Source organism: Streptomyces sp. NPDC054783 (assembly GCF_053611725.1).
Genome location: NZ_JBSHAY010000012.1, coordinates 1 through 57,671, shown reverse-complemented (window position 1 = coordinate 57,671; position 57,671 = coordinate 1). Strand labels below are relative to the sequence as shown.

45 protein-coding genes and 1 riboswitch (1 of these 46 running past the window's edge) are annotated in these 57,671 nt (G+C 71.3%); of the genes, 16 read left to right on the top strand and 29 right to left on the bottom strand.

Going from position 1 to position 57,671, the window contains the following annotated elements; all coding sequences use genetic code 11:
* From ACWGJ5_RS21870 to ACWGJ5_RS21830, 9 genes are all read right to left on the bottom strand, one after another.
* Positions 1-1,308 carry the 5' portion of an NCS1 family nucleobase:cation symporter-1 gene (locus ACWGJ5_RS21870; protein WP_453311347.1) on the bottom strand. It extends 222 nt beyond the left edge of the window, so 1,308 of the gene's 1,530 nt are visible here — the first part of the coding sequence; it begins with the start codon at positions 1,306-1,308; its stop codon lies beyond the left edge, outside the window.
* Positions 1,309-1,424: 116 nt separating this feature from the next.
* On the bottom strand, positions 1,425-2,447 hold the full coding sequence (locus ACWGJ5_RS21865; RefSeq protein ID WP_453311346.1) for a TIGR03842 family LLM class F420-dependent oxidoreductase: 1,023 nt from the start codon (positions 2,445-2,447) through the stop codon (positions 1,425-1,427).
* A gap of 11 nt (positions 2,448-2,458) precedes the next feature.
* Positions 2,459-3,901: a dihydropyrimidinase gene (gene hydA / locus ACWGJ5_RS21860; RefSeq protein ID WP_453311345.1), complete on the bottom strand. Its 1,443-nt coding sequence runs from the start codon at positions 3,899-3,901 to the stop codon at positions 2,459-2,461.
* Positions 3,902-3,926: 25 nt separating this feature from the next.
* A complete protein-coding gene (locus tag ACWGJ5_RS21855) occupies positions 3,927-4,769 on the bottom strand; it encodes a nitrilase-related carbon-nitrogen hydrolase (protein ID WP_208897860.1) in 843 nt (280 codons plus the stop codon).
* Positions 4,770-4,924: 155 nt separating this feature from the next.
* Positions 4,925-6,490 (bottom strand): PucR family transcriptional regulator, encoded by a 1,566-nt coding sequence (locus ACWGJ5_RS21850; protein ID WP_453311344.1) that lies wholly within the window; start codon positions 6,488-6,490, stop codon positions 4,925-4,927.
* Between the two features lie 17 nt (positions 6,491-6,507).
* A complete protein-coding gene (locus ACWGJ5_RS21845) occupies positions 6,508-7,758 on the bottom strand; it encodes an aspartate aminotransferase family protein (protein WP_453311501.1) in 1,251 nt (416 codons plus the stop codon).
* 29 nt (positions 7,759-7,787) lie between these two features.
* Positions 7,788-8,630 carry a nitrilase-related carbon-nitrogen hydrolase gene (locus ACWGJ5_RS21840; protein ID WP_453311343.1) on the bottom strand — a complete coding sequence of 281 codons (843 nt, stop codon included), beginning with the start codon at positions 8,628-8,630 and terminating at the stop codon, positions 7,788-7,790.
* A 206-nt stretch (positions 8,631-8,836) separates the two neighbouring features.
* Positions 8,837-10,873 (bottom strand): hypothetical protein, encoded by a 2,037-nt coding sequence (locus ACWGJ5_RS21835; RefSeq protein ID WP_453311342.1) that lies wholly within the window; start codon positions 10,871-10,873, stop codon positions 8,837-8,839.
* A gap of 100 nt (positions 10,874-10,973) precedes the next feature.
* The gene (locus ACWGJ5_RS21830; RefSeq protein ID WP_453311341.1) at positions 10,974-11,225 is read right to left on the bottom strand and encodes a helix-turn-helix domain-containing protein; all 252 of its coding nucleotides are present in this window, start codon (positions 11,223-11,225) and stop codon (positions 10,974-10,976) included.
* 62 nt (positions 11,226-11,287) lie between these two features.
* On the opposite strand from ACWGJ5_RS21830, the gene map reads away from it, so the two are divergent.
* Both map and ACWGJ5_RS21820 read left to right on the top strand, forming a co-directional pair.
* On the top strand, positions 11,288-12,064 hold the full coding sequence (map, locus tag ACWGJ5_RS21825; RefSeq protein WP_453311340.1) for a type I methionyl aminopeptidase: 777 nt from the start codon (positions 11,288-11,290) through the stop codon (positions 12,062-12,064).
* A 127-nt stretch (positions 12,065-12,191) separates the two neighbouring features.
* Positions 12,192-14,732 carry an ATP-dependent Clp protease ATP-binding subunit gene (locus ACWGJ5_RS21820; RefSeq protein ID WP_453311339.1) on the top strand — a complete coding sequence of 847 codons (2,541 nt, stop codon included), beginning with the start codon at positions 12,192-12,194 and terminating at the stop codon, positions 14,730-14,732.
* Positions 14,733-14,762: 30 nt separating this feature from the next.
* On the opposite strand, the gene ggt is transcribed toward ACWGJ5_RS21820, so the two are convergent.
* On the bottom strand, positions 14,763-16,565 hold the full coding sequence (gene ggt, locus ACWGJ5_RS21815; RefSeq protein ID WP_453311338.1) for a gamma-glutamyltransferase: 1,803 nt from the start codon (positions 16,563-16,565) through the stop codon (positions 14,763-14,765).
* A gap of 142 nt (positions 16,566-16,707) precedes the next feature.
* On the opposite strand from ggt, the gene ACWGJ5_RS21810 reads away from it, so the two are divergent.
* Positions 16,708-17,457, top strand: coding sequence for a hypothetical protein (locus tag ACWGJ5_RS21810; RefSeq protein WP_453311337.1), 750 nt, complete (start codon positions 16,708-16,710; stop codon positions 17,455-17,457).
* Between the two features lie 108 nt (positions 17,458-17,565).
* Positions 17,566-19,134: a CocE/NonD family hydrolase gene (locus ACWGJ5_RS21805; RefSeq protein WP_453311336.1), complete on the top strand. Its 1,569-nt coding sequence runs from the start codon at positions 17,566-17,568 to the stop codon at positions 19,132-19,134.
* Between the two features lie 191 nt (positions 19,135-19,325).
* Here the strand turns inward: ACWGJ5_RS21805 and ACWGJ5_RS21800 are convergent, their stop codons facing one another.
* The 4 genes from ACWGJ5_RS21800 to pcaDC are packed head-to-tail and all read right to left on the bottom strand — an operon-like array spanning position 19,326 to position 22,581.
* The gene (locus tag ACWGJ5_RS21800) at positions 19,326-19,745 is read right to left on the bottom strand and encodes a DUF6278 family protein (RefSeq protein WP_453311335.1); all 420 of its coding nucleotides are present in this window, start codon (positions 19,743-19,745) and stop codon (positions 19,326-19,328) included.
* Between the two features lie 15 nt (positions 19,746-19,760).
* A complete protein-coding gene (locus ACWGJ5_RS21795) occupies positions 19,761-20,540 on the bottom strand; it encodes an exodeoxyribonuclease III (RefSeq protein ID WP_453311334.1) in 780 nt (259 codons plus the stop codon).
* Positions 20,541-20,591: 51 nt separating this feature from the next.
* Positions 20,592-21,227 (bottom strand): MBL fold metallo-hydrolase, encoded by a 636-nt coding sequence (locus tag ACWGJ5_RS21790; RefSeq protein WP_453311333.1) that lies wholly within the window; start codon positions 21,225-21,227, stop codon positions 20,592-20,594.
* A 46-nt stretch (positions 21,228-21,273) separates the two neighbouring features.
* Positions 21,274-22,581: a bifunctional 3-oxoadipate enol-lactonase/4-carboxymuconolactone decarboxylase PcaDC gene (pcaDC, locus tag ACWGJ5_RS21785; protein WP_453311332.1), complete on the bottom strand. Its 1,308-nt coding sequence runs from the start codon at positions 22,579-22,581 to the stop codon at positions 21,274-21,276.
* A gap of 77 nt (positions 22,582-22,658) precedes the next feature.
* Between pcaDC and ACWGJ5_RS21780 the strand changes: the two genes are divergently transcribed.
* From ACWGJ5_RS21780 to ACWGJ5_RS21770, 3 genes are all read left to right on the top strand, one after another.
* Positions 22,659-22,802 carry a hypothetical protein gene (locus tag ACWGJ5_RS21780; protein ID WP_453311331.1) on the top strand — a complete coding sequence of 48 codons (144 nt, stop codon included), beginning with the start codon at positions 22,659-22,661 and terminating at the stop codon, positions 22,800-22,802.
* A 190-nt stretch (positions 22,803-22,992) separates the two neighbouring features.
* Positions 22,993-23,619, top strand: a complete 627-nt coding sequence (locus tag ACWGJ5_RS21775) for a DedA family protein (protein ID WP_453311330.1) — start codon at positions 22,993-22,995, stop codon at positions 23,617-23,619.
* Between the two features lie 239 nt (positions 23,620-23,858).
* Positions 23,859-24,995, top strand: coding sequence for an MFS transporter (locus ACWGJ5_RS21770; protein ID WP_453311500.1), 1,137 nt, complete (start codon positions 23,859-23,861; stop codon positions 24,993-24,995).
* On the opposite strand, the gene ACWGJ5_RS21765 is transcribed toward ACWGJ5_RS21770, so the two are convergent.
* From ACWGJ5_RS21765 to ACWGJ5_RS21740, 6 genes are all read right to left on the bottom strand, one after another.
* Positions 24,982-25,725 (bottom strand): polysaccharide deacetylase family protein, encoded by a 744-nt coding sequence (locus ACWGJ5_RS21765; protein ID WP_453311329.1) that lies wholly within the window; start codon positions 25,723-25,725, stop codon positions 24,982-24,984. The two genes, ACWGJ5_RS21770 and ACWGJ5_RS21765, sit on opposite strands and share 14 nt — an antisense overlap.
* 83 nt (positions 25,726-25,808) lie before the next feature.
* Positions 25,809-27,137, bottom strand: a complete 1,329-nt coding sequence (locus ACWGJ5_RS21760; RefSeq protein WP_453311328.1) for an MGDG synthase family glycosyltransferase — start codon at positions 27,135-27,137, stop codon at positions 25,809-25,811.
* Positions 27,138-27,275: 138 nt separating this feature from the next.
* Positions 27,276-27,527: a hypothetical protein gene (locus tag ACWGJ5_RS21755; RefSeq protein ID WP_453311327.1), complete on the bottom strand. Its 252-nt coding sequence runs from the start codon at positions 27,525-27,527 to the stop codon at positions 27,276-27,278.
* Between the two features lie 289 nt (positions 27,528-27,816).
* Positions 27,817-30,480 carry an MFS transporter gene (locus tag ACWGJ5_RS21750; protein ID WP_453311326.1) on the bottom strand — a complete coding sequence of 888 codons (2,664 nt, stop codon included), beginning with the start codon at positions 30,478-30,480 and terminating at the stop codon, positions 27,817-27,819.
* Positions 30,452-30,604: a hypothetical protein gene (locus ACWGJ5_RS21745; RefSeq protein WP_453311325.1), complete on the bottom strand. Its 153-nt coding sequence runs from the start codon at positions 30,602-30,604 to the stop codon at positions 30,452-30,454. The genes ACWGJ5_RS21750 and ACWGJ5_RS21745 overlap by 29 nt, the downstream gene beginning before the upstream one ends.
* 87 nt (positions 30,605-30,691) lie before the next feature.
* The gene (locus tag ACWGJ5_RS21740) at positions 30,692-31,300 is read right to left on the bottom strand and encodes a hypothetical protein (RefSeq protein ID WP_453311324.1); all 609 of its coding nucleotides are present in this window, start codon (positions 31,298-31,300) and stop codon (positions 30,692-30,694) included.
* A gap of 670 nt (positions 31,301-31,970) precedes the next feature.
* Here ACWGJ5_RS21740 and ACWGJ5_RS21735 point away from each other — a divergent pair.
* Together ACWGJ5_RS21735 and ACWGJ5_RS21730 are read left to right on the top strand one after the other, a co-directional pair.
* A complete protein-coding gene (locus ACWGJ5_RS21735) occupies positions 31,971-32,495 on the top strand; it encodes a transglycosylase SLT domain-containing protein (protein WP_453311323.1) in 525 nt (174 codons plus the stop codon).
* Positions 32,496-32,965: 470 nt separating this feature from the next.
* Positions 32,966-33,499, top strand: coding sequence for a MarR family winged helix-turn-helix transcriptional regulator (locus ACWGJ5_RS21730; protein ID WP_453311322.1), 534 nt, complete (start codon positions 32,966-32,968; stop codon positions 33,497-33,499).
* Between the two features lie 39 nt (positions 33,500-33,538).
* Here the strand turns inward: ACWGJ5_RS21730 and ACWGJ5_RS21725 are convergent, their stop codons facing one another.
* Entirely contained in the window at positions 33,539-37,159 is a 3,621-nt protein-coding gene (locus ACWGJ5_RS21725; protein ID WP_453311321.1) for a hydantoinase B/oxoprolinase family protein, read from the bottom strand.
* Positions 37,160-37,612: 453 nt separating this feature from the next.
* Between ACWGJ5_RS21725 and ACWGJ5_RS21720 the strand changes: the two genes are divergently transcribed.
* Positions 37,613-38,503 (top strand): PP2C family protein-serine/threonine phosphatase, encoded by an 891-nt coding sequence (locus tag ACWGJ5_RS21720; RefSeq protein WP_453311320.1) that lies wholly within the window; start codon positions 37,613-37,615, stop codon positions 38,501-38,503.
* Positions 38,504-38,852: 349 nt separating this feature from the next.
* The gene (locus tag ACWGJ5_RS21715; protein ID WP_453311319.1) at positions 38,853-39,092 is read left to right on the top strand and encodes a hypothetical protein; all 240 of its coding nucleotides are present in this window, start codon (positions 38,853-38,855) and stop codon (positions 39,090-39,092) included.
* Here ACWGJ5_RS21715 and ACWGJ5_RS21710 read toward each other — a convergent pair.
* Positions 39,073-39,951, bottom strand: coding sequence for an MBL fold metallo-hydrolase (locus ACWGJ5_RS21710; protein WP_453311318.1), 879 nt, complete (start codon positions 39,949-39,951; stop codon positions 39,073-39,075). The two genes, ACWGJ5_RS21715 and ACWGJ5_RS21710, sit on opposite strands and share 20 nt — an antisense overlap.
* A gap of 11 nt (positions 39,952-39,962) precedes the next feature.
* Positions 39,963-40,031, bottom strand: a riboswitch (guanidine-III (ykkC-III) riboswitch).
* A gap of 373 nt (positions 40,032-40,404) precedes the next feature.
* Entirely contained in the window at positions 40,405-40,950 is a 546-nt protein-coding gene (locus ACWGJ5_RS21705; RefSeq protein WP_453311317.1) for a hypothetical protein, read from the bottom strand.
* 560 nt (positions 40,951-41,510) lie between these two features.
* Between ACWGJ5_RS21705 and ACWGJ5_RS21700 the strand changes: the two genes are divergently transcribed.
* From ACWGJ5_RS21700 to ACWGJ5_RS21680, 5 genes are read left to right on the top strand one after another with little or no spacing between them, the layout of a single operon-like run.
* A complete protein-coding gene (locus ACWGJ5_RS21700; protein WP_453311316.1) occupies positions 41,511-42,773 on the top strand; it encodes a phenylacetate--CoA ligase family protein in 1,263 nt (420 codons plus the stop codon).
* A gap of 35 nt (positions 42,774-42,808) precedes the next feature.
* A complete protein-coding gene (locus ACWGJ5_RS21695; RefSeq protein WP_453311315.1) occupies positions 42,809-44,041 on the top strand; it encodes an MFS transporter in 1,233 nt (410 codons plus the stop codon).
* Positions 44,038-45,174, top strand: a complete 1,137-nt coding sequence (locus ACWGJ5_RS21690; RefSeq protein ID WP_453311314.1) for a GNAT family N-acetyltransferase — start codon at positions 44,038-44,040, stop codon at positions 45,172-45,174. The genes ACWGJ5_RS21695 and ACWGJ5_RS21690 overlap by 4 nt, the downstream gene beginning before the upstream one ends.
* Positions 45,171-46,337, top strand: coding sequence for a LuxE/PaaK family acyltransferase (locus ACWGJ5_RS21685; RefSeq protein ID WP_453311313.1), 1,167 nt, complete (start codon positions 45,171-45,173; stop codon positions 46,335-46,337). The genes ACWGJ5_RS21690 and ACWGJ5_RS21685 overlap by 4 nt, the downstream gene beginning before the upstream one ends.
* On the top strand, positions 46,334-48,859 hold the full coding sequence (locus tag ACWGJ5_RS21680; protein ID WP_453311312.1) for an acyl-CoA reductase: 2,526 nt from the start codon (positions 46,334-46,336) through the stop codon (positions 48,857-48,859). Before ACWGJ5_RS21685 ends, ACWGJ5_RS21680 begins: the two co-directional genes overlap by 4 nt.
* A 108-nt stretch (positions 48,860-48,967) precedes the next feature.
* Here ACWGJ5_RS21680 and ACWGJ5_RS21675 read toward each other — a convergent pair whose 3' ends face one another.
* From ACWGJ5_RS21675 to ACWGJ5_RS21650, 6 genes are all read right to left on the bottom strand, one after another.
* The gene (locus ACWGJ5_RS21675) at positions 48,968-49,771 is read right to left on the bottom strand and encodes an IclR family transcriptional regulator domain-containing protein (RefSeq protein ID WP_453311311.1); all 804 of its coding nucleotides are present in this window, start codon (positions 49,769-49,771) and stop codon (positions 48,968-48,970) included.
* A gap of 93 nt (positions 49,772-49,864) precedes the next feature.
* Entirely contained in the window at positions 49,865-50,818 is a 954-nt protein-coding gene (locus tag ACWGJ5_RS21670; RefSeq protein WP_453311310.1) for a quinone oxidoreductase family protein, read from the bottom strand.
* Between the two features lie 819 nt (positions 50,819-51,637).
* The gene (locus tag ACWGJ5_RS21665; RefSeq protein ID WP_453311309.1) at positions 51,638-53,626 is read right to left on the bottom strand and encodes a glycoside hydrolase; all 1,989 of its coding nucleotides are present in this window, start codon (positions 53,624-53,626) and stop codon (positions 51,638-51,640) included.
* A gap of 24 nt (positions 53,627-53,650) precedes the next feature.
* Positions 53,651-55,087 (bottom strand): sensor histidine kinase, encoded by a 1,437-nt coding sequence (locus tag ACWGJ5_RS21660; RefSeq protein WP_453311308.1) that lies wholly within the window; start codon positions 55,085-55,087, stop codon positions 53,651-53,653.
* Positions 55,084-55,794, bottom strand: a complete 711-nt coding sequence (locus ACWGJ5_RS21655) for a response regulator transcription factor (RefSeq protein ID WP_453311307.1) — start codon at positions 55,792-55,794, stop codon at positions 55,084-55,086. The genes ACWGJ5_RS21660 and ACWGJ5_RS21655 overlap by 4 nt, the downstream gene beginning before the upstream one ends.
* Positions 55,795-55,974: 180 nt before the next feature.
* Positions 55,975-57,399 (bottom strand): alkaline phosphatase family protein, encoded by a 1,425-nt coding sequence (locus tag ACWGJ5_RS21650; protein ID WP_453311306.1) that lies wholly within the window; start codon positions 57,397-57,399, stop codon positions 55,975-55,977.
* Positions 57,400-57,671: the final 272 nt, after the last annotated feature.

Genomic DNA, 57,671 nt, shown 5'->3' with positions numbered 1-57,671 from the left:
GTAGCGGCCGCCGGTGCGGTACAGGTCGCCGAGGTGCAGGCGGGTGCGGCGCAGCAGCCAGTAGTCGGCGACGAGGATGCCCGCGACCGTGCCGAGCAGCCCGCCGACCAGGCCGAGCCAGGTGAAGATGTAGCCCTGCGGGTCGGAGTACAGCTTCCAGGGGGAGATCAGGACGGCGAGGACCGCGGTGATCAGGGCACCGGTGCGGAAACTCACCTTCCTGGGCGCCACGTTGGAGAAGTCGAACGCCGGGGAGACCAGGTTGGCGGCGATGTTCACGGAGAGGGTGGCCACCAGGACCGTCACGAGCGCGTAGAGCAGTCCGGCCACGTTGTCCGTCTTCGCCGCCAGCTGGACCGGGTCCCAGACCGGCTTGCCGTACACCGCCTGGGAGCCGGAGGTGACCAGGACGGACAGGAACGCGAAGAGGGTCATGGTCGTCGGCAGGCCGAGGGCCTGGCCCCAGGTCTGGGCCTTCTGGCTCCTGCCGTAGCGGGTGAAGTCCGGGATGTTCAGCGACAGCGTCGACCAGAAGCCGATCATGCCCATCAACGAGGGCCAGAAGATCTTCCAGAAGCCCCCGCCCCAGCCGAGCCTGGAGGGCTGGTCGAACAGCGGGCCGACGCCGCCCGCCTTGCTGCTCATCCACCACAGCATCACGAAGGCGCCGACGAGCACGAAGGGCGCGGCCCAGTTCTCGAAGCGGCGGATGGTGTCCATGCCGCGGTAGATGATCGCGACCTGGATCGCCCAGAAGATCGCGAACGACAGCCACATGGTCCAGGCGTAGCCACCGACGTGGGCCGCGTTCGACCAGCTGTCGCCGATCAGCTTCCCGGCGAGGAAGTAGATCGCCTCGCCGCCGATCCAGGTCTGGATGCCGAACCAGCCGCAGGCCACCAACGCCCGTACGACGGCGGGCAGGTTGGCCCCGCGCACCCCGAAGGAGGCTCGGGCGAACACCGGGAAGGGGATGCCGTACTTGGGGCCGGCGTGCCCCGTCAGCAGCATCGGTACCAGCACGATCAGGTTGGCGAGGGCGATGGTGAACACCGCCTGCTTCCAGTCCATGCCGACGGCGATCAGGCCCGAGGCCAGCGTCCAGGAGGCCGTGTTGTGGGCCATGCCGACCCACAGGGCGGAGAAGTTGTACGTGGTCCAGGTGCGTCTCTCGGCCGGGACCGGGAGCAGGTCCTCGTTGGCGTACGGACCACTGGGCGGCGGGGTGCCGGGAGCGAGTTCCACGCGCCCGTCGGGGAGGGTGACTTGGCCGGACAGGGGTATGGCCGTGGGAGCGGTGTCGGTCATGGGCTGGCCAATCGGGGTGAGGTGGGTCGGGAGTGGCCGTGCGGGCACCAGCCCCCTCCCCGGTGGCGGGGAGGGGAGACCAAGAGGGGCGTGGGGGGTGAACTCGACGGGGCGGCTCAGGCGTTGACTGCCGGGATCACCTGCGTGCCGTAGGCGTCGATGGTGGCCTCCTGCGCGTCGTGCATGTCGTACACCGCGAACTGGTCGACGCCCAGCGCGCGTAGCGCGGTCAGCTTCTCGATGTGTTTCTCGGCCGGCCCGATGACGCAGAACCGGTCGACGATCTCGTCCGGCACGAACTGGGTGTCCGGGTTGCCGCTGCGCCCGTGGTGGGCGTAGTCGTAGCCCTGCCGTGCCTTGATGTAGTCGGTGAGGGCGTCGGGGACCTGGGCGGAGTGCTCGCCGTACTTGGCGACGAGGTCGGCGACGTGGTTGCCGACCATGCCGCCGAACCAGCGGCACTGCTCGCGGGCGTGGGCGAGGGCCTCGGGCGAGTCGTCGGCGGTGACGTACGCGGGGGCCGCCACGCAGATGGTGACCTCGGACGGGTCGCGTCCGGCGGCTGCGGCGGCGTCCTTGACGGCCTTCACCATGTACTCGGTCAGATACAGGTCGGACAGCTGGAGGATGAACCCGTCGGCCTCCTCGCCGGTCATCTTCAGCGCCTTCGGGCCGTAGGCGGCCATCCAGACGGGGAGTCGGGCGCCCGGCTTGATCCACGGGAACTTCACGACCGTGCCGCCGCCGAGGTCGGCGGAGTCGCCCCGGCCGAGGGCCCGGATGACCTTCATCGCCTCGCTGATGCGCGCGAGTGTGTTGGGTTTGCGGCCCGCGACCCGCATCGCGGAGTCGCCGCGGCCGATGCCGCAGACGGTGCGGTTGCCGAACATGTCGTTGAGGGTGGCGAAGGTGGAGGCGGTGACCTCCCAGGTGCGGGTGCCCGGGTTGGTGACCATCGGGCCGACCTTCAGCTTCGAGGTATTGGCCAGGATCTGGCTGTAGATCACGAACGGCTCCTGCCAGAGCACGGCGGAGTCGAACGTCCAGCCGTACGTGAACCCGTTGCGCTCGGCCCGTTTCATCAGGCTGACGACGCGGGAGGCCGGTGGGTCGGTCTGCAGGACGAGTCCGAAGTCCATGGGCGCCACTCCTAGTTGAGGTACTGACAGGTGGAGCGCGGGGTGAAGGCGCCGTGCCCGGCGTGCCCGGTGTACTCCCGCTCGCTGATGACGGGTTCGCCGCGCGAGAGCACGGTCTCGACCCGGCCGGTGGTGCGCCTGCCCTCGTAGGCCGAGTAGTCGACGTTCATGTGGTGGGTCTCGGCCGACATGACCTGCTCGGCGTGCGGGTCGTAGATCACGATGTCGGCGTCGGCGCCGGGGGCGATGGTGCCCTTCTTCGGGTACAGCCCGAACATCCGGGCCGGGGTCGCGCAGGCGATCTCGATCCAGCGGCGGCGGGAGATGTGTCCGTCGACGACGGCCTGGTGGAGCAGGTCCATGCGGTTCTCCACGCCCGGCAGGCCGTTGGGGATCCTGGAGAAGTCGCCGCGGCCCAGTTCCTTCTGGCCGGCGAAGCAGAACGGGCAGTGGTCGGTGGAGACGACCTGGAGGTCGTTGGTGCGCAGTCCCCTCCAGAGTGCGGCCTGGTGCTCCTTCGGCCTCAGCGGCGTGCTGCACACGTACTTGGCGCCCTCGAAGTCCGGCTCGGCGAGGTTGTCGGTGGACAGGAACAGATACTGCGGGCAGGTCTCGCCGAAGACGTTCAGGCCCTCGTCCCGGGCCCGCGCCAGCTCGGCGACCGCCTCCGTCGCCGAGACGTGCACGACGTACAGCGGGGCGCCCGCGACCTGGGCGAGCCGGATGGCGCGGTGGGTGGCCTCGGCCTCCAGCAGGGCCTTGCGGACCTCACCGTGGTAGCGCGGGTCGGTCTCGCCCCGGGCGAGCGCCTGCTCGACCAGGACGTCGATGGCGATGCCGTTCTCGGCGTGCATCATGATCAGCCCGCCGTTCTCGGCGGAGCGCTGCATGGCGCGCAGGATCTGTCCGTCGTCGCTGTAGAAGACGCCGGGGTAGGCCATGAACTGCTTGAAGGACGTGACGCCTTCTTCGATCAACAGGTCCATCTCCTTGAGCGTCTCCTGGTTCACATCGGAGACGATCATGTGGAAGGCGTAGTCGATCGCGCAGTTGCCCTCGGCCTTGGCGTGCCAGGTGTCCAGGCCCTCGCGCAGGGTGTGGCCGACGCTCTGTACCGCGAAGTCGACGATCGTCGTCGTACCGCCCCAGGCGGCGGCGCGGGTGCCGGTCTCGAATGTGTCGGAGGCGAAGGTGCCGCCGAACGGCAGCTCCATGTGGGTGTGCGCGTCGACGCCGCCCGGGATGACGTACTTCCCGGTGGCGTCGATGACCCTCCCCCACCCTCCGGGCGGGGGTGCCCCCATCTCGCTTCGCTCGGCGGTGAACGCCTCGGCGGCGGGGGTGCCTGAGGCGACGAGGGCGGCGACGCGGCCGTCCTCGATCAGCACGTCGGCGTGGATCTCGTCGGACGCCGTGATGACGAGACCACCGCGGATGACGGTACGGCTGCTCATGCTGCTCCCTCGGTCAACAGTGCGGTCAGGGTGCGGTCAGCGGTGTGTACGCCCCCGGTGCCCGGTCGCGGTAGAACTGCCAGCGGTCGCGGACCTCGCGGAGTTTCGCCAGGTCCAGGTCCCGTACGACGAGTTCGGTCTCCTTGTCGCTCGCGACCTCGCCGACGAACTGGGCCTCGGGGTCCACGAAGTAGGTCGTGCCGTAGAAGTCGTTGTCGCCCAGGTCCTCCACGCCGACCCGGTTGATCGCGCCGACGAAGTACTCGTTGGCGACGGCCGCCGCCGGCTGCTCCAGCTGCCAGAGGTAGCGGGACAGGCCGCGCGAGGTGGCCGAGGGGTTGAAGACGATCTCGGCCCCGGCGAGACCCAGCGCCCGCCAGCCCTCCGGGAAGTGGCGGTCGTAGCAGATGTACACCCCGATCCGGCCGACGGCGGTGTCGAAGACGGGCCAGCCGCTGTTGCCCGGACGGAAGTAGAACTTCTCCCAGAATCCCCGCACTTGGGGAATGTGGGTCTTGCGGTACTTGCCGAGGTAGGAGCCGTCCGCGTCGATCACGGCCGCGGTGTTGTACAGCACGCCCGGCTGCTCCTCCTCGTACATCGGCAGCACCAGGACGATGCCCAGTTCGCGGGCGAGGGACTGGAAGCGCTGGACGGTCGGGCCCTCGGGGATCCGTTCGGCGTACTCGTAGAAGGCCTTGTCCTGGACCTGGCAGAAATAGGGGCCGTAGAACAGCTCCTGGAAGCAGAGGACTTGGGCGCCCTGCGCGGCCGCGTCGCGGGCCGCCTGCTCGTGGACCTGGATCATGGATTCCTTGTCGCCGGTCCACGCGGTCTGGAACAGGGCGGCACGGATCACTCGGCTCATCGGGACCTCCGGTAGCTCGGTGTGCCGTGAGCGTAGAAAGCCCGCGCGGGCCGTTCGACTGGCAGCGTGTCACGTCTGCGGGCCGTGCGCGTGTCACCGTGTCACGTGTGCCGGATCCCATGTTTCACCGCCGTTTTCGCAGGTCGTCGCATGTTTCACCCCTGTTGCGCGTCATGCGCGAGGAGCGCGATGTGCACGGAGGCCGCCTGTTCGAAGTCGTCCAGGTCGACGCCGAGACGGGCCTGTATGGCCTCCAGACGGCGGTAGAGGGCGGGCCGGGAGACATGGTGGAGCTGGGCGGTGCGGGACTTGTTGCGGCCGGTGGCGAGATAGGTCCGCAGGACGTTCAGCAGCTCCGGTTCGGACTCGCACAGCAGCCCGTCCAGCTCCCGCTCGGCGAAGGACTGCACCTGCGGGTCGTCGCGCAGCAGCCGGACCAGTCCGCGCAGATGGACGTCCTTGAGGCGGATCACGGCCGGCAGGTCGAGGGCGGCCGAGGAGTCGGCGACGGCGTCGGCGACATGCCGGGCCTCGCGCAGCCCGGCGGGCACGTCGTCCCAGCCGGTCCGGGGGGCGCTGGCGGCGACCACGGCCCGTGACGCGGTGCGCAGCCGGGCCGCGAAGTGGGCGGTGAGGGCCTCGGCGTCCTGGTCGCGGGCGAGGCTGAGCAGTACGGCGGCCCGGCCGTCGTCGAGCTCGGCGACCAGCCCGGACATCCCCAACAGGCGCAGCACGCGGTCGAGTTCGTCCGGAGCGCGGCCGAGGACGACGAGCGGGACGAAGGTGCGCCGGTTGACCGGCAGCCCGGCCGCGCGTGCCCTGGGCAGCAGCCGGCACGCCGGTACGACACCGGAGAGCAGGTCGGTGAGAAGGCCCTGCGCGGACTCCTCCTCCCAGGAGTGCGCGGCGCCGCCGCCGAGCATGCGGTGCAGGACCAGCGCCTCGGCGGCCCGGTCGGCGAGCAGCCGCCCGGTGGCCGTGTCGCCCCGGTAGCCGCACAGCAGCAGCCGGCCCCAGCGTTCCCCGCGGCCGCCGAGTTCGGCGCTGATCCAGCCGCCGTCGGCGCCGGCTCCGGCCTGCCGGGCGATTCGTTCCCAGTCGCGCAGCACGTCGTCCACCGCGGACCGCTCCCCCGCCGTGGCGAGGACGCGGTGGGCGAGGTTGGTGACCACGACGGGGCAGCCGCTGTGCCGGGCGACCTCGTCGAGCAGCCGCTGCAGGGGCGCACCGGCCGTGATCAGGGAGGTGAGTTCGGTCCGTACGGTCTCCGAGAGGCTGACGGCGGCGAACTTCCGCCGTACGAGCCGGGACTGGACCTCCTCGGTCAGCTCGGCGAACGGGAAGGGCCGGTGCAGGACGACCATCGGCAGTCCGCACCGCTCGGCGGCCCGCCGCATCACCTCGGGCGGCGCCGGGAAGGCCCGCCCGAGGCCGAGCACGACGGCGGCGGCCTCCGCACGGTGCAGGGACTGGATGTACTCGGCCTGTTTGGCCTCGTCGCCGGCCAGGAGCACGCCGGTGGTGAGGACCATCTCGCCGCCGCTGAGCATCACCCCGACGTCGGCCGCCTCGGCGACGTGCACCCAGCGCACCGGCCGGTCGAGCTGCCCGGCGCCCGCGACCACCTCGGGTTCTCCGGCGAGCACCCGTTCCAGGGTGAGCACCTGGCGGACGGAGAGGGCGGGCTCCCAGGCGTATCGGGTCTCCGAGGTGGTGGTCATGACCGTACCGCCGTTCTCTAGTACATGCTCCTGAGCGCCCGTTCCAGGATCGCCGCGCCCTCCTCGGCCTCCGCGACGGTGAGCGACAGCGGTGGGGCGATGCGCAGGGCGCTGGTGTTGTGGCCGCCGCCCTTGCCGATGAGCAGTCCGCCCTCGCGGGCCGCCTCCAGCACGGCGGCGGCCGCCTGCGGATCGGCCTCGTCGGTGCCGGGCTTCACCAGCTCGATGCCGATCATCAGGCCGCGCCCGCGCACCTCGCGCACGCCGGGCAGCTGGGCGGCGACGGCCCGCAGCCGCTCGATGAGCAGGCCACCGACCCGGCGGGCGTTGCCCTGGAGGTCGTGTTCGAGGAGGTAGGTGAGGTTGGCGAGACCGGCCGCCATGGTGAGCTGGGTGCCGCCGAAGGTCGAAATGCTGTTGGCGTCGAGGCAGTTCATGATCTCGGCGCGGGCGACCACCCCGCCGATGGAGGCGCCGTTGCCGATGCCCTTGGCGAAGGTGACGATGTCCGGCGGGCCGCTGCGGGCGTGCGCCTGCCAGCCCCAGAAGTGCTCGCCGGTGCGGCCCCAGCCGGTCTGCACCTCGTCGGCGATCCACAGGACGCCGTGCTCCTTCAGGACCTCGCGGAAGGCGGCGTAGAGCCCGTCGGGTGGGGAGGTGAAGCCGCCGACGCCCTGGATCGGCTCGGCGATCAGCGCGGCGGGCGGCCGGGTGTGGCCGAGGATGTCCTTCAGGTCGGCGACACACGCGTCGATGAACGCGCGGTCGTCCAGCTCGGCGAACGGGCCCCGGGTGCGCACGCCGCCGTGGACGTACAGGGTCTGCAGCGGGGACAGCGAGGTCGGCGACCAGCCGCGGTTGCCGGTGATACCGACGGTGCTGAAGGAGCGCCCGTGGTAGCTGTTGCGCATCGCCAGGATCGTGTTGCTGCGCCGGTGGGCGGTGGCGAGCAGCAGGGCGGTGTCGTTGGCCTCGGTGCCGGAGGTGGTGAAGAAGACCCGGGTGTCCGGGATGCCGCTCAACTTGGCGATGCGCTCGGCGAGTTCGACCATCGGCCGGTTGAGGTAGAGGGTCGAGGAGTGGATGATCCGCCCTGCCTGCTCACTGACCGCCTTGGTCACCTCGGGCAGCGCGTGCGCGGTCATGGTCGTCAGGATGCCGCCGAAGAAGTCCAGGTACTTGTTGCCGGCGGAGTCCCAGACATGGCGGCCCTCGCCGTGGGTGATCTCGATCGGCTCGTCGTAGTAGAGGGCGAGCCAGTCGGGCATGACCTGGCGGTGGCGGGAGTAGAGGTCGTTCACGGCTGCACCAGCCCTTCGTAGGCGTCGGGGCGGCGGTCGCGGTAGAAGGCCCACTGCTGCCGCACTTCCTCGATCAGGTCGAAGTCGAGGTCACGGACGAGGAGTTCCTCGGACTTGTCGCTCGCGGCCTCGCCGACGAACTGCCCGCGTGGATCGACGAAGTAACTGGTCCCGTAGAAGTCGTTGTCGCCGTACTCCTCCTGGCCGACCCGGTTGATGGCGGCGACGAAGTACTCGTTGGCGACGGCGGCGGCGGGCTGCTCCAGTTGCCACAGATGGGCGGACAGCCCGCGGTGCGTGGCCGACGGGTTGTAGACCAACTGGGCACCGTTGAGCCCCAGTTGGCGCCAGCCCTCCGGGAAGTGCCGGTCGTAGCAGATGTAGACGCCGATCCTTCCCACGGCGGTGTCGAAGACGGGCCAGCCCAGGTTGCCCGGTTTGAAGTAGTACTTCTCCCAGAAGCCCTTGACCTGCGGGATGTGGTGCTTGCGGTACTTGCCGAGGTAGGTCCCGTCGGCGTCGATCACGGCGGCGGTGTTGTAGTAGAAGCCGGACTGCTCGACCTCGAAGACCGGGACCACGACGACCATGCCGGTCTCGCGGGCGAGGTCCTGCATCCGCCGCACGGTCGGCCCGTCGGGCACCGGCTCGGCCCAGCGGTAGTGCTCCGGCTCCTGGACCTGGCAGAAGTAGGGCGAGTTGAAGACTTCCTGGAACCCGATGACCCTGGCACCCCGCCGGGCCGCCTCACGGGCGTGCTCCTCGTGTTTCGCCACCATGGACTCGGTGTCGCCGGTCCAGGTGGCCTGGACCAGGGCGGCTCGTACGACGTTGGCCATGAGCTGCTCCTTCGACGGGACCGTCAGAGCCTCTACGCCCGTAGAGGGGGCCGTAGAGGGACGAACGTAAGCCTCCGGGAGGCCCTTGCCAAGACCATCGTCGTCAACCCGCGCAGTTGATCACGTTTCACACTCCGGTGGGTGAGCAAGGGTGTCACTCGAAGGGGTGAAACGGAGCGTACCGGGACGAGGTGATGGATTGCCGGTCACGTCGTGTGCCCGGCCACCCGCAGTGCGTGCACGAGATCCCAGTGCCGCTCGTCGGAGACGGCCTGCGCGGCGCGCAGCAGCAGGGGCACGAGCCGGTGCGGATCGGGTGCGACGCTCCGGACGGCCTCCTCCGCCGTACGGCCCCGCACACAGGCGTCCAGTAAAGCCGCCGCCTCCCGCCGGCGCCCCTGCTCCTCCAGCCGCAGAACGGCCGCGCCGACCTGCTCCGCCGGGCGGGCCACGCCCTGCCGCAGCATCTGCCGTCCGTCGGCCTCCCGTCCGGCGGCGGCGAGCGCGTCGGCGGCGGCGACCAGCCGCTCCGCGGGCAGCGAGGCGGTCTCCCACAACAGCGTGGCCCAGTCGGCACCCAGCCCGGCGCGGTGCAGGGCGTCGGCCAGCGCCGGGAACCGCTCGGCGGGCCAGTGCACGACCTCGACGAGCAGCACATGCGCCTCCCCGCTACGCCCCTCGCCCCGCAACCGCCCGAGCCGCTCCACGACCTCGGCCACCGCCGCCCCCGCCTCGGCGTCCACCACCGCGACGGAGACCGCCGCCGGCTCGCCCACCTCACCGACCCCGGCGAACCGCGCCCCACGCGGCACACGCCGCGCGGGTGCCTCCGGCGCGACCGACGGGGATACCTGCCGCGCGTCAGCAACAGCCCCGCCCTCCTCCGCCATCCCCGCGAACCGCGCACTGCCACGGCGGCGTTTACGGGGCTTGGCGGGCGGCCCGGGCTCGGAGGCCGAGGAGGAGGGTGAGGTGGCGCCCTGGGGGTCGACCGGGACGGTACGGGGAGCTGATGGGGTGACCTGTGGGGGGTGGGCGGCGTGGGGGGACGGCGGGGTGGGGGGCACGGGCTGACCGGCGTCAGGAGAGAGGTGGGTGGCTTGCGCCGCCCGGGCGCCGCCGGGAGGGGGCGAGGCGGCTTGCGCGGACCGAGTGGCGTCGGGAGACGGTGGGGTGGCTTGGCCCGCCCAGGCGCCGCCCGGAGAGGCTGAGGCCGCTTGCGCGGACCGACCAGCCCGAGAAGACAGTGGGGCGGCTTGGGCCGCCCGGGCGCCGCCGGGAGACGCTGAGGCGGCTTGCGTGACCTGAGCAGCGCGGGGAGACGGTGGGGCGGCTTGCGCGGACTGAGCAGCGCGATGAGGGGGCGCGGCGGCAGGCGCGGGGGTGACCGTGTGCGGGGCCGGCGGGGACGCCACGGCATACGGGGCCCGAGTCGAGCCGCCCTCAGCATGTGGGAACGGATCGGACCCGACCGTGCGCGGGGGGCGAGTCGAGCCGCCGGTCTGTGGGGCCGAGGCGGGTGCGGCGGCGTACGCGGCCCGAGCGGAGCCATCAGCATGCGAGGCCGCAGCGGGTGCGGCAGCGTGCGGCCCGGGCTCAGCGCCACTCCGCACCGCGCCCTCACCCACCGGCCCCCACCACTCCTCTCCCGCAGGCCGGCCCGCACGGTCGGCATCCCGGAAGGCCTCCGGCACCCCGGCAGGTGCCCTTCGCGCCGCACCCTCGCCCCCTGCCCCCAGTCGATCCAACTCCGCAAGCCGCGCCCGGAGTTCGGCGCACCTGGCGGTGGCGCGATCGTGGTCGTCGTGGGCCCAGGCGAGGTCGAGTTGGAGGGACTGGGGGTTCTCGGTGGGGGGCGGGGCGGACAGGAGGCGGGTGAGTTCGGCCCGGCGTTCGGCGGCGTAGCGCTGTTCGCGGAGCATCACGTCGAGGCGGTCCAGCAGAGTGTCCCGCGCGCCTGGCCGGGCGTCGTACGCCGTGAGCGCGGCACGGTACAGGGCGCGGGCCCGTTCCCGTTCGGCGGCCGCGGCGGCGGGGCCGTACACCGTGGCGAGGTCCTCCAGCAGTGCCTCCACCACGTCCCACGGCAGCACTTCGCGCCCGTCCAGGCAGGCCCGCATGCCGTCGGGGTCGCGTTGCCAGAAGACCCCGCTCCACCCTCCGCCCTGGTCGAGGCGCGCCAGCAGGCCGTCCAGGTAGCTCGCGAACTCCCGCACTCCACCTGGGAGTCGATCCACCGCCATCGCTCAGCTCCCGCCCGACCGCCGGCCCTTCCGGTGGGTAGGCAACACGAGTCGTGTTACGGCGCTGCTACACAGAGTTTTCCGGCAGAGCGCGGGCGCCTCACACGGGTACGAGCGCGCACCGCGCGACCAGCTCGTCCATCGACAGCCCGAGGACCCCGGCCAGCGCGGCCACCGTGAAGAACGCGGGTGTCGGCGCCCGGCCCGTCTCGATCTTGCGGAGCGTCTCGGCGGAGACACCCGCCTGGGCGGCGACCTCGGTCATGCTCCGGCCGCCGCGCGCCTCACGCAGCAACTGTCCGAGCCGTTCGCCGCGTTCGCGCTCTTCTGGGGTGAGGGGGGTGCGCACCATGCGCCCATTCTAATACCGGCCCGCATCCCCACCCCCCATTAAAAGCCGGTATAGTAATTGGCATGATGGAACTGAAGACGAACACATCGATCGACGCCATGCACGCGGCCGGCCAGGTCGTCGGGCGGGCCCTGACGGCCGTACGACGGGCCGCGGGCGTCGGCGTCTCCCTGCTGGAGCTGGACGAGCTGGCACGGGAGGTGCTGCGCGAGGCGGGGGCTTCGTCGCCGTTCCTCGGCTATCGCCCGTCCTTCGCGCCGACTCCCTTTCCCGCCGTCATCTGCGCCTCGGTGAACGACGCGATCGTGCACGGCATCCCCACCCGCTACCGGCTCCGCGACGGCGACCTGGTCTCGATCGACTGCGGCGCCATCCTGGACGGCTGGGCCGGCGACTCGGCGATCAGCTTCACGGTGGGCCGCCCGCGCCCGGCGGACGTCCGCCTGGTCGAGACGGCCGAGCGGGCGCTGGCGGCGGGCATCGAGGCGGCCGTCGCCGGCAACCGCATCGGCGACATCGCCCACGCCGTCGGCCGGGTCTGCCGTACGGCCGGCTACGGCATCCCGGACGGCTTCGGCGGCCACGGCGTGGGCCGCCACATGCACGAGGACCCCGAGGTCCCCAACGAGGGCCGCCCGGGGCGCGGGCTGCCGTTGCGCCCCGGCATGGTCCTCGCCATCGAGCCCATGCTCATCGCGAGCGGCAAGGACGCCTACTACGCGGCGGGCGACGGCTGGACCCTGCGCACGGCGGACGGCTCCCGCGCGGCCCACGTGGAGCACACGGTGGCCGTCACGGATTCCGGCCCCAGGATCCTCACGGCGAGGGAAGCACGCTGAAAGTGCGCGGGGCTGCTTCCCCTGGGCGAACATGCCCACCCCCACAGATCGTGACATCGTGGGCATGGGCAACCCTCCCCCGGGTTACCCGGCCGCTCCGCATGTCGTCAGCGAAGGAGCCCATGCCATGACCAACGGCTACCCTCCTGACCCCTTCGGTGAATTCCTGGCCCGCTTCTTCGGCGGATCCGGCGGAGCCCGCGGCGCGCCTCGCCACATCGACATCGGCCGCCTGCTCAGCCAGCCGGCCCGCGAGCTGGTCAGAGGGGCCGCCCTGTACGCCGCCGAGCACGGCAGCCAGGACCTGGACACCCAGCACCTGCTGCGCGCCGCCGTCGCGGCCGAGCCCACGCGGAGCCTGCTGAGCCGGGCGGGCGCGGACCCGGACTCGCTCGCCTCGGAGATCGACGACCGGGCCGGCCCGGTGCAGCACCCGCCGGGCGAGCTGCCCCCGCCGACCTCGCTGTCGCTGACCCCGGCCGTCAAGCGCGCCCTGCTGGACGCGCACGACATGGCGCGGGCGAGCGGCGCCGGGTACATCGGACCGGAGCACGTACTGAGCGCGCTGGCGGCCAACCCGGACTCGGCGGCCGGGCACATCCTGAACGCGGCCCGGTTCTCGGCCGGCTCCCTGCCGCCCGAGGTCCCGGAGGGCACCCCGGTCCGGGTGGAGCGGCAGCGCGCCACCGGCACGCCCACGCTGGACAAGTACGGCCGTGACCTGACCGACCTGGCCCGGCAGGGCCGGATCGACCCGGTCATCGGCCGGGACACCGAGATCGAGCAGACCATCGAGGTGCTGTCCCGGCGCGGCAAGAACAACCCCGTGCTGATCGGTGACGCGGGCGTCGGCAAGACGGCCATCGTGGAGGGCCTCGCCGAGCGCATCGCCGACTCGGACGTCCCGGACGTCCTGGCGGGCCGCCGCGTCGTCGCCCTGGACCTGACCGGCGTCGTCGCCGGCACCCGCTACCGGGGCGACTTCGAGGAGCGCCTGAACAACATCGTGGAGGAGATCCGCGCCCACTCGGACAAGCTGATCGTCTTCATCGACGAGCTGCACACCGTCGTGGGCGCGGGTTCCGGCGGTGAGGGCGGCGCGATGGACGCCGGCAACATCCTCAAGCCCGCCCTGGCCCGGGGCGAGCTGCACATCGTCGGGGCGACCACCCTGGAGGAGTTCCGCCGGATCGAGAAGGACGCGGCGCTGGCCCGCCGGTTCCAGCCGATCCTGGTGCCCGAGCCGACGGCCGAGGACACCATCGAGATCCTGCGCGGGCTGCGCGACCGGTACGAGGCCCACCACCAGATCCGCTACACCGACGAGGCGCTGGTCGCCGCCGTGGAGCTGTCCGACCGGTATCTGACCGACCGGCGGCTGCCGGACAAGGCCATCGACCTGATCGACCAGGCGGGCGCCCGGGTACGGCTCGGCGCCCGGACCAAGGGCGCCGACGTGCGCGCGTTGGAGCGCGAGGTGGAGCAGCTGGTCCTGGACAAGGATCAGGCGGTCGCAGGCGAGGACTACGACAAGGCCAAGGAGCTGCGCGACCGGATCGGCGAGCTGAAGCAGCGCATCGCCGAGTCGAGCGACGAGGACAAGGCCGACGAGGGGCTGGACCTGGAGGTGACGGCGGAGGCCATCGCCGAGGTGGTGTCCCGGCAGACCGGCATCCCGGTCAGCCGCCTCACCCAGGAGGAGAAGGAGCGGCTGCTCGGCCTGGAGGATCACCTGCACCAGCGGGTCGTCGGCCAGGACGAGGCGGTCGCCGTGGTCTCCGAGGCCGTGCTGCGCTCCCGTGCGGGCCTCGCGAGCCCGAACCGGCCGATCGGCAGCTTCCTGTTCCTCGGCCCGACCGGCGTCGGCAAGACCGAACTGGCCCGGGCGCTCGCCGAGGTGCTGTTCGGCAGCGAGGACCGCATGGTGCGGCTCGACATGAGCGAGTACCAGGAGCGGCACACCGTCTCCCGGCTGGTCGGCGCCCCGCCCGGGTACGTCGGCCACGAGGAGGCCGGCCAGCTCACCGAGGTGGTGCGCCGGCACCCGTACTCGCTGCTCCTGCTGGACGAGGTGGAGAAGGCCCACCCGGACGTCTTCAACATCCTGCTGCAGGTCCTGGACGACGGCCGGCTGACCGACTCCCAGGGCCGGACGGTGGACTTCACCAACACGGTCATCGTGATGACCAGCAACCTCGGCTCGGAGGCCATCATCCGGCGCGGTGCCGGGATCGGGTTCGGGCCGGGCGGCACGGATGCGGCCGAGGAGGCGCGGCGCGAGCAGATCCTGCGGCCGCTGCGCGAGCACTTCCGGCCGGAGTTCCTCAACCGCATCGACGAGATCGTGGTCTTCAAGCAGCTGACCGGCGAGCAACTGCGGCAGATCACCGACCTGTTGCTGGAGGGCACGCGGCGGCTGCTGGACGGGCAGGGTGTATCGGTCACCTTCACGGACGCGGCCGTCGACTGGATCGCCGAGCGCGGCTACCAGCCGGAGTACGGCGCCCGGCCGCTGCGCCGCACCATTCAGCGCGAGGTGGACAACCAGCTGTCCCGGCTGCTGCTGAACGGCACGATCTCCGAGGGCGGCCGGGTGACGGTGGACGTGAGCGACGGACGGCTGGACTTCCGTGCCCAGGAAAACCAGCCGCCCGCACCGGAGTTGTAGGCCTGCGACACGCCTACGACACGCTGCGGCCTACGGCGCCGGGTCCACGACCATCGCCGAGCCGCCACCGCGCCGTACCCTCTCGGCGGCTGCCAGCCACTTCCCGCCCGGCAGCCGTTGCACACCGGTCGCCGCGCCGATCTCGGGGTTGAGCTTGAAGGAGTGCCCGATGGCCTCCAGCTGCTTCCTCAGGTCACCGTTGTAGAGGGCGGGTTCGAGTTCCGTCTGGGCCGCGTTGCGCTGGCTGGCGCGGGGCGCGGCGATGGCGTCGACCAGCGGCAGACGCCGGTCGAGGAACTCGGTGAGCGTCTGCAGCACGGTGGTGATGATGGTCGCGCCACCGGGCGAACCGAGCGCCACCACGGGCCGGTTGTTCTTGTCCAGCACGATCGTCGGGGAGATCGAGGAGCGGGGCCGCTTGCCCGGGCCGGGCAGGTTCGGGTCGTGCACGGCCGGGTTGGCGGGGGCGAAGGAGAAGTCGGTCAGCTCGTTGTTGAGCAGGAAACCCCGGCCGGGCACGGTCATCGCGCTGCCGCCGGTCTGCTCGATGGTGAGCGTGTAGGAGACGACGTTGCCCCACTTGTCGGCCACGGTCAGATGCGTGGTGTTCTCGCCCTCGTACGTCGTCGGGGCCGCCGTACCGCCCTTGCCGCAGGCCGCCGGGTGGCGCGGGTCGCCGGGGGCGAGCGGACTGGTGAGAACCGCGTCGTCCTTGATCAGGCAGGCGCGCGAGTCGGCGTACTGCTGCGACAGCAGCTGCTTGGTCGGTACGTCCTCGAAGGCGGGGTCGCCGACCCAGCGCCCGCGGTCGGCGAAGGCGATCCGGCTCGCCTCGATGAAATGGTGCAGGTACTGCGTCTCGCTCGCCTTCGAAAGGTCGGTGTTCTCCAGGATGTTCAGGGCCTCGCCGACCGTGGTGCCGCCGGAGGAGGAGGGGGCGATGGAGTACACGTTCAAGCCGCGGTACGAGGTCCTGGTGGGCGCCTGGAACTTGGCCCGGTAGACGGCGAGGTCCTTCTCCTCCAGCTTGCCGGGGCGGGCGTTCCAGCCGGAGGCGGGGTCCACGGCCGGGTGTTCGACCGTCCTGACGATGTCGTCGCCGATGTCCCCGCGGTAGATCGCGCCGATGCCCTCGCGGCCCAACTCCTCGTAGGTGCGGGCCAGTTCGGGGTTCCTGAGCCTGGAGCCGACGACAGGGAGCTGCCCGTTCGGCAGGAACAGCTTGGCGGTGTCCGGGAAGTAGCGGAACCGGGTCTCGTTGGACGCGGTCTGCGAGCGGAAGGTGTCGTCCACCGTGAAGCCGTCACGGGCGATCCGCTCGGCCGGCCTCAGGACCGTTCCGAGCCGCTTGCTGCCCCATTCGTCCAGTGCGCTCTGCCAGGTGGCGGGCGTGCCGGGGGTGCCGACGCTCAGGCCGCTGCTGACGGCGTCGGCGAAGGCGAGCGGCTTGCCGTTCTCCACGAACAGGTCGGAGTCGGCGCTGAGCGGCGCCGTCTCACGGCCGTCGATGGTGTGCACCGTGCGCGACTTGGCGTCGTAGTAGACGAAATAGCCGCCTCCGCCGATGCCGGCCGAGTAGGGCTCGGTGACGCCGAGCGCGGCGGCGGTGGCGACGGCCGCGTCGACCGCGTTGCCGCCGTGTCTGAGTACCTCGATGCCGGCGGCGGAGGCATCGGCGTCGACGCTGGCGACCGCGCCGCCGTAGCCGACGGCCACCGGAACCTTCGTGGGAGTCTCGCTCGTTGTCGCGCCGGGCGGCGCGGCCGCCCCCACCGACACCAGCGCGGCCGAGACCGCCAGAACCGCCAGTTTCCGCGTGCCAGGACGACCCATCCGAACCTCCCGTCGGGACAGTCCGCGCAGCGTAGCCAGATTGCCGTAGTACCGACAGTACGCCTGGGCGTCCTGCCACACGAACGTCACGTGTCGAACACCGGTACGTAGCCGTCGCCCGGGCCCGCTACCATGCGCGGCCATGAACGACGACGTGCGCAACATCGTCCTGGGCCTGGTGGCGACCGGGATATCGGCCTCGCTGGGCTGGCTCGCCCGTACGTATCTGTGGCGGCGCAAACTCCGGCGCAAGCAGGCGTTCTTCGGGCTGCCGGAGAACTCGGAGTCGCTGCTGGTGGTCAACCGCAACGCGGGCGGACCGGAGCTGGCGGTGATGCGGCACGACGTGTTCGCCCTGCTGGAGCTCGCCGCTCTCATCAAGGACTGCAACGCGCACGCCCAGGTCGTGGCGCACGACGCCACCCAGCAGGGGTTCGGCGAGCGGACGGAGTTCTGCCTGGGCGGGCCCGCTTCGAACCGCCGGATGGCGGCTCATCTCTCCTCCCTGCTGCCGGGCGTGCAAGTGAACGCCGACGCCGATGCCGGCCCGGATCTCGGCGCCTTCCGGATCGGCGGGAAGGACTACCGCATGGATGGCGGCCGGAGCGAGTACGTGCTGCTTGCGCGGCTCACCGCGGACGGGCACGGCGCGGGCCGCCCAGTGTTCCTCTTCTGCGGCCAGCGGGCCATCACCAACCAGGCCGCCACCCGCTATCTCGCCCGCAACCACGGGCGGCTGCACCGCAAGTACGGCACCGGCTCCTTCGTGCTGCTGCTGAAGGTGGTCAACTCGCAGGCGTACGGCCCGGATGTGGTCGAGTTGGTGGCGGACGTGACGCGGGCGGCGCGGACGCCGCTGCCCGAGACGGCCGCCGCGGACACGGCCGCCTAGCGGTTCAACAAACTTTACCGGTACGTAACTTACCGACGGGTTACTTACGGTAAGAGGTCAAGGTTACCGTCGGGTCACTTTGCTCTTTAACTAGTGAAGGAGTGACCCATGGGAAACGGTCGCACCGCACTGCGCGCCTCCGCCGCAGGAGCCGTCTCGGCGGCGCTCATCGCCGGCAGCGTCGTCGGTCTGGCACCCGCCGCTCAGGCCGGCACCCCGTCCGTCCGGTTCGTCGACATCACCGGCGACGGCGGCACCGTACTGAAGGCGAACGTCGTCACGCCCGCGGGAGCCGACGGCTCGCACAACTACCCGCTCGTCGTACTGCCCACGAGCTGGGGCCTGCCCCAGGTGGAGTACCTCGCCCAGGCGCAGAAGCTCGCCGACGCCGGCTATGTGGTGCTCACCTACAACGTGCGCGGTTTCTGGCAGTCCGGCGGCCAGATAGAAGTGGCCGGTCCGCCGGACATAGCGGACGCCTCCAAGGTCATCGACTGGGCCCTCGCCAACACTCCGGCCGACCCGCGGCACGTGGGCATGGCCGGGGTGTCGTACGGCGCCGGGATCAGCCTGCTGGCCGCCGCGCACGACAAGCGCATCAAGGCCGTGGCCGCGCTCAGCGGCTGGGCGGACCTGATCGACTCGATCTACTCGGGCCGCACCCAGCACGTCCAGGCGGCCGCCGTGCTGGACGGTGCGGGCACCCTCACCGGCCGGGAGAGTCCCGAACTGCGCGAGATCTTCGACAACTTGTACTCATCCAACCTGTCCAAGGAACAGGAGATGATCGACTGGGGGCGGAAACGTTCCGCCGCGACCTATGTCGACCAGCTGAACAAGAACGGCCCGGCCCTCATGCTCGCCAACGCCTGGGGCGACACGGTCTTCCCCGCGAACCAGTACGCCGACTTCTACCAGAAGCTGACCGTGCCCAAGCGGCTCGAACTGCGCCCCGGCGACCACGCGACCGCCGAGCTGACGGGCCTGTTCGGGCTGCCCAACGACGTCTGGACGGACACCGAGCGCTGGCTCGACCACTACCTCAAGGGCGCCGACAACGGCATCGACCATGAACAGCCGGTCCAGCTGAAGTCCCGTAGCGCGGGGGAATACGAGGGCTACCCGGACTGGAAGTCGGTCGAGGCGACGCGGAGGAAGCTCGCGCTCACGGGCTCCACCACGATCCACGCGAACGTCGACTCCGGCGCGGACGGCGGGATCGTGTTCCTGTCCAGCATCCTCGACCAGGTCGCCCAGCTGCCGCCCATGGCCTGGGTCCCGCTGCTGCCGCGCCGCTGGGCGGCCGTCTGGCAGTCGGAGCGGTACGGCAGCACCCAGCAGGTGCGCGGCACGGCCACCCTGCACACCACGCTGACCCCGACCGCGGAGAGCGGCACCCTCATCGCCTACCTCTACGACGTCGGGCCTCTCGGCATCGGCAAGCTGGTCACCAACGCGCCCTACACCTGGCACGGGCGGACGCCCGGCGAACCGTTCGGCGTCGACCTGGACCTGTTCTCCACGGCGTACGACGTCCCCGCCGGGCACCGCCTCGCGCTGGTGGTCGACACGGTCGACCCGCTGTACATCGAGCACAACCCGTCCGGCGCGCAGCTGACCTTCTCCTCGCCCTCGGACGACCCGTCGTACGTGTCCGTCCCCGTGCGCGAGCAGTGATCTCCGGCTGCCGCCGGACGAGCCAGGCCCGTGTGAACTGCCGCCCCCTGGGGTCTCGCAGCATGCAGAACGGCACATCTTAGTCGAGGTTGGCGGCGACGGGCTTCCCGGCGTGGAGGAACTCCTCCTTGCGCAAAGGGGCATCCGCGTGGTGCACGTGAACCGGCCGGTGTCGATGAGGAGATACCGGCTCAGGCCTCGGCGATCTCCGCGTACAGCTGGGACAGCTCGGGGACGCCGCTCGCGGCCCAGTCCTGCCCGGCGCCCGCCACCTCGACCTCACGGCCGGAGGCCAGCCGCACGACGGGCTCGCCGTCGGCGCGGATCAGCCAGGCGGCGCCGGGCACGGTGCGCACCACGACCGTGCCCAGATACAGTCCCGCGTCGTTGCCCAGCCGGGGCAGGGTCTCGGCGTCGTCTCGCCAGCGCGGGACGAGCTGGTCCAGTGCCTCCAGGGAGGCCGGGGTGTCGTCGAGGCGGACGCCTGCCCGGGCCGCCTGCGAGCGGAGCAGTTCGCACTCGGACAGCAGCGCGGCGATCCCCTCCGGATCGGCGGGGATCGCCGCATCACCGTTCTTCTTGTGCCGGTGGCCCAGGAACGGAAGGTTCATGGACCCAGCGTGGCATCAGACGTCGAGGTCGACCACCACCGGCGCGTGATCGGAGGCACCCTTGCCCTTGCGCTCCTCGCGGTCGACGTAGGCGTCCTTGACGGCCTTGGCGAACGGCGCGTTGCCGTACACCAGGTCGATGCGCATGCCGCGGTTCTTCGGGAAGCAGAGCTGGCGGTAGTCCCAGTACGTGAACGGGTGGTCGTACTTCAACGGGCGCGGCACCACGTCGTTCAGGCCGGCCTCGCGCAGGGAGGCCAGCGCGGCGCGCTCGGCGGGGGTGACATGGGTGGAGCCCTCGAAGACGGCCGGGTCGTAGACGTCGTCGTCCGTCGGTGCCACGTTGTAGTCGCCCATGACGGCGAACGGGCGGCTGCCGCCCGCGTCTCCGGCGACGGCCGCCTTCAGGGCCTCGAACCACTGGAGCTTGTACGCGTAGTGCGGGTGCTCCACCTCGCGGCCGTTGGGGACGTACACCGACCAGACGCGGACCGGGCCGCAGGTCGCCGAGATGGCGCGCGGCTCGGTCACGCCGTCGAAGCCCGGGTCGCCGGGCAGGCCCTTGACGACGTCCTCGAGGCCGACGCGGGAGAGCACCGCCACGCCGTTCCACCGGCCGGTGGCGTGGACCGCCGACTCGTAGCCCAGCTCGCGCAGCTGGTCGGACGGGAACTGCTCCTCGGCGACCTTGGCCTCCTGCAGGCACAGCACGTCGGTGCCGCTGCTCTCCAGCCAGGCCAGCAGCCGCGGAAGGCGGGCGGTGATCGAGTTCACGTTCCAGGTAGCGATGCGCATGCCTCACAACCTACCCGGAGCCACTGACAACGGGCTCGGACGACGACGGGCTCAGACCTCCGCCGACGCCCCCGGGGTCAGCCGCTGGTGGTCCGTGCCGCCCAGGGCGCCGATCTGGCGGTCGTAGATCGGGCGGGCCAGGTCGGTCAGCAGGGCGTCGTGGACGTCGTAGGCGCGCCGCGGCCGCACCTCGCGGACGTAGTCGATCACCTCGGAGATCTTGTTCCACGGGGCCATCACCGGGAGCATCAGCGTCTCCACCGGATGGGCGGGGACGGTGAGGGCGTCGCCGGGATGGAAGACCTTGCCGCCGTCGACGAGATAGCCGACGTTGGTGATCCGCGGGATGTCCGGGTGGATCACGGCGTGCAGTTCGCCGTGGACCTGCACGTCGAAGCCGGCCGCGGTGAAGGTGTCGCCGTGGCCGACGGTGTGCACCCGGCCCGGGAAGGCCGCCGTGATCCGTTCGGCGACGGACTTCAGCGTCCAGATCCGGGCCGCGGGGTTGTTCTCCATGGCGGCCCGGAGCCGGAACTCGTCGAAGTGGTCCGGGTGCTCGTGCGTGATCAGGATGGCGTCGGCGCCGAGCGCGGCGTCCTCCTCGCTGAAGCCGCCGGGGTCGATGACGAGCGTCTGACCGTCCTTGTCGAGGCGGACACAGGCGTGGGACTTCTTCGTGAGCTTCATGTCACACCATCCTGCCGTGTGCGGCGGCACAGGGCTCACCCGGCGTTCACTCGGCGGGCGTGGTCTCCTCCTGGACGACCTGCCGGGCCACCCGGAACGCGCTGTTCGCGGCCGGCACCCCGCAGTACACGGCTGCCTGCAGCAGCACCTCCTTGATCTCGTCCGGGGTGAGCCCGTTGCGCAGGGCGGCCCGGACGTGGAAGGCCAGCTCCTCCGGATGGCCGCCCGCGACCAGCGCGGTCAGCGTGATACAGCTGCGGGTACGGCGGTCCAGGCCCGGCCGGTCCCAGATCTCGCCCCAGGCGTAGCGGGTGATGAACTCCTGGAACTCCCCGGAGAACCCGTCGGACTCGGCCAGCGCCCGGTCCACGTGCGCGTCGCCGAGCACCTCCCGGCGGATCCTGAGCCCGGTCTCGTACCGGTCGGGCCGCGCGACCGGCTGTGCCGGTACGGCGGCCGGTGCTATCTCGGCGACCGGCGTGACGTGCGGCGCGGCCGCGATGGCCGGGTTGACGGGGGCGGCCGGCAGGGCGGTCTGGCCGGTGTCGTAGGGCTGCTGCCAGGCGGTGGAGAAGTGGTGCACCAGCAGGTCGGTGACGGCCGCCGGCTGTTCGACAGGGACCAGGTGGGAGGCGCCGGGGACCACCGCGAGCCGGGCGTCCGGTATGCCGGCGACCAGGGTGCGGGCCTCGGCGGGCCCGGTGACCTGGTCGTCGGAGCCGACGAGCACGAGCGTCGGCACGCCGACCCGGCCGAGCTCGGTCCTGACGTCGAAGGAGGCGAGCGCCTCGCAGGCGGCGATGTAGCAGCCCGGGTCGGTGGTGCGGACCATCTGCACCGCCCACTCGGTGATCGCCGGCTGGGCCGCGGCGAATGAGCCGGTGAACCAGCGGTCCGGCGAGGTACGGGCGATCGGGTCGAGCCCATTGGTACGGACGATCACCCCGCGCTGCCGGAACTCGTCGGGGGTCCCGAACCGGGGCGAGGCCGCGACCAGCGCCAGCGAGGCGAGCCGCTCGGGGTGGCGCAGGGCCAGTTCGATGCCGACGGCACCGCCGAGCGCGCAGCCCGCGTAGCCGAACCGCTGCACGCCTGTCGAGTCCAGCGTGGCCAGCAGCCGGGTGGCCAGCTCGGCGACGGACCCGGCCGGGTGGGCGGGGGCCCCGCCGTGACCGGGCAGGTCGAACCGCAGGACCCGCCACTGCTTGGCCAGCTCCGGCACCTGGCGGTCCCACATGTGCCGAGTCGTGCCGAGGGACGGTCCCAGGACGAGGACCGGGGCGCCTTCTGGCCCGTCAAAGCTGTATTCCAGGGGTTGAGGCGTCGTCGTACTCACCCGCCCACGTTCCCACATCGCACGGACGGCCCTGGGACGGGGGCCGGGGGCCGGACCGGACCCGCCGGGACGGTGCTGGGTGGCACTACCGGGTCGTGGTCGAGCTGGTGATCACCCTCCTGTCCACCGCCGACCGACCCGCTGGGGAGCGCGGCGGTCTCCTGAACCGGCGACTGAACCGGCGACGGGTCAAGGACACCCTCCTCCTCGGCAGGACTGAGCCGCTCGGCGCGGCCTGAGCCGCTCGGCGCGTCCGCCGGCGTGACACGGCCGGCGCGCTCCGTGCGGTGCACGCCCGCGCGCAGGCGTTGGCACCAACACGGTATCGGCCGGGGAGAGCAATAACCTGAACACCATCAGCCCCGGCACGCCCCGGCCGGGAACGCACGACAACCGGGCCCGCCGTTCCGCGGAAGGAACCAGATCCGCATGAGTACACCACCGCTCCCCGGGGTGCTCGGCGACATCGCGCCGATCCTGGACCACTGGGGCTACTGGGCCGTAGGCGGCCTGATCTTCGTGGAGGACTTCGGCGTCCCTTCCCCGGGCGAGACGATCCTGATCGCCGCGGCGCTGTACGCGGGGGCCGGGCAGCTCAACATCGCCGCCGTCATCGCCATCGGCGTCGCCGCCGCCGTCCTCGGCGACAACGTCGGCTACCTCATCGGCCGAACCGGAGGACACGCGCTGGTACTGCGCTACGGCAAGTACGTCTTCCTCCCGCCCGAACGGTACGCGAAGGCCGAGGAGTTCTTCACCCGCCACGGCGGGAAGGTCGTCACCGTCGCGCGCTTCTTCGAGGGGCTGCGGCAGCTCAACGGCATCATCGCCGGCACCACCGAGATGCCCTGGCCCCGTTTCGTCGCCTTCAACACGCTCGGGGCGGCACTGTGGGTCGGGCTGTGGGCGGGCGTCGGCTACGCCGCCGGCAACCACATCACCACCATCTACACCGAGGTCAACCGCTATTCGACCTATCTGCTCATCGCCCTGGGCGCGCTGATTCTCGCGCTCGTGGCCCGCCGGGTGCTGCGCCGCCGCCGCGCGGCGGGCTGAGCAAGCCGGCCCGAAGGCATGCCGCGTGAAGATCACGTCCCTGAGAAATGGACCACCTCATCGGATGTAACGCCTGCTACATTCCCAGGTGTGTCGAGCACGGCAACGGCGAGCCGCCGGCTCGTCATCGTGATCGGATTCCCCGCCCGGCCCGCGGTACCGGCGGCGCAGCCGCGCGGGGCACTGGAGCCGGAACAGTGAGCACGGCCGCCACGACGCAGGCAGCACCGGCCCGGCAGATGTGGCCGCTGTACGCCGCCGGCTTCACCACCGCCTTCGGTGCGCACGGGATCGCCGCCAACCTCGGCGGCCACGCCCGGGGCGCGGTCACCTCACTGCTCGTGCTCGGCGGCCTGCTCGCCCTGTACGACGGTGCCGAGGTGGTCCTCAAGCCGGTCTTCGGCACCCTCGCCGACCGCATCGGCGCCCGGCCGGTACTGCTCGGCGGACTCGTCGCCTTCACCGCCGCGTCCGCCCTGTACGTCGTCGCCGACAGCCCCGGCTGGCTGTGGGCCGCCCGCCTCGGCCAGGGTGCCGCGGCCTCCGCCTTCTCCCCGTCGGCCTCCGCCCTGGTCGCCCGGCTCAACCCGGCGGCCAAGCACGGGCGGGCGTTCGGCAGTTACGGCTTCTACAAGTCGATCGGCTACACCCTCGGCCCGCTGCTGGGCGGCGTCCTGGTGTGGGCCGGTGGCCTGCGGCTGCTCTTCGCCGTCCTGGCCGTACTCGGTGCGGCCGTCGCCGTCTGGGCCGTGCTCGCCGTCCCCGTCGTACCGCCGCTGCCCAAGGCCCGGCAGACGGTCCTCGACCTCGCCCGGCGGCTGGCCGACCCGGCGTTCCTCGCCCCGACGGCCGCACTCGCCGCGGCGACGGCCGCCCTGTCGGTCGGGGTGGGCTTCCTGCCGGTGTCCGGACGGGTGGCCGGTCTGGGCACGGTGACCACGGGTGCCGCCGTGTCCGTGCTGGCCGCCTGCGCCGCCGTCGTTCAGCCGAAGGCGGGACGGGCACTGGACCACGGCCGGCTCACGACCCGTACGGGCATCACGGCGGGGCTGCTGCTCGCCGCCGCCGGAATGGGCTGCGCCATGCTGCCGGGCCTGACCGGCATCCTCGCCGGCGCCGCCCTGATCGGCGCCGGAACGGGTCTGATCACCCCGCTCGGCTTCGCCGCCCTCGCCGCGAGCACCCCCACCGAACGGCTCGGGCAGACCATGGGCGCCGCCGAACTCGGCCGCGAACTCGGCGATGCGGGCGGCCCGTTGCTCGTCGCGACGGTCGCCTCCCTCACCACCCTCACCCACGGCTACGCCACGCTCGGCCTCCTCCTCGCCCTCGGCCCGGCCATCACTCTCCTGCGACGTCGCCTCATGGGAAGGTGACCCGCGGCCCCTCCCGCTCCGCTCGGCCGGTCGTCGGGTGAGACGGATGGTGCCCGGAGGGGACTGCGCCGGGCAGGCCGGGGACGCCGTGCTCGCGCAGAGGGCCGATCTGCCAGCCACGCTCCTGGCAGACGTCGAGGATGCGGGGCAGTGCCCGCAGGGTGGTGCGCCAGGAGCCGGTGGCGGAGGTGCAGTCGGAGTCGTGCAGCAGGATGGTGCCTCCGCCGCGCAGGTCGCGCAGGACGGTGTCCTCGACGGATCGAGGTGTGGCCCGCTTGCGCCAGTCCTCGCCCCAGCAGGTCCACAGCACCGGGGTCAGTCCGAGGCGGCGGGAGGCCAGATGGGCGGTGGTGGTCATCACCCCGTACGGGGGCCGGAAGAGCTTCGCCGGCCGGCCGGTGACGTCGCCGACCGCGTCGCGGGCGCGGGCCAGATCGTCGTAGGTGGCACGGGGACCACGCACCAGCAGTGGACGGTGGTGCCAGCCGTGGACGGCGATCTCGTGCCCGGCGGCCGTCATCTCCCTCGCCAGCCCGGGCGAGCGGACCAGCATCGAGCCGAGCAGGAAGAAGGTGGCACGGATCCCTCGCGCGTCGAGAAGCCGGAGGAAGTGCGGGGTGGACAGGTGGTCGGGGCCGTCGTCGAAGGTGAGGGCGATGTGGTCCGGGCGGCCCTGCCCGGACAGGCGCGGCATGACCGCGTTGCGCAGCGGGCCGAAGGTCGAGACCACGGGGGCCGCCTAGAGGACGGCGAGTGCGGGCAGGGCCGTGGCCGAGGCGAGCGCGGCGGCATGGGCGAGACGAGCCGGGGTCATCACCGGGTCCCCTCCAGGTAGTGGGTGACAGCGGGGAAGCGCGCGGGGGCCTCGGTGTAGGCGATCGTCGCCGCGATACCCAGCGAAAGGGAGGCCGCCGCACCGGCGAAAGCCAGGCTCAGCCGCCGCCTCGCCGGACGGCGCCTCGTCACGGGCCGTGCGCCTGTGCCGAGTTGATGTCCGGTTGCGGCGGCGATGGCGGGTACGGGGCCGGGAGCGGAGCGGTGCAGTTCGAGTCCTGCCGCGCGCTGGGCCCGGCCACGCGGACCGTGGAGGAGTTCGGCGAGCGCCGGGCCGAGGTCCGCCCGTTCACGGATCCAGGCCGCGAGGCCCGCCTCGTCCAGGGCGGCGGCGTTCGTCCGGCCGTGGCCGGGGATGCAGCGGTAGCTGACCACCGGCAGGCCGGCGGCGAAGGCCTCCAGCGACGTCAGCCCGCCGGCGTTCTGGACCAGCACGTCGCAGGCGTGCATCAGGCCGGGCATGTCCTCCACCCAGCCGAAGGCATGCTCGATGCCGTCCCGTCGCAACTCGTCGGCGAGGGCCTGATTGCGTCCGCACACCACCACCGGCACCGCGACCCCCGTCTCCCGGATCTCGGCGGCGGCGCGCCGCACCGGGCCGACGCCCCAGGAGCCCGCGACCAGCAAGGCCAGCGGCGCCTGCCCGGGCAGGCCGAACCGGGCACGCGCCGCCCGGCGTTGCTCGTCCGTGGCGGGGGTGAAGCGCGGGTCGGTGACGGGGCCGGCGACGCCGACGGCGGCCGCGCCCTGGGCGTGGGCCTGGGCCGCGGGTATCGCGTGCACGGCCAGGTGCGCGTCGATACCGGGGGCCACCCACAGGGCGTGCACGGAGAAGTCGGTCAGGTAGGTGAAGGCCGGCACCCTCAGCAGACCGCGCCGTCGCAGCGTGCCCAGGACCTGGCTGGCACCCGGGTACGTCGAGACGACCGCGCACGTGTCCGGCTCGAGTGCCCGCAGGGTGGGCCGCTCGGCGCCGTGGAACAGCGCCCGCCACACCGCGCCCGGGCGCGAGGCGTGCTCGGTGGCCGCGTACAGGCGCTGATAGCCCGCCGGTGCCCAGGTCAGCATGCGGTGGTAGACGTCGCAGACCAGCCTGCCGGTACGCGCGGGGAGCAGGTCGAGGAAGTCGTACCGGTCCACCAGGAAGCCGTGCGCGGCCAGCCGGTCGGCCAGCCCGGCCGCCGCGCCGTCGTGTCCCGCGCCGACGCTCGCGGAGATGATCGCGATCCGCCGGGGGCCTGAGTCCGGCAGGGCTGCGGCGGACGCCGAAGGCGCCGCCTCCGGCATCAGGTCGTCGCGTTGGGCCACAGGGGATCAGCCTCCTGACGGGATGGACGCACGGCCGGAGATGCCCGGGCCCGACGGTGCCGCGCGCAGGACGGGGCCATGCCCCTTCACGGCCGAGCGGGGCTACTCGGTCTCGGCAGGCGCCGAGAGCAGAAGCTACTACATGATGTAGAAATTAGGGAGCCGTGAACGAAACCTGCAGCCCTTCACCCCGCGGCACGGGATCGCCACCGGCACCAAGGCATACAGAGCCAGGATGAACAGACAGGCGACGCACCCGAACTTGCGGCGCACGCCGGCCGAACACAGCGCGACGGTGGCGGGGAGCGCGGCGATCGAGGCGAGCACGGCGAGGACCCGCACCCCCGCCAAGGAGGCAGCGAGGAGAAGAGACAGGGCGACGGCGATCACGGACACGGGCTCCAGCAGTCCGCCGGACGCTAGGGCAGCCAGGAAGAACCACGACCACCCCGGCGCACACCGCTGCCGTCTTCCCGCTCACCGGATCCTCCGCCGTCGGCACGCACACCGACCACGGCCCCCCTGCGGCCACCAGCGGGCACCCGGCCCACGGCGGTGAACGCCGCAATCGCCGGCTCGGTCGCCCGCGTGACCCGCCGCCGCACGCAGAACCCCCGCCGGAGCAGACCGGCGGGGGTTCTGAAGATCCTTTACGGCCGTCGCCGTCGACGTGGCGGTGCTACCGGGACTCCTGCTTCCGGGACTCCTCCTGGTGGGACAGCTCCAGGTCGTAGCCGGTGATGCCACTGCCGTCCAGGCGCACCGACGCGGCGACCGGAGCGTAACCGCTGGCGATGACGGTGTACTCGCCACCGTCCAGGTCGGTGAACCCGTAGGCGCCGTCGGAGCCGGTGATCGTGGTGCCGACCACGTTCCCGGCCGAGTCGAGCAGGGTGACCTTGGCGTCGTCGAGCGGCCGGCCGGTGGCGGTGCTGACGACACCGTGGAGCCGGGCGCCGGGTTCGAGCCGGATCTCGCAGGCCTTCGCCCCTCCCGGGGCGACGTCGACCGGGAGAGCGGCCGGGCGGTGTCCGGGCGCGTTCACCACGAGCGTGTAGCTGCCGGGGACCAGATCGGCGAGCACGAAGGCGCCGTCGGCGGCCGAGGTGCCGGAGGACACGACCTCGCCGCGCACGTCGGTGGCGACCAGCAGGGCTCCCGGCAGCGGGTGTCCCTCGACGGCGTCCAGGACCGTTCCGGTCAGGGCGACGGTGCCGCTCAGCGCGAGATCGCAGGTGACCGGCTCCTCGCCGACGAGCACCGTGACGGCCTGCGGCTGCCGGGCACCGGCGGCGCCGATCAGCACATAGGTGCCGGGGCCGGTGACGGACATCGCGTAGGCCCCGTCCGCGTCACTGACGGCGCGAGCGAGCTGCCGTCCGTTCACGTCGATCAAGGTGATCACGGCCTGCGGCAACGGCGCGCCCGCACCGTCCAGCACCCGGCCCCGGACGCCGTACGACGGGGCGCCGGGAACGGGTTCGAACCGATCGGCCGGCCCGGCGACGGGCTGCGTCCCCGCGGAGGTGGCCTCGGCAGGGGTGCTGCTCTCGGCAGAGGATGGCTCGGCAGGGGCGCTCTCGGCAGAGGTGCTCTCCGCGGCGGGCTCGGCGGCCGTGGTGGCGGCCTGCTCCGGGGCGGAGCCGGCGTTCTCCTCGGCGGCCCGCGCCTCCAGCCCGGAGACCTTGCGCAGCGGCACCTCCTTGGTCCACACCGCGACCAGGAAGCCCAAGGCCGTCACAGCCGCCGCGATGAGGAACACGAGCTGCATCGAGTCGGTGAAGCCGACCTTGAACGGCTCGGCCAGGCGCGGGTCGAGGCGCTGGATGAAGGAGGAGTCGTCGAGCACGCCCGAGCCGCTCCCGCCGCCCGCCCCGGGGTGCTTGAACATCTCGAGCACCGGCGCGTTCGCGGGGTTGTGGCGTACGGCGGGGTCGTGCAGCGCGGCCTGGAACGCGGGCGTCGCGTACGCGGCCCGGAAGGCCCCGCTGATCTTGTCGCCGACGGTGCTGAACAGCACGGACAGGAAGACCGCCGTACCGGCGGTGCCGCCCATCTGCCGGAAGAAGGTGGCCGACGCGGTCGCCACGCCCATGTCCTTGGGCTCCACGGCGTTCTGCACGGCCAGGGTCAGGATCTGCATGCACCCGCTGAGGCCGATGCCGAACAGCGCCATGTAGGCCATGGTCTCCGGCAGCGCCGTGTTCCACTCCACCCGGTAGCGGAAGAGCAGCATGGCGGCGATGATCAGCAGGGTGCCGATGACCGGGAAGATCTTGTACTTGCCGGTCTTCTGGATGATGCGTCCGACCACGATGGTGCCGGCGATCATGCCGACCATCAGCGGCAGCATCAGCAGACCGGACTTGGTGGGGCTGACACCCTTCACGATCTGCAGGTACAGCGGGACCATCATCATCCCGCCGAACATGCCCATGCCGACGAGCACGGACAGCAGGCTCATCTTGCTGAACACCGCGCTGCGGAACAGCCGCATCGGGATCAGGGCCTCCTCGCCCATGGCCTTCTCGACCAGGACCCAGACGACCAGGCCGACCGCGCCGACCGCGTAGCAGACGTACGCCTTCGTGGAGGTCCAGCCCCAGCTCTGGCCCTGCTCGGCCACGAGCAGCAGTGGCACCACGCCGATCGCGATGGTGAGCGCGCCCCACCAGTCGATGCGGTGCTCGCGCCGGGTGTGCGGAAGGTTCAGCACCTTGGCGACGACGAACAGCGCGATGATGCCGACCGGCACGTTGACCAGGAACACCCAGCGCCAGCCGGCGATCGCCAGGATGCTGCTGCGGCCCGCGAGGAAACCGCCGATCAGCGGGCCGAGCACGCTGGAGGAGCCGAACATGGCGAGCATGTAGCCCTGGTACCGGGCCCGCTCCCGGGGCGGCACGATGTCACCGATGATCGCCAGCGCCAGAGACATCAGACCGCCCGCGCCGATGCCCTGGAAGGCCCGGAAGGCGGACAGCTCCGTCATCGAGGTGGCGAACGAGCAGGCCGCCGAGCCCGCGATGAAGATCACGATGGCCGCCAGGAAGAAGGGCTTGCGGCCGTAGAGGTCGGACAGCTTGCCGTACAGCGGCGTGCTGATGGTGGAGGTGATCAGATACGCGGTGGTGACCCACGCCTGGGCACTCAGTCCGTGCAGATCGTCGGCGATCGTACGGATCGAGGTACTGACGATGGTCTGGTCGAGCGCCGCCAGGAACATCCCCAGCATCAGGCCGCTGAGGATCGTCATGATCTGGCGGTGCGTCAGCCTGCCGGCCGGCGCGGACGCGGATATCGCTCCGGTTCCCTCACGGGCCGGGGATGCGGACGTGGTCATGCGTGCGGATCTCCTTGCCTCGCCTCGCCGGCCGGGCCCAGCCCGGCTCCGAGGCCTGTGTCATGCGGTCGACCAGGTCGCCGTCGCGATGCTTCAGCGGACGGGCGGGACTGCCGTCGCCCATGTTCCGTTGCTTGCGGCTACCAACTGAGTGTAGATCCCGGCCCGGGCAGGCCTTGCCACATGGGACCCCCGTCACCGGAACGCGTCGTCAGGGCATGGCCAGCCATCCGATCACGCCCGTCACGCCGAAGAGGGCGAAACCGAGGCCGCACGCCTTGAGCAGCCGACCCAGCATCCGGCCGGCCCCCGGTGACCACAACGCCGCGCCGATCCGGCCGCCCAGCCGCGGCATCACCGTGGAGAAAGCGCCGCACAGGGCGGTCAGGCCGGCGACGAGTGCCACCACGCAGGCGCAGATCCCGGCCAGCCGGCCGGCCGTCGGGGCCACCCCGACCAGATAGCAGTGGCCCTCCGCGTCGTGCTGGACCGGCATGACCGTCCCGACCTCGTAGGAGTCACCGATGGAGGCGAACCGGTCCACCACATGGTGATCGTCGGAGCGGAAGAGGCCGTAGCAGTCGGTATGGCGCTGTTTGCCGGTGCCCGTGGTCTGGCAGGTCTCTATCTTCAGCAGCCCGGGAGTGCCGGACATGCGTGTGGAGTACTTCAGGCCGTCGGCGAGACCCGCACCCCCGCCGATCCCGAGGCCGCTGAACAGCACCCCGATGAACAGCATGAACAGCGCCGTCGCGATGCGGCCCGGCACCGTCTTGGGTGCGCTGCCGGCCTTCACCCGGTACCCCCGTCGCGCCCTCACCGTCTCACGTCTCCCGCCTGGCCGATGCCGATCCGGCCGGTCATGATGCCATCGGCCGCCGGGCGCCGACGCACCGCCCCGACGGACCACACCGGACCCACACAGATCATGCGCGCCGGCGGGGGGGAACCAGCGGAACCGCGACGGCGCCGCCGACGCGTGCTCAGAGGCGCGAGCCGAGGCAAGGACGCCGCCGCGGAGGCCCGGCCGAGGCGATCACCGAGGAGGCCGAGGACGCCAGAGCCGACGGCGGTGCACCCGAGAACGACGAGACGTTCGGCGTACTGGAAGCGCCGGCCGGAGGAGAGACACCGGCGCCCTGGCCGTTGCCGCAGAGCCCCGTCGGCGGGGTCGCGGGTGTGACGCCACCCATAGGACGCAGATCACGTCCTAGCCAAGGCCGTAGACCCACCACCCGACTGAGCTGCACAGAAGTCGCCATAGCGTGCTATTTCGGACATTCCTCCGTAGTCGGGTAGTACGTCACATCATTGCGCCTCGCCAGACCCGTCGCTAAACATTGCTGTCGTCGCCGGGAGCCACCGGGCGGACCGAGCGGGATTCCGCCGGACCTGCCCACTCCCGACGCAGCACGGGGCCCCCGCCCCACGCCACCGCGACCGACAGCGGCCGGCGCCGATGACGTCCTTCCGTGGAGAGTTCCTTCCGTATGACCATGACCACCCGCACCCGCATCGCCCGTCTGCGCACCCTCGCCCTCACCGGCATCACCACCACGGGCGCCGCGGCCGCCGCCCTCACCCTGATGCCCGCGAACGCACAGGCCGCCGAAGCGACGCAGGTGCCCGCCTCCTCGGTGGTCACGGCCTCCTCGACCGGCAGCGGCACCACCGCCCAGTCCACGAGCGGCTCCGCCAACAGCCTCGACGGCTGGATCAAGCAGTCCCTGCAGATCATGAAGGCCAAGGGCATCCCCGGCAGCTACGAGGGCCTCAAGCGCAACATCATGCGCGAGTCCGGCGGCAACCCCGGCGCCCAGAACAACTGGGACGGCAACGCCCAGAAGGGCACCCCCTCCAAGGGCCTCCTCCAGGTCATCGACCCGACCTTCAACGCCTACCACGTCGCCGGCACGGCCAAGAGCGTCACCGACCCGGTCGCCAACATCACCGCGGCCGCCAACTACGCCGCCCACCGCTACGGCTCCATCGACAACGTCAACTCCGCCTACTGATTCCGGCCCTGCACACCGGTGGATGAGCCTGACATTGCGCCAGCTCCCTCCGTGGCTCGGCGCCGTCGCGTCCCACAGCCACGATGACCGGGCTTACGGGCCCGAGGTGACTTCGGACGCCACACGATCCAGACCGCTGCGACACCCGCAGCGAGGTCGGCATCGGCCGACACCACGGTCAGCACGCGCCGCGACAGCCACTACGGCTGCGGCACATCTTCCGCCAGGACCCGCCGCACCACACCCGGCAGAAACGTCTCGAACCGGGGTCCCGTCCACGCGGCCTCTGCCCAGCCCGCATGCGCCTGCGATACTCGGCGTGCGAGGACATCAAGCCCCGATCCGGCGAGACAGCGCCTCACAACCCTCTGATCAAGGGATCATCACGCCGGTTGCCCAGCCTTCTGAGCGGGGCCGATGCGGCGTGCCGCTGGACCGTTTCCGGGTGCGCCCCGGACTACCCTTGTCCTATGGCCGTCCAGCCTGATATCGAGGTTGGCTCGTTGTCTCCCGGTCCGGTAGCAGGAGAGCCGGAGGCCCGGCTGCTCACCGAGGCGGTGACCCGGCTGCGGCGTGCGCTGCGCTCCTCGATCCGCACCGACTATCCGTGGGAGACCCTGCCCATGGCGCAGGTCGAGTTGCTGCAGGTGCTCAGCGAGCACTCGCCGGTCCGGGTCGGCGACATGGGCGCCCGTCTGTGTCTGGCGCAGAGTACGGTCAGCGGGCTGATCGGCCGGATGATCGCCGCAGGGTTGGTCACACGTGACGTGGACCCCGCCGACCACCGTGTCTCCGTCGTGACCCTCACCCATGCGGGACACGAGAGGCTCGCCGCCTGGACCGCGGCCCATGAACGCCGCATCGACGCGGCCCTCGCCGCGCTCGACGAAAGCGCCCGGGTGGCTGTCGGGAACGCATTGCCCGCTCTGTTCCAGCTGGCCGAGCGCCTCGGTGAACCGTCCCCCGGGGGATTGACCGGAACCAGCACGCACATCGGCGTGTGACTAGGTCGAGCGTCTGAGCGGTGAGGGCAAGGTCCTTCGTCAGTGAGCGGGCGGGATGCCGTCGGCGGGTCCGTATCCGCCCCCGCCGGGGGTGCGGATCACCAGGAGGTCGCCCCTCGTGACGTCCGCCGTGTCGCAGCCGCGCAGCCGATGGGTGCTGCCGTCGGCGCGTTCGATCAGGTTCTCGCCGAGGGCGCCGGATTCGCCGCCGGCCATGCCGTAGGGCGGGATACGGCGGTGACCGGAGACGACCGCGACCGTCATCGGCTCGGCGAATCGGATCCGACGCTCCACTCCGCACCCGCCGTGCCAGTGGCCGTCGCCGCCGCTGCCCTCGCGGATGCGGAACTCCTCCACACGCACCGGGTAGCGCCACTCCAGGATCTCCGGGTCGGTCAGGCGGGAGTTGGTCATGTGGGTCTGCACGGCATCAGCTCCGTCGAAGCCCTCGCCCGCGCCGGCCCCGGAGGCGACGGTCTCGTAGTACTGGAAGCGATCGTTGCCGAAGGAGACGTTGTTCATCGTGCCGGAGCCCTCGGCCTGGGCTCCCAGGACGGCGTACAGGGCGCCGGTGACGGCCTGGGAGGTCTCGACGTTTCCGGCGACGGTGGCGGCCGGGTGGGCGGGGGAGAGCATGGAGCCGGCGGGGATGCGCACGTCGAGGGGCTTCAGGCAGCCGCTGTTGAGCGGGATGTCATCGGCGACGAGGGTGCGGAAGACGTACAGCACGGCTGCCATGACGACGGAGGTGGGTGCGTTCAGGTTCCCGGGCTGCTGGGGCGAGGTGCCGGTGAAGTCCAGTACGGCGCTGCGCCGTTCGTGGTCGATGCGCAGGGCTACCTGGATGACGGCGCCGTTGTCGGTCTCGTAGCGGTGCTCGCCGTCGTCGAGGGTCGCGATGATGCGGCGTACGCATTCCTCGGCGTTGTCCTGGACGTGGCGCATGTAGGCGTGGACGACATCGAGCCCGAACTGGTCGATGACGCGGCGCAGTTCGTGGATGCCCTTCTCGTTGGCGGCGATCTGCGCCCGCAGGTCGGCGAGGTTGGTGTCCGGGTCTCGTGAGGGGTGGCGGGCGCTGGTGAGCAGGTGGCGGGTCTCGTCCTCGCGGAAGTGCCCGTCACGCACCAGCAGCCAGTTGTCGAAGAGCACGCCCTCCTCGTCGATGACGGTGCTGAACGCGGGCATGGATCCGGGGCTGATGCCGCCGATCTCGGCGTGGTGGCCGCGCGAGGCGACCAGGAAGAGCAGCCGCTCGCCCGCCTCGTCGAAGACCGGGGTGACGACGGTGATGTCGGGCAGGTGGGTGCCGCCGTGATATGGGTCGTTGATGGCGTAGACGTCGCCGGGCCGGACCGAGCCCTGGTTGCGGCGCAGAACCTCCTTGATGGACTCGCCCATGGAGCCCAGATGTACGGGGATGTGGGGCGCGTTGGCGATGAGGCTGCCGTCGGGGGCGAAGAGTGCGCAGGAGAAGTCGAGGCGTTCCTTGATGTTGACCGAGTGGGCGGTGCTCTCCAGCCGTACACCCATCTGCTCGGCGATGGACATGAACAGGTTGTTGAAGACCTCCAGCATCACCGGGTCGACGGTGGTGCCGACCGCCGTACGGGACGGGCGGGGACGGGAGCGGGTGAGGACGAGGTCGCCGTGCTCGTCGGCCGCGGCCCGCCAGCCGGGGTCGACGACCGTGGTCGCATCCGCTTCGGCGATGATCGCCGGGCCCTCGGCACTGTCACCGGGGCGCAGGTCCCTACGTCGGTACAGCCGGGTGGGCTGCCAGTGGTCCTCGGTGAACATCCGCACGGTGTCGGCCGGTCGCAGTGCGCTGGTCCGCGGCGACGGGACGGCCGGTGCGGCGGTGCGCGGGCCGGAGGAACCGGTGGCCTCGACCTCGACGGCCTCGACGACCAGCGGCTTGCTCATGGTGAAGCCGTAGCGGTCTTGGTGATCGTGTTCGAAGTGGGCTCGCATGTTGTCCGCCGGGCCCAGCGGCACGGGCAGCGAGAAGTCGGTGCCCTCGTAGCGCAGCAGGGCACGGGCAGCCGTGCGGACGGTGGCGTCCGGAACGCCGTCCTCGCGCAGCTGGGTACGTGCCTGCTCGTCCAGCTCCATGCGCACGGCCTCGACGCGGGCTGCCGTCTCCGGCCGGTCGAGGGTGGCTTCGACGGAGCGTTCGCGCAGCGCGACCGCGTCCGCCACCCCGATGCCGTACGCGGACAGCACCCCGGCGAGCGGGGGGATCAGGACGGTGTCGATGCCGAGCCGGTCGGCGACCGCGCAGGCGTGTTGGCCGCCCGCGCCACCGAAGGCGACCAGCGCGTAGCGGGTGATGTCGCGGCCGCGCTGGACGGAGATCCTCTTCACCGCGTTCGCGATGTTGAGCACGGCGATGTCGAGGAATCCCGCCGCAACCGCCTCCGGGCTGCGGCGCCGCCCGGTGGCGGCGGCGGTCTGCTCGGCCAGCTCGGTGAAGCGGGCCCGGACCGCGGCCTCGTCCAGCGGCTGGTCGCCGTCCTTGCCGAAGACTCGGGGGAAGAAGACGGATTGGATGCGGCCGAGCATGACGTTGGCGTCGGTGACGGTCAGCGGACCGCCGCGCCGGTAGCAGACCGGGCCGGGGTCGGCGCCGGCCGAGTCCGGGCCGACGCGGTAGCGCATCCCGTCGAAGTGCAGGATCGAGCCACCGCCCGCGGCCACGGTGTGGATGTCGGTCATCGGCGCCCGCATCCGCACTCCCGCCACCTGAGTGCCCAGGACCCGTTCGATCTCGCCCGCGTAGTGGGACACGTCGGTCGAGGTGCCGCCCATGTCGAAGCCGATCGCCCTGACGTGGCCGGCGCCGGTGGCGGCGCGCGCCATGCCCACTACCCCACCCGCCGGGCCGGACAGCACGGCGTCCTTGCCCCTGAAGCGGCCCGCCTCGCGCAGGCCGCCCCCGGACTGCATGAACATCAGCCGTACACCGTTCAGCTCAGCGGCCACCTGGTCCACATAACGCCGCAGGATGGGGGAGAGGTAGGCGTCGACCACGGTCGTGTCGCCTCGCGGTACCAGCTTGATCAGCGGGCTGACCTCGTGCGAACAGCTGACCTGCCGATAGCCGACGGCGCGGGCCGCGTCGGCGACGGCGGCCTCGTGCGCGGAATGGCGGTAGCCGTGCAGGAAGACGACCGCGGCGCTGCGGAATCCGTCCGCGTATGCCGCGGCCAGCGCCTCGCGCACGGCGTCCAGACCGAGCGGACGGACGAGTTCACCATCCGCACCCACCCGCTCCTCCACCTCGATCACCCGGTCGTACAGCGCCTCCGGGAGCAGGATGCGCCGGTCGAAGATGCGGGGGCGGTTCTGGTAGGCGATACGCAGGGCGTCCCTGAAGCCCCGGGTGACGACCAGGACCGTCGGTTCGCCGGTGTGTGTCAGCAGCGCGTTGGTGGCGACGGTGGTGCCCATCTTCACCACCTCGATCCGGTCGCCGGGAATCGGCTCGTCCGCCTCCAGACCCAGCATCTGACGGATGCCGGCGACCGCCGCGTCCTGGTACGCCTCCGGCTGCTCCGACAGGAGCTTGCGGCTGACCACCTCGGAATCCGGCGTCACGGCCACGACATCGGTGAAGGTGCCACCACGGTCGATCCAGAACTGCCAGCGACCAGCCATGTACCCATTGTGCGCCCTCGACCGGTGACCGGCGGGTAGGTGGAAGGTTTCCTACGAGGCCGTTGTCGCGCCTCATCCGCACAGGGAATGAAGCGCGTTCTTCAGCTCGGCAGGCTCGGTCCCTTCTGGTGGTGCCGTGGATGTGGGTACCAAGGCTCCGCCGTCGCCCGATGGGGGCCACACCCGCGTCCTGAGTCACTATGTCTGGCATATGTCGTTATGCTGTCTTTCGTGCCGTGGACCGGGTGGATGTGCTTTCGTGGTCTGCTCCATAGGCGGTGGAGTCTCGCCGGGCTCTCACCAGTGATCTTGACTGTGGTTGTCGCGAGCCTGGCGTTTTCCACCCCGAGAAAGATCGCTTTCAGTCGTCTCCTGACTGCCGTACCTGCCCTCGCGGCGTCGGTGTGGCCTGTGCTGCCCACTGTTCTGCTGGGGCTGGTCTGCGTTGCGATCATGATTGGGCTGAGCCTTGTCTACCCTGACCTGGGCACGTGGTTCACCGTGGGTGCCATTGCCGCGGTCACCGTGGCGGCCGCGTATACGTGCCGTGTCCGCATCCACCGGGAACAGGCGTTCGTCCAGCTCCGCCTCGTCGCCGACGCGGCACAGAAAGTGCTCTTGCGTCCCCTGCCCGGCCGGGTCGGTCGCATCGAGATCGAGTCGATGTACGTCGCAGCCGCCGCGCAGGCTCGCATCGGTGGGGACTTCTACGAAGCCGTCGCCACGCCATTCGGGGTACGACTGATCATCGGCGATGTGCGGGGCAAGGGCCTGCCCGCAGTGGGAGCGGCTGCGGCAGTGGTCAGCTGCTTCCGGGAGGCCGCGTACGACGAACGGACCCTGGAGGGCATCGTCCGCCGCCTGGACGTCAGCAGCACCCGGCACAGCTGTACGTTTCCCACCGGGGACCTGCTGGAGCAGTTCACCACGGTGGTGCTCGCCGAGTTCCCGCACCAGGGCGACCGCATCAGGCTCCTCAACTGCGGGCATCCTCCGCCACTGCTCCTGCATCAGGGCAAGCTCCACGTCCTGGACCCCACCATCACCTCGCCGATGCTCAACCTCGCCTCACTCATCGGCGCCGACTACACCACCGACACGATCGTGTGTACGCCCGGTGACCAGCTGCTCTTCTACACCGACGGCGTCATCGAGAGCCGCAACGGCGAAGGTGAGTTCTTCGCCCTGCAGGACTGGATGAGTCGCCAGACCGCGGCTGCGCCGAGGGTCCTGCTCGACACGCTTCACCGGGATCTCCTCCGGCACAGCGGCGGTGGGCTCAACGACGACGTTGCAGCACTCGCGGTGCGCATCCGTGACAGCTCACCAGGAGGGCCCGCCTGAACGACCCGAGTGTTCCGTTTCCTACGGTTGTTCCGTTTCCTGCGGTCCCGCAGCGTCGCTTCAGCGGGCACGGACGCCCTGCCTGCCCGGCATGGGCATGCCCAAATCCGGCTGTTCTGGCACGCTCTTCGGGGCCCGGTCCTGCCGTCCGGAGGGGTGAGCCCCCGAAGACCGGTCGACCGGTCGTATTGGCCGGGCGCCCGTCGCCGGCGATCACGCAGTGAATCCGGCGTCGGCGATCTGCGCAGGTCACATGACGCCGTCGGTCCGGTGCCCGCCGGCAGTTGCGCGGGAGCCGCCGCCCGGACCCTGGGGAACGGCGCCGTCATGTCCGTACGAGTAGAAGCACGTGAAAGAGATTCCGATCGCCTCGGAGCTTGGAAAGACCATCGAGCGGTGGACCAAGGGCGCCCAGCGGCTGCCGGTCCGCGGACCAAAGACCTCGGATGTCCACAGGCTCATCGACGGCACGATCATGCAGTGCGTGGAAGAAGGGCTGGACGACTCGGTGGGCCATACGGCGAGCAGCCCCGCCAGGTACTCCACCGTGGCGGGCGAGATCGCGGAGCTCAGCCGTTCGGGCAGATGACAAAGTGGGGGAAGGCGAGTCGACGGGGCTGGTCGCCGATCTCGTTGAGCGCGGCCCGGATCTCGTGCAGGTGGGCGGTGGTCATCTGCAGCGGGGGTTCTTGGGGCTGGTAGGTGGTGCGCACCGGGTAGTCCTCGCCCGGGTCGGTGGTCATCTCGATATGACAGCCCAGAACGTGGGTGACCGGTCTGCGTGCGGAGAACTCGATCAGGCGGTCGATCGTCCGTGCGAAGGCGGACCAGTCCTGAACGTAAAGTCGGCCGGGGTAGACCGTGTCGCCGGTGAGCAGGATCCCGGTCCAGGAGTCGTAGAACGTGACCGCTGCCTCGTGGTGCCCGGGGGAGGCCAGGCACTCGAGCACTCGGCCCCCCAAATCAATCTGTGCCACGGCGGTGGGGTCCTCGTCGAAACCGAAATACTTCCAGGCCTCGGTGATTTCTGCGTCGACCACCGTGGTGTCGGGGCGGTCGGAGAACTGGCCGTCGCCCGCGATGTGGTCGCCGTGTGCGTGAGTGTGCAGCACCAGCAGGTGATATTCCTGCCGGAGGTGGCGGGCCAGCCAGCCGTCGACGAGCTCGTCCACCACCCGGCGCAGGGGAAAGAATTCGGGGGCCGGGGTGGCTCCGGTGTCGATCAGCACCGCCTGGGCGTTTCCGAACAGCAGAAAGAGGAACGGCGCCTCGTAGTTGATCGCCATGTTCTGCCGCAGAATGATCGTGTGCTCGTCGTACGCGTAGACCTGGATGTCCGGGTCGGTGTTGTGCTTGGACGACGGTGAGCCGTGAATCCACCGGACGTCCAACTCCCGGGGCTGGGGAGCTGGAGTGCCGAAATCGATGAAGGGTGTGCCTGCGTCCATGACGTCTCCCGAGTGCGTCGTCTTGGCAGGCCGGGTACGGCGCACATCTCGTCCGGGGCAGGCATCCATGACGCCTCCGCGGTCACCGTAGCACGACACTGATCCACTGCTCTGTCGCCCTGCGCCCGTGCGGCGGCATCGCTTGCGTCGCGCTCGTCCCGCGTGTGTCGCGTTGCGGCGCGAGGATGCGGACGTGGTGCGCGTGGGTCGGGCCATGGGGTTTGTCGCTGGAGGGCCGAGTCCTGCCGGCCGCTGCGTACTGGGGCACGGGGTGGCGGTGCGCGTCCGGTCGGCGCCGCGGACCGTACCGGCGATCGGTGCGGGGGACGGCGGCGGGTCTCAGCAACGCGCACGCTCATGCGTCACCGGGGGTGGCTGCTTCCGTGCCGGGCAATTTCCGCGAGGTCGCATGTCCCAAGGGGGACGGTGGTCTCGTTCTGCCTATGAACGTCGTCAGCGAGGGTGGTGCGGGCCACGTGCGACGAGCGGGCGGCTGCCGTCTTCGGGCAGGACGACGAGGAAGCGCCAGGTTCCGTCTTCGACGCGGGCCAGGCCTATCGTCGTGGCGGCGTCGAATGCCTCAGCCGCGGGTTCCGCGCCTTCGGTCAGCGTGTCGAGCTTTGCGTAGTGCCGGGCCAGTGTCGCGGCTGGACCGTGGAGCCACAGGCGCACCGGCGCACCTCTCCGAAGCGCGGTGAGGAGGTCGTCGCGGGCCTCTGCCGGGGCGGCGGCCTGGAGCGTGTCGTGAAGTCGCTCCTGAGCGCATGGCTGTGTCGGAGCAGCTTCAGCTTCCAGGCGGCACTTCGGGCACGCCTGCGGGTCCGTCAGGTCGAAGAGGTGCCGATAGCGGGTGACCTGGTGCTCTGGGATGCCACAGAGTGTTCCGCTGTCGGCCGTCGCGTGCTCGACGCCGGGAACTCCGGTGACCTCGCCCGCGCCGAAGCGGGCGGCCTCCCGTGCGGTCGCGAAGGACCAGCCGTTGTTCGGACCAGGGATCATGCACGCGAGCATCCCACAACCGTCCCTCCCGGCCGGCTTGGTTTTGCGCTGCGGATGTTTCCGGCATCGCATGGTTCGAGTACCGGTGAGTCTGTGGCGGTGGTCGGCGTCACCGCGCTCCTGGCTGACGAAGCCGTTACCGCGGCACAGCCGAAAAGCGCTCCCTGATCGACTAACGCTCCCTAATCGACACGGTTGGGTTCCAGCCATAGCTCGGAGCGCCTTCGCCGGCCCCTTTCCATAAGGCTTCCTTCAGCTCCGTTCAACGAGCGGTTATACGTGGCCGGTTGATTGTGATCACCGTCTCCGCGTCTGCAGGAACCGAACGGCCGTGGAATACGTCCGTGAGGAATCAAAGCCCCCGCACGCGAGGCCAGTTGGCGCAAATTCGTCCCGCATAGTGAGATATCCTGGTGCACCGGGCGCCCCACTCGTGATGGGTGCGCCGCTTTTCACGCCTTCAGCGACACGGTCCGCGCCCGCCATGGTGGACCGGCTCCGTCGCGCCTCGCCGGCCATTTTCCGTGCCGGCGGCGGTCCACGCCTTCGAGCAGGAATTGATGCCAGTTCAACCATTCGCGGAACTCGTACGTTTCGCTCGCACCAACTCGCATTTCTATCGTGAGCTCTACGCCGGGCTTCCCGAGCACGTCACCCGTCCCACAGATCTTCCGGTGGTGCCCCAGGCCGACTTCTGGCGCGCCAACTCGCCCCGTGGCAACCGGCTGCTCACCGCTCCGCTGGACGAAGCGATCGTCTTCCGCAGCGGCGGGACCACCGGGTCGCCGAAGTTCTCCTACTACACCCGCACGGAGTGGCGGGAGTTCACGACCGCGTTCGGTTCCGGGCTGGTCCGTGCGGGGCTGCGGCCCGGGCACCGGGTGGCGGATCTCTTCTACGCGGGTGACCTGTACGCCAGCTTCAGCTTCGTCCTCGACTCGCTGCACCGCTCACCCGTGGCCAACGTCCGCCTGCCCATCGGCGGCGCGGCGCCCTGGGAGTCGACCGCGGCGACGCTGGAGGAGTTCCGGGTCCAGGTGGTCGCCGGTACACCGACCACACTGTGTTCGCTCGCGGAGCGCCTCACCAGCGCCGGCCGGACACTTCCGGACGTGGAGCTGCTGTTCTTCGGCGGGGAGTGCCTCTTCGGCGACCAACTCCCGCTGCTCCGTGCCGCGTTCCCGAACGCCCGGCCACGCTCCCTCGGATATGCGAGCGTGGACGCCGGTCTCCTCGGCGAGGCCGTGCCCGGCGACGACCCACGCGTCCACCGAGCGTTCACCCCGTACACGGTGGTCGAGATCCTCTGCGACGGCACCGACCGCCCCGTCGAGGCGAACGGCGTGCCGGGGCGGCTCGTCGTCACCGACCTGCGCAGGCGACTCATGCCGGTGCTCCGCTATCCGGCGGGCGACCGGGCCGAGTGGGTCGACCGGGACTCCGGTGTCTTCCGCATCCTCGGCCGCGCCGAGGAGGGCGTGCGGGTCGGTCCCGTCTCGTTGTACACCGAGGACGTCCATGACGTCGTCAAAGGAGCCGACGCGGCGGGCGAGGTGACTGGCCTGCAGCTGGTCGTGCGCCGACGGGACGGCCGCGACGGGCTGGTGCTGCGGCTCGCGATCGCCGACCCTGGCAAGGAACATGCCGGGCTGCGCGAGTCCGTCGTAGCCGCGCTCCTCGCTCAACGTCCCTTCTACGCAACCGCGACCACCGCCGGGCACGTGAACCCGCTGAGCATCGAGTGGGTGCGGCACCGGGACCTCGCGGTCAACTCCCGCTCGGGCAAGCTCATCCGTGTCGTCGACGAACGGCCGCACTCGTGACCGCGGCACCTGCACGTGGGCGTCGTCTGCCCCTCGTGCTGCGCAATCCGTCCTTCGGCAGGATCTGGGCCGGTCAGCTCCTCACCCAGGCTGCGAGCAGAATGTTCCAGGTCGGTGCGGTCTGGTGGCTGGTCGGCCGCGCGGGCGGCGGGCACCGCGGCCTGGCCTCGGGCTTGTTCCTCATGGTGAGCACACTGCCCGCGGTCGCGCTGGCTCCGGTGGTGGCGGGCATCGTCGCACGATGCGCACACCGGACGGTGCTGTCCGGCGCGGCGGCCGTGGCGGGCGCGTCGGCGGGTACGGCGGCCGTTCTGGCGTACGCCGGCATGCTGCCCGTGGCCGGCGCCTACGCGGTCGGGCTCGCGCTGGCCGCCTGCCAGGCGGTGTTCGATCCGTGCCTGACCACTTCGGTGCCGGAACTCGTCGAGGATGCGGACATCGAGTCGGCCACCGGTTTCGAACTGTCGACGCAGTCCGTCGCCGGGCTGTGCGGGGGACTGCTCGGCCCGCTCGTCGTCGACGCGGGCTCAGTGGCCGCCGTCATCGCCGCGTGCGCTGCCGCGTACCTGCTCGCCGCCCTGCTGGTCGGCGCCAGCCGCTTCCCGCGGACCGGGGCCGGGCACGGAGGCGCGGACGGGCCGCCTCCGAGGCGACGGGCGTTGCGCCCGGTCCTGGCCGATCTGCCCTTCATCCGGCGGGTGCTGGTCTGTTTCGCCGCCGCCAACGTCTTCACCACCGCCGTCTACGTCGTGATGCCCCTGTACACCCGGGAGGTACTGCACGCCACCGGCTCGACCGTGGCCTCGCTCGAGGCCGCCCTCGGCGCGGGCACCCTGATCGGATCCTTCAGCGGCGGGCGGCTGCCCGGCCGCCCTGTCGCCGTCGGCAGCGTGTGCCTCGCGGTGATGGCCACCGCCCTCGGCCTTCCGGGGCTGCTCGCAGGGCACGCGGCGGCGGTCGTCTCGATGGCCGTCGTCGGCTGGTGCGTCGGTGTGATCGGCGTGCGGTTCGTGGCGCTCTTCCAGCGACTGGTGCCTGCCGACGACAAGCCCGGGTTCTTCGCGGTCATGCAGGCGCTGCTGGGTGCCACCTTCCCCGTGTCCTCGCTCGTCTTCGGCGCGCTGGGCGACCATCTGGCGGCCCGCACGCTCTGCCTGGTCCAGGGCGCGGGTCTCGTACCGGTGGCGCTGGCGCTGTGGTGGCTGGGCGGCCGGGCCGAGGCCCGGCGGGCCCCCGTCGGACAGCCGTCGACGGGAGCAGCGACGTGAACGCCGGCCTGCACCCCGCGTCCGTCCACGACATCGCCGAACTGAGGCAGTTGTACTTCGAGGTGTACGGGCACGGATATCCGGTGCCGCTCGGCAGCGATCCGGTGGTCATGCACCGGCTGATCACCGACGGCACCGCGCACTGGCTCACCGCCCGCACCGGCGAGGGCACCCTGGTGGGCTCCGCCGTCGTACTGACCGAACCGGGCAGCCGCATCGGAAAGCTCGTCGGCCTCGCCGTACACCCCGGCCATCGTGGCGGCGGGCTCGCCTCCCGGCTGACCGGGGCGGTCTGTGCCACGGCTTTCGCCACGGGCGGCCTCGACTCGGTGTACGCCACCGTCCGCCTGGTCACCGAAGGGCCGCAGCACGTCGTCGTACGCAACGGCTTCCGGCCGCTCGGGCTCCTGCCGAACGCCGTCGAGGTCGAGGGGTGCGAGACGCTCGCGTTGTTCGCCCGTTACGCCGACGGTGTGCTGGAACACCGCGAACCGGTGACGAGCGTGCCCGAACGGCTGTCGCCGCTGCTCTCCGCCGTAGCCACCGGCGTCGGCATCGACTACGCCGGCACCCGGCATGTCCCCTCCCGTCGCGCGCTGGGCGCGGCCACCGGTGCCGAGCCGATCGAGCTGATCACCGCACCGGCGTTCGTGCGGCGGCGCTTCCTGGAGCTCTTCCCGGAGGCCGACGGCCGCTTCTTCCCGCTGCACACCCCCAACGCGGTCCTGGTCGCCGCCGATGGCAGCTTCGAGGCGTACGCCGACCTCGACGCCGTAGCGGGGAGCTGCGCGCTCGTCGCCGTCCATCCGCGTCCGGCCGCGGTGGCCGGCGCCCTCGAGGCGCTGATGGCCGCGGTCACCCGGGCCGGCGCGGACTACGCAGAGGCGCTGCTGCCGCTGGCCGACACCGAGGCCCTTGAGGTGTTCCTCGCCTCGGGCTTCGTGCCGAGTGCCGTCTACCCGGCGATGCGCCGCATCCGCGACCGGCTCCACGACTACGTGGTGCTGTCGCGGACCAGCCGTCAGATCGACTTCCGCACCACCGCCGTCAGCCCGCTGCTCCGGCCGTACCTCGGCGCCTACCTGAGCGCCTGGACCGCCACCTATCTGCCCCTTCCCGAGGTGTCCCGATGAAACCCCATCTCGCTCCCGTCGAGGTTCCCGACCCGGCGGCGCTCGGCCATGTACAGCGGCTCTGCGATCTGGTGGAGCCGTACGCCGGCGGCCCCGTCACCGACGAGCTGTTCGCCGCCGCCATGGCCGAGACCAACGCCTGGCACGCCCGCCGCTCCCGTTTCTTCGCCGCCCTGCTTCAGGACCCGGCCGAGACGTGCGCGCCCACCGTCGGCGAGGGGGTGCGCACCCCGCTGGTGCCCGCGGCCTTCTTCAAGCGTCACGAGGTGCTCTCCATACCGCGCGACGAGGTGTTCCTGCATCTGACCTCCTCGGGCACCACGGGCCAGAAGTCGCAGATGTTCTTCGACGAGTGGACCATCCGCTCGGCGCAGCGCATGGTGGCACGGATCTTCGACCACTACGGCTGGATCACTCCCGAACAGCCGGTGAACTACCTGCTGTACAGCTACGAGCCCGCGCCCTCGCTGAAGCTGGGCACGTCGTTCACCGACAACTATTTGTGCGACTTCGCCCCGGCCCGGCACACCACGCACGCCCTGCGGCACACCGGCACCGGCCACGAGTTCGACGTGCACGGCTGCATCGCGGCGCTCCGGCGCTACGCCGAGGACGACGTACCGGTCCGCATCCTGGGCTTCCCGGCGTTCCTGTACTTCACCCTGGAGCGGATGCGGGCGATGGGCCTGCCGCCGCTCACCCTGCCCCAGGGATCGCTGGTGGTGCTCGGCGGCGGCTGGAAGGGCCACGCCGACCGGCAGATCGGCAAGGACGCGTTCTACTCCGAGGTCACCGACCTCCTCGGCGTGCCGGGGGACCGCGTGCGCGACACCTTCGGCTCGGTCGAGCACTGTGTGCCGTATGTCGAGTGCGCGCATCACCGGCTGCACGTGCCCGTGTGGTCGCGTGCGGCGGTGCGCGACACGGGGACGCTGCGCCCGCTGCCGTACGGCGAACGCGGCTTTCTGCACCTGGTCAGCCCCTACATCACCTCCGTGCCCGCGCACAGCGTGGTGATGGGCGACCTCGCGTCGCTGCATCCGGGCGACGCATGCCCCTGCCCGCTGTCCACCGACTGGTTCACCGTGCACGGCCGCGCAGGAGTGAGCCGCAACCGCAGCTGTGCGGTGGCCGCCGCCGAACTGATGAAGGGAATGTCGTGACCACCTTCGTACCGCACTCCGTACTCCACCTGTGGCAGGGGGAGTTCATCGACGAGGCCGAGGCCGGCCGGCGGCTCGCCGGGCTGCCTGAGCTGGCCGGGCGGCTCCTGACCCGTCCCCTGCCCAGCGACGTGGTTCTGGGCGCCTGCGCCGCGGTCGGCCGTGACCTGGCCGATCCTGACTCCCCCCTGTACGGCCGCCTGGCCGGGCACCTGCCCGTCGGCGAGGCCCCTGCGGTTCTGGCGGAACTGGGAGCCGCGCTCACCCGGGAGGCGCTGGAACGCAAGCTGCGGCGCGAACTGGGCGGTCTGCGCCCGGAGCGGCCGACCCGGCCGGACGCCCGCGAGACGGTGTACGAGGCCTGGGCGCCCGTCGGTCTGCTGGTGCACATCGCACCGGGCAACGCCGCGGCCGTGGCGCCGCTGAGCGTCGTCGAGGGACTGCTGGCGGGCAATGTGAACGTGCTGAAGACCAGCAGCTCCGACTCGGCTCTCGCGCTCGACCTGCTGGCCGCGCTCGGTGCGGCCGACCCGTCCGGGCTGATCGCCGAACGCGTCATCGCCCTGCGCTTCCCGTCCGCGCGCCGCGAGTGGCTGGAGACACTGTGCGGGCAGGCCGACGCGATCGCGGTGTGGGGCGGCGAGGACGCGGTGCGCGCGGCGGGCGAACTGGCGCCGCCCGGCTGCCGCGTGGTCGAGTGGGGCCACCGGATCTCCTTCGCCTACCTGACCCGGCAGGCAGCGTCCGATGACGCCGTGCTCGACGCGCTCGCCGAGGATGTCTGCCGTCTCGAACAGCAGGCGTGTGCCAGCCCGCAGGTGGTCTACCTCGACACCGAGGCCACCAACGACACCGAGGAACTCTTCGAGTTCGCCAGTCGGTTCGCCGAGCGGCTGGCCAAGGTCTCCGACGCCCGGCCGGCATCCGTGCCCGGCCCGGCCGAACAGGCGGAGATCACCACCGTGCAGCAGCTCGCCCGGCTCGAACAACACCTGGGCCTCACCCGCGTGTTCACCGCCGAGGACGGTTCCTGGCGGGTGCTGGCCGACGCGCGCCCCGCACTCGAGGCCTCCCCGCTGCACCGCAGCATCCGGGTGAAGCCGCTGCCCCGGCACGCGGTCACCGCGACCCTGCGCCCCATGCGCCGCTATCTGCAGACCGCGGCGATCGGGGGCGACAGCGCGGACGTGGCCACGCTGTCCCGCGCCCTGTTCGCCGCGGGCGTCACCCGCGTCACCCCGGTCGGGTCCATGCTGGAGAGCTACGAGGGCGAACCGCACGACGGTGTCTACGCGCTGCAGCGCTACAGCCGCCGGGTGACCGTGCGCGTCGCGGACCCGGAGTTCCGTACGGTGGCCTGCCTGGACGACCTGGTGGCGCCGCCGGTTCTGCCCCCTGCGCCGGTCGCACCGCTGCTGGGCAAGGAAGGCGTGCAGATCGCGCTCGCCGCTCTGGACCCACGCCATGCCCACCTGTACTTCCGCAGCGGAGGCTCCACGGGCACACCCGCGCTGTCGGTGTTCACCTGCGACGACTACGACAACCAGATGCGCGCCGCAGCGGACGGACTGCTCACCGCCGGCTTCGATCCGGCCCGCGACCGGGCGGCCAACCTGTTCTACTGCGGCGGGATGTACGGGAGCTTCATCAGCTTCTTCTCCATCCTGGAACGGCTGAACGCCACTCAGCTCCCGATCGCCGCCGGCCCCGACCACGCCTCGGTCGCGGAGACACTGGTCACCCACCGGGCGGACACGGTCTTCGGTATGCCGTCCTACCTGTGGCAGCTCTTCCACGCCGAAGCGGACCGGTTGCGTGCGTACGGCGGCATCCGGAAGGTCTTCTACGGCGGCGAGCACTTCACCGTCCAGCAACGCAGGGTCCTCACCGACGACTTCGGGGTGGAGGTGATCCGTTCGGCGGCCTACGGCAGCACCGACCTGGGGCCGCTGGGCTACCAGTGCGCGTCCTGCGACGGCTCGGTCCATCACGTGCTGACCGACCTGCACACGCTGGAGATCCTCGACCCGCACGAGGACCGGCCGGTGGCGCCCGGCGAGCCCGGACGGCTGGTGTTCACCTCCCGGGCGCGGGCCGGCCAGCGGCTGGACCGCTACGAGATCGGTGACCTGGGACGGGAGGTGCGGGGCAGGTGCGCGTGCGGCAGCCACGTGCCCCGCCTGGAACTGCTCGGGCGCTACGGCGACGTCGTCCGCGTGGGCACGTATTTCGTCAACTACCGGCGCCTGCTCCGGGCACTGGAGGAGCGGCTCGGCTATCACGGCGAGGTGCAGCTGATGGTGGCCCCGGGCGCAGGCCGGGAGCGGCTGACGGTCCGGCTCGACGAGCAGTACGCTCCGGCCCCCGAGGCCGCCCGGGCAGCTCTCACCGCCGAGGTGGCCGAACTCGCGTCGGCCGAGGCGGAAGGGCTGCTGTCCCTCGCCGTGGAGACCGTCCGGCAGGACGAGTTCGAGCGCACCGCGACCAGCGGCAAGCTGCGCACGGTCATCGACCTGCGCTGACCGCCGTGCCTGCGCGCGGAGTTGCGGGCGGCGGCCTTCCGCGCCGCCGCCCGCGGCGCTGCTGGATGATCAGCGGATGGAGCTGCTGAGAATGAGCGGGGCCGGCGGTCAGTCGACCGACGAGGCTCCGCCGAGCCGGCTGAGCCTGGCCGCCGCGGCGATGGTGGCCTGGACATAGCGCTGGGGGGCCTCCGGCATGACGTCCATGGGCTTGAGCAGCAGGACCGCCCCCCAGATGGCACCGTCCCAGATGACGGGAGCGGCGACGGAGTTCCACTTCGCCATGCACTCCTCCCGTCCCAGAGCGTAGCCCTGGTCACGGATGTCTGCGAGTGAGGCGAGCAGCTCGTCGCCGTCGCGGATGACGCCGGGGCCGGCTTCCTCCGGGACCGGGTCGGCGGCGACGCGTTGCTGTATCTGGGCGGGCAGGTAGGCGAGGATCGTCCGGCCCGAGGCACCGGTGCGCAGCGACCGTGTCACGGAGAGCACATCGCGCGGCGTCATGCCGAGTTCGACGAGATCGGAATCCCCCACCGCCATGTCCAGGCACTGCCTCCCGGCCGTGCCGAACGGGGCCCTCATGTACAGGAAGACCAGACCGCTGTCGGTCGCCTCCCGCAGGCCCTGAAGGACGCGGGTGGCCTCGCCACCGGAGAGTCTGTCCTCGGAGAGGGCATGGAGCCCCAGGTCGGCGACCGTGCTGCCGAGCTCGTACAGGCCTCGGTCCACCCGGACGAAGGTGCTGTTGTAGGTGCCGGCGGTCAGCATGCGGCCCGTGGTGGAGTCATCGAGATCGGCTGCCCTGGCGATTGCGGACAGCCGGTGGGCGCCGGGGCCCAGAGTGATGAACGCCTGCTGCACTCGCATGAAACGTTCGGCGTAACCGGTCCCGCTTCCGCGCTGCCCACCCATCAGCCGTATCCCCTTCGTCCCGGCCGTGCTCCCCTCTTCGGGAACGCGGCCGTACCGGTGCCGCTGCCACCGCGTACGTTCCGGGCACCAAGACTAATGTGTGACTGTATCGAGACTGAACTTGCCCATGCCGGTTCGGCTGTTGAGCATGCTGTGCGCCTTTGCGGCGTCGGCCAGTGGGAAGGTGCCGCCACTGACGATCTTGAGCGTACCGTTCCCGACGGCGTCGAAGAGCTTCCTCATGGAGGCCGCCAGCGGGAGCGTCCGGTCGGCGTACAGGTGCGGAAGCCAGAATCCCGCGGCGGTGATGGACTTCTGGAGCAGTGTGTGCGCGGAGACGTCGGCGAGCTCCCCGCCCGCGAAGCCGTACACGACGAGTCGGCCGCGCGGGGCCAGCACTTCGAGGGTCCGGTGCAGCGTCTTGCCGCCGGTCATCTCCAGCGCGGCCTGAACCGGCCCTCCTGCCGCGTCCAGGATCCGCTCCGCAAGGCCGTCCTCGTCGGAGGAGTCGACGACCGCTGCCGCGCCGAGCTCCATGGCCAGCTGACGCTTCTCCGTCGTACTGGCGAGAGCGACGACGCGGGCGCCCGCCCGGTGCGCCAACTGGACGGCCAGCGACCCCACGCCCCCGGCCGCGGCGGGAATGACGACCGTCTCCCCCTCGGTGATCCGGGCGACCGTGAAGAGCAGGTGGTATGCGCTGTTCCCCTGCAGAGCCAGGCGCACCGCCTGTTCGTCGGTGATCCCGTCCGGGATCTCCCAGTGCAGCCTGCGGTGTACGGCGGCCTTTTCGGCGTATCCGCCGCCCTGCGTCAGCGCCACGACGCGCTTGCCGTCGGGCGTGGTGCCGACAACCTCGTTGCCGGGGATGTACGGCAGCGCGACCGGCGCGAGGTAGGTGTTGCCGCGAACGTGGACATCTGCGTAATTGACACCCGCAAGCCTCACATCGAGCGGGATTTGTCCACGCGCGGGCTCGGGGTCGGCAACCTCTTCAAGTCGCAGGACCTCGGGGCCGCCGAATTCCCTCATGACAATGGCGCGCACGGTACTCCTATGGATGGGGGTCGGGTGCGTACGCCGACAGGCTAGGGCATCCACGTACCGGCTCCGACCTGGGAAACATGCCTCGTACATATTTCTCACCAGCCGAGAAAAGGCCGTCCTTTTCTCGCCTCCCGAGAAGGTTCAAGCTCGAACTTCTCGCTGCGTGAGAATGTGAATTCAAGAGTTGCGTTCGCCCTTTCGAAGAGACATAGTGATGCCGCCCTCCTCGCTGCCGAACACGATTCCGACGGGGGAAGCGACGGGACGGCCGGCAGCACGGGGGAGGAGGGCAACTCAGCGCCCCAGCGCCGGGACGGCCGGATCTGGCCGGCTGCCCGGCTGCCCGGCTGAGGTCATCGGCGAGTGGCCGGCCATCCAGCCCCGCGTACGGCCACCGGCCCGGCCGGCGGCTTCTGCCGGCGCCCCAACTGCTGCTCCCCGTAGGGCGGGCAGCGCTTCTCTCCGAGTCGAAGTCGGCACCGAGCCCCGTCTACGGCAACCCGTCCGGACCAGCGGGCAACACATGGCTCTTGCAGGACACGGACCGTCACCGCGTGGGCGAGCGCGCCCGCCAGGCACAGCGCGGCCCATGCCGTCGTCCGAGCCGTCGTACGACGCGTGCGGCCGGTACGCGGGCGGCGCCCACCGCTGCTGGAGGTGTAGAGGCCGGCAGGCGTGGAGACCAGGGCACCGCCCGCGCCACCGGAGGGCCCTTGACGCACCTGGACGGTCAGCTCCCCGGCGGCTTGCGGGATCGCGGCCGGTGGCCAGGGACCGTGGGGTGAGCGTGTTCCGTGCAGGTGGGCTCGGCGTCCTGCGTCACAGCGCGGCCGGGCACAACCGCTGGGCCCTGCCGCCGTTCACCACCGCGTCGGCACAGCCCGCGGGCAGACCGTCGTGGGTGCGGGTCGAGAAGTTGGCCGTGACACTCAGCACGCCGTCGCCGAACGTCGTGCGCTGCACCAGCCGGTCGGGCGTCAGCTGGCGGAAGTCGGTCATGGGCAGGGTCGCCGCAGCCTTGTGCAGGGGCTCGAAGTACTTCTGCAACTGGGCGATCTGCTTGCCGTGCTCGTCCAGTTCCGCCTCGTCGAGGACGAGGTTCAGCGGGACGTTGTACAGCATGGCCAGCAGTGCACGGGTGCGGCTCTGGTCGGGCAGCTTCGACCAGGACAGCTCCCAGCGCTCGGTGCTGATCACCGAGTCGTGCAGCACGGTCTGGTACAGCGGTACCCGGTACCTGGGGTCGTACATCGCCTTGGCGACGTCGGCCGGCAACTGGACGGGCTTGAAGAAGATCCCGGGCGCGCCGGCCGGTGCGTAGCCGCCCCAGGTGGCGCGGTCCCGTTCCAGCGCCCACAACCGGTCGGGCACCGGGGTCCCGGAGCCGTGGCTGAAGGCGAGCGCACCGTTCGCCCAGGAACCGGCGCTCTCCGAGCCGAGCACCAGCTTGCGGTCGCCGGACAGCCAGGCCATCCGCCGCAGCCGGTTGTCCCGGTCCTGCGCCTGGGTCATCGGGTGCGCGGGGGAGTGGTCGGTGAACAGCTCGCCGGCGGCGTCCACGTCGAGGAAGTAACTGTTCGCGCCGTTCGCGGTCATCTCGCGGGTGCGGTCGGCCAGCTGGTGCCGGGTCGGCTCGGCGCGCCGCAACGCTTCGGAGCTGACGTAGCAGCCGCGTCCGCCGAATCCGGTGACGATCTTGCCGTCGCCTCCCCGTACGCAGGCGTCCTGCCACACGGGCGCGGGCCACTTGGACACCGAGGTGTCGGCCGAGGCGGGGTCCTGGGCGTTGGCCCACGAGTCGTACGGTCCGACGAGGTAGCCGGACCGCTCGGCCAGGCTCACGGCCGAGCGGTCCATCGGGGAGCCGTCGGCGTCGTAGCCGAGCCACATCCTGTCGATGCCCAGCTCCCGAAGGCGCTTTACGCCCTGGATGGTGCGGGCCTGGCCCCAGGTGTAGGCGTGGAAGGCGCCCACCAGCCTGCCGACCGCGGGGTTGCGGGCGATCTTCTGGCGCAGGGTGGTGATGCCGCCGTGGGCCTGCAACCAGGCCCGGTAGTCGCGGGCGGCGGCCACCGGCGAGCCGTCGGTGAGCGCGAAGGTCAGCGTGTAGTCGAGCGTGTCCTCCGACGGGGAGAACGCGTGCTCGGTCTCGGTGTGCAGCCGGCCGTCGGCGGAGACGAACTTCAGCGTGGTGCCGATGTCGGACTCGGCGATGTAGCTCGCGCCGTGCCCGCCGCGCAGGCTGGTGCCCCAGAACGGCATGGTCAGACCGTCGGACATGCCCGCCTCCGATCCTGCGAGCCCGGCTTCCGAAGAGTTCCACCAGCGGTCGACGACCGGCACCGACAGGCCCTCGCCGCGCGGGATCTGCAGCTCGCTGGTGTCCTGGCCGGTGGCGGTCACCGGCCAGGTCAGCGTGGCCTTCCGGGTCGAGTGCACGGTCACCGTCAGCCGTCCGTCGCGCGCGGCCGCAGTGACCATGAGGCCCTTCGCCGGGTAGCCCCAGGTGGCCTTGTCGCCGTGCACAAAGACCTTCCCAGCGGGTCCGAGGGCCTCGGCCGCCGCAGCGGACAGCTGCCAGGCGTGTCCGTCGTCCGCCTGGCCGCGCACGGCCAGGGAGGCGGTGTCCACCACGGCGCGCCCACCGGCGACGGGCACGGTGACGCGGCCGCCGTGCGCCTGGACCTGCCGGCCGTCCGGGGCGCCCGTGCCGAACGCGGTGGCCGTGCCGACCACCCCGATCACCGTGACGGCGGCGCTCAGCGCGACGATCTTCTTCTTGGTCTTCTTGATCTTCCTCGCCTTCATGGGGCGTCACTGTCACGGGGCGGTCTAAGAACTTTGTGAGAGCCGGTTCCGGGCCGGGAGGCGGAGCCGGAACAGGGCGCCCCCGCCGGGTGCGTGTTCGGCGGTGAGGCCGGCGTGGTGGGCGTGGGCGATCTGGCGGGCCATGGCGAGACCGAGTCCGGAGCCGGGCAGGGCGCGGGCCGTGCGGGCACGGTAGAAGCGGTCGAAGACGTACGGCAGGTCCTCGTCGGCGATGCCGGGTCCGTGATCGCGGACGGTGACCTCCAGCCTGTCTCCCGGGCCGGTGAGCGTCACCTCGACGGGCCGGCCGGGCGGGCTGAACTTCGCCGCGTTGTCGAGCAGACACGACAGCAGCCGGGAGAGCCGGGCCGGTACGCCGGCGACCGTGCCGCCTCCTGCTCCCGGAGCGACGGAGAGCCGGAAGGAAACCTCCGGCCAGTGGTCACGGGCCGCCTCCACGGCGTGGCCGACGACGCCCGCCAGCCGCACGTCCTCGACCAGGGGATCCGGCTCCTCCTCCCGGGCCAGCTCGATCAGGTCGTTGACGAGTACGGTGACCTCACGCAGCTGGCGGCCGAGCGCCCCGGAGGCCCGCTCGCGCTGGCCGTCGGTGAGACGGGCTGACCGGGCGAGCAGTTCGGCGTTGGTGCGCAGCGCGGTCAGCGGAGTGCGCAGTTCGTGCGAGGCGTCGGCGACCAGCCGGCGCTGGGCGCTGACGGACTTCTCCAGTTCCTCCAGCATGGTGTTGAAGGCCGTCGCGAGCCGGGTGAGCTCGTCCTCGCGGCCCGTGCGGACGGTCGGCAGCTCGATGCGGTGCCGGGCGTCGCGGGTGGCGGTGATGCGCTCGGCCGTCGCGGTCAGCCGGCCGACCGGGGCGAGGCCCGTACGGGAGACCCAGAAGCCGAGGCCGCCGGCCAGCAGGATGCCGCCCGCGCCCACGGCGAGGAGCAGTTCCGCGGCCTGCCGCACGCCGCGGTCGACGGTGTCGGCGCGCACGGCGACCTGCAGGGCCCGGCCGCCGCCCAGCCGCGTGGTGAGCATGCGGGCGCGGTGCCCCGCGAGCCGCAGTTCGCTGTGGTAGGCGCCGTGGGTGCCGGCGGCGACCGCGCGTGTGGTGCCGGTGACGGGCAGCAGATAGGGGCTCTCGGGGTCGTCGCCGGGCCGGGTGGGTACCAGCTGGGCGCAGGCCGGGGCGGCGAGGTACCGGCACTCGCCCTGCACCACGCCGGCGGGTTCGTGCCGGTACTGCTGGGCGGCCAGCCGCGCCGACTGGGTCAGGTGCAGGTCGAGCTGACGCAGCAGTTGGTACCGGATCACCAGGAAGGCGGCCGTGCACACCCCGACCACGACGACCGCCACGGCGAGCGAGGCGGCGAGGGTCAGCCGGGTCCGCAGGGATCGTCGAGGCCACCCGGAGCGTCGGTCTCCGCCCCGCCACCGGAGTCGGCGCGGGGCGGTCACGCCAGGTCCAGCCGGTAGCCGACTCCGTGCACGGTGTGCACCAGCCGTGGCTCGCCGTCGGCCTCCAGCTTGCGCCGCAGGTAACCGACGTACACGGCCAGCGAGTTGGACTCCGGTCCGAAGGCACGCCCCCACACCCGCTCCTGGATCGTCTCCCTCGTCAGGACCTGGCCCGGATTGCGCAGCAGCAGTTCCAGCAGCGCGAACTCCGTCCGGCTGAACTCGATGGCGCGTGCTCCGCGCCGCCCGGTCCGGGTGGCCGGGTCCACCACCAGATCGGCGAAGGAGAGCTCCGCGGCCTCCACCGGCTCGGCGGGTGCGCTGCGGCGCAGCAGCGCCCGGATGCGCGCCACCAGCTCGTCCAGCGCGAAGGGCTTGACCAGATAGTCGTCGGCGCCCGCGTCCAGACCGTCCACCCGCTCGCTCACCGAGCCCAGCGCCGTGAGCACCAGCACGGGAGTACGGTCGCCCATCGCCCGCAGCCGACGGCACACGCCCAGCCCGTCCAGACCGGGCAGCATCACATCGAGCACCAGGGCGTCGGGTTCCCAGGACGCCACCTCCGCCAGCGCGGCCTGCCCGTCCTCCGCCCCGCGCACGTCGTATCCCTCCACGGCGAGGCCGTCCTCCACGGCGTACCGCACCTCGGGCTCGTCATCGACCACCAGAATCCTCGGCGCACGCACGCCCCCACCAACACTGCTCATGGAGGCAAGCCTGCCAAATCGTGTCGGGGGACCCCTCGGAGCTCGCCGGTCGCGACACGGACCGAAACGAGTTGGGTTCCTGCACCACGGCACGGCGAAGCCCCCGACGGGATCCCCGTCCAGAACGCCGTCACAGGAGTTCGGAAGGGGCCCGGCCGCAAGCGGCGCGGGCCCCCGGGATCACACGTGCGGGCGGGTGCCGCTTTCCTGGCGCGGGAACGTCTGGTCCGCTCCGGGCAGCTTCGGCTTCGGCAGAGTCGCCACCTCTTCCTTCGCCTTCTCCAACTGCTCCGCGGTGTCGTCGGGGAGCTGGGGCGGGCCGGGGCGGGCGTCGCGGAATCGGAAGGCGGTCGTGAGGTCGCCGAAGGTGGCGCGCCGCCAGTCGCTGATGTTCGGCTCCTTCACCCCGGTGAACCGTTCCAGGAACTGCAGGGACGAGGTGTGGTCGAAGGCCTCCGACGCCACCCAACCGCCCACGGTCCAGGGCGAGATGATGATGGCGGGGACGCGGAAGCCGCCACCGATCGGCAGGCCCTGAACGTACTCGTCGGCCGTGCCCGCAGGCGGCGTGGGCGGGGCCACATGGTCGAAGAGGCCGTCGTTCTCGTCGTAGTTCAGGATGAAGGCGGTCTTGCTCCAGACCGTGGGGTTGGACGCGATCGCCTCGATCTTCGAGGCGACGAAGTCGGCGCCGGCCGCCGGGAGGTAGTCGGGGTGCTCCGACTGGTAGCTCGTCGGCATGATCCAGCTCACGGCCGGGAGACGGTCGTTGCGGGCGTCGTCCTCGAAGGTGCCCTCCGGTTGCGGGCGTACACCTCGATCGTACAGGTCGGACCCGGGCCACGCGTTCTTGAAGGCGGCGAACTGCTCCAGCATGTTGCAGCCGTAGTCGTCGTCCTGCTGGTACACCTTCCAGCTCACGCCGGCCGCCTGGAGCCGTTCGGCATACGTCGTCCAGCGGTACGGCGTGGGCGCGACGTTGCTGATGACCGGGCCGCCGTGGGTACCGCCCGGGTCGATCGTGCCGGTCATCCACATCAGGCGGTTGGGCCAGGTGGGGCCGAAGACCGAGCAGTAGTAGTTGTCGCAGACGGTGAAGGTCTCGGCGAGCGCGAACTGGAACGGGATGTCCTCGCGCGTGTAGTAGCCCATCACATACGGGCCGTTGGCCCCGTCGGCCCTGCGGTGGGCGGGCAGCCACTGGTCCATTCGGCCGCCGTTCCACGCCTGGTGCTGTACGGCCCAGGCATGGCTGGTGGACGGGATGGCCTGGGCGCTCGACGTGTGGGTGTCGAGGTGGAAGGGCAGCAGATAGCCCTTGGGGTTCACGGCGTCGGGCTGGTAGAAGACGGAGCGCCCGTTGCCGAGCTTGAGGGCGTTCGGGTCGTTGAAGCCCCGGACACCCGACAGGGTGCCGAAGTAGTGGTCGAACGAGCGGTTCTCCTGCATCAGCATGACCACGTGCTCGATGTCGCTCAGCGATCCCTGCCTGGGCGGCCCGGAGGCGACGGCCTTCTGGACGCTCGGCGGGAGGAGGGAGAGAGCCGCGGTGCCTCCCAGCGCACCCGCGGCACCCAGCAGTCTACGGCGTGTCAACTCAGCCATGATGGCCCTTTCTTGAGCGGCACAGGCGCTCCGGAGTGACGGCCGGCCCGGAGAAAAGGTGGGCCGTCATCATCGTTCGCTCGTGATGGCCGGGCGCATCAGGGAAGGGCCGTGAACATGCGACCAACGCGCGGGAAGGGCTTGACCAAGCCGTGACGTTCCACGCCCACGCGTCGCGTCGATGTCGCCCTGCGTTGAGAAAAGGGTGGCTGCTGCACGGATCCGGACGTGACCGCCTGCACGGCGCCGGGACCCATCGCTCGGCCGGGGCC

Excerpts from the sequence above, each read along its gene's own strand:
- ACWGJ5_RS21710 (WP_453311318.1), bottom strand. The coding sequence starts at position 39,951 with ATGGACGCAGGCACACCCTTCATCGATTTCGGCACTCCAGCTCCCCAG.
- ACWGJ5_RS21850 (WP_453311344.1), bottom strand. The coding sequence starts at position 6,490 with ATGACCACCACCTCGGAGACCCGATACGCCTGGGAGCCCGCCCTCTCC.
- ggt (WP_453311338.1), bottom strand. The coding sequence starts at position 16,565 with ATGGGTCGTCCTGGCACGCGGAAACTGGCGGTTCTGGCGGTCTCGGCC.
- hydA (WP_453311345.1), bottom strand. The coding sequence starts at position 3,901 with ATGAGCAGCCGTACCGTCATCCGCGGTGGTCTCGTCATCACGGCGTCC.
- ACWGJ5_RS21655 (WP_453311307.1), bottom strand. The coding sequence starts at position 55,794 with ATGAGCAGTGTTGGTGGGGGCGTGCGTGCGCCGAGGATTCTGGTGGTC.
- ACWGJ5_RS21675 (WP_453311311.1), bottom strand. The coding sequence starts at position 49,771 with ATGGGTGGGCAGCGCGGAAGCGGGACCGGTTACGCCGAACGTTTCATG.
- ACWGJ5_RS21665 (WP_453311309.1), bottom strand. The coding sequence starts at position 53,626 with ATGAAGGCGAGGAAGATCAAGAAGACCAAGAAGAAGATCGTCGCGCTG.
- ACWGJ5_RS21820 (WP_453311339.1), top strand. The coding sequence starts at position 12,192 with ATGACCAACGGCTACCCTCCTGACCCCTTCGGTGAATTCCTGGCCCGC.
- ACWGJ5_RS21830 (WP_453311341.1), bottom strand. The coding sequence starts at position 11,225 with ATGGTGCGCACCCCCCTCACCCCAGAAGAGCGCGAACGCGGCGAACGG.
- ACWGJ5_RS21835 (WP_453311342.1), bottom strand. The coding sequence starts at position 10,873 with ATGGCGGTGGATCGACTCCCAGGTGGAGTGCGGGAGTTCGCGAGCTAC.
- ACWGJ5_RS21770 (WP_453311500.1), top strand. The coding sequence starts at position 23,859 with ATGTGGCCGCTGTACGCCGCCGGCTTCACCACCGCCTTCGGTGCGCAC.
- ACWGJ5_RS21735 (WP_453311323.1), top strand. The coding sequence starts at position 31,971 with ATGACCATGACCACCCGCACCCGCATCGCCCGTCTGCGCACCCTCGCC.
- ACWGJ5_RS21775 (WP_453311330.1), top strand. The coding sequence starts at position 22,993 with ATGAGTACACCACCGCTCCCCGGGGTGCTCGGCGACATCGCGCCGATC.
- ACWGJ5_RS21720 (WP_453311320.1), top strand. The coding sequence starts at position 37,613 with ATGATTGGGCTGAGCCTTGTCTACCCTGACCTGGGCACGTGGTTCACC.
- ACWGJ5_RS21750 (WP_453311326.1), bottom strand. The coding sequence starts at position 30,480 with ATGACCACGTCCGCATCCCCGGCCCGTGAGGGAACCGGAGCGATATCC.
- ACWGJ5_RS21705 (WP_453311317.1), bottom strand. The coding sequence starts at position 40,950 with ATGATCCCTGGTCCGAACAACGGCTGGTCCTTCGCGACCGCACGGGAG.
- ACWGJ5_RS21730 (WP_453311322.1), top strand. The coding sequence starts at position 32,966 with ATGGCCGTCCAGCCTGATATCGAGGTTGGCTCGTTGTCTCCCGGTCCG.
- ACWGJ5_RS21650 (WP_453311306.1), bottom strand. The coding sequence starts at position 57,399 with ATGGCTGAGTTGACACGCCGTAGACTGCTGGGTGCCGCGGGTGCGCTG.
- ACWGJ5_RS21865 (WP_453311346.1), bottom strand. The coding sequence starts at position 2,447 with ATGGACTTCGGACTCGTCCTGCAGACCGACCCACCGGCCTCCCGCGTC.
- ACWGJ5_RS21790 (WP_453311333.1), bottom strand. The coding sequence starts at position 21,227 with ATGAAGCTCACGAAGAAGTCCCACGCCTGTGTCCGCCTCGACAAGGAC.
- ACWGJ5_RS21800 (WP_453311335.1), bottom strand. The coding sequence starts at position 19,745 with ATGAACCTTCCGTTCCTGGGCCACCGGCACAAGAAGAACGGTGATGCG.
- pcaDC (WP_453311332.1), bottom strand. The coding sequence starts at position 22,581 with ATGTGGGAACGTGGGCGGGTGAGTACGACGACGCCTCAACCCCTGGAA.
- ACWGJ5_RS21745 (WP_453311325.1), bottom strand. The coding sequence starts at position 30,604 with ATGGGCGACGGCAGTCCCGCCCGTCCGCTGAAGCATCGCGACGGCGAC.
- ACWGJ5_RS21810 (WP_453311337.1), top strand. The coding sequence starts at position 16,708 with ATGAACGACGACGTGCGCAACATCGTCCTGGGCCTGGTGGCGACCGGG.
- ACWGJ5_RS21700 (WP_453311316.1), top strand. The coding sequence starts at position 41,511 with ATGCCAGTTCAACCATTCGCGGAACTCGTACGTTTCGCTCGCACCAAC.
- ACWGJ5_RS21725 (WP_453311321.1), bottom strand. The coding sequence starts at position 37,159 with ATGGCTGGTCGCTGGCAGTTCTGGATCGACCGTGGTGGCACCTTCACC.
- ACWGJ5_RS21845 (WP_453311501.1), bottom strand. The coding sequence starts at position 7,758 with ATGCCCGACTGGCTCGCCCTCTACTACGACGAGCCGATCGAGATCACC.
- ACWGJ5_RS21795 (WP_453311334.1), bottom strand. The coding sequence starts at position 20,540 with ATGCGCATCGCTACCTGGAACGTGAACTCGATCACCGCCCGCCTTCCG.
- map (WP_453311340.1), top strand. The coding sequence starts at position 11,288 with ATGATGGAACTGAAGACGAACACATCGATCGACGCCATGCACGCGGCC.
- ACWGJ5_RS21685 (WP_453311313.1), top strand. The coding sequence starts at position 45,171 with ATGAAACCCCATCTCGCTCCCGTCGAGGTTCCCGACCCGGCGGCGCTC.
- ACWGJ5_RS21840 (WP_453311343.1), bottom strand. The coding sequence starts at position 8,630 with ATGGCCAACGTCGTACGAGCCGCCCTGGTCCAGGCCACCTGGACCGGC.
- ACWGJ5_RS21855 (WP_208897860.1), bottom strand. The coding sequence starts at position 4,769 with ATGAGCCGAGTGATCCGTGCCGCCCTGTTCCAGACCGCGTGGACCGGC.
- ACWGJ5_RS21805 (WP_453311336.1), top strand. The coding sequence starts at position 17,566 with ATGGGAAACGGTCGCACCGCACTGCGCGCCTCCGCCGCAGGAGCCGTC.